Here is a 57,671-nt window from a genome sequence, read left to right as displayed (position 1 = left end):
AAATAGACTTAATCCTGAAAATTTGAATATTAAAGCCGGTTTTTTTGCTGCAGCTCAAATTGAGCCTGTAGGTGATCAAATTGTAGACGAAGGGGAGGAATTTTCTTATACTTTTATTATTTCTGATGACGAAGACGATCTTCAGGACCTATCGATTTCCATAAATGGATTGCCTAGTGGAGCATTTTTTGATGAATCAGCACTTACTTTATCATGGACACCTGATGAAACTCAAGGCGGGAATCAATATAGTATTGAATTGAGTGTCGTTGATACTGATTTAAATCTGACAACCGAAAACTTTAACATTACTGTAAATGAGACTAATTCAGAGCCTGAATTATTATTTTCTGAGACAACTCAAAGCTCGCCAGAATTAAACTTGATAAATTTTGTAGTTGGGGCTACAGATCAGGATATCCCCGAAAATCAATTAAGCTTTGCATTATCCGGAGATGTTCCTGCTGGTGCTTCAATTAATGCTGCAACAGGAGAATTTACATGGACTCCAACAGAAGAACAAGGGCCTGCAACTTATGTTTTTGATATTTTAGTAACAGATGGCCATGGAGGTACAGCGCAGCAATCAATTAATATTACTGTGGAGGAGGTTAATACTGACCCAATTATTGATCCTGTTTCTAATAGTGAATTACTTGAATTAACTACGCTAACTATCAATCTTACTTCAATAGATAGTGATTTACCTCAGCAAGGTTTAACATATAGCTTTTCCGGAATTGATTCACCAAGTGCAAGTATTGATGAAAACACAGGTCAATTTACCTGGACTCCATCCGAAGCAGAAGGTCCTGGTCAATATGAAATTTTCTTTACAGTAACAGATATTTATGGGGGTACATCAACCACCTCGTCTATAATTTCTGTTTTAGAAGATAATGAAGATCCCAAAATTGAAAATATTGAAAATCAGACAATAAATGAAGGGGAACCATGGACTTATCAGGTTATAGCTACTGATGAGGATATTGAAAATGGGGTTGAGCAGGTTTTATCTTATGATTTTAAGAATGGTTTTCCTGAAGGAATTACTATTGATGGTACAACTGGATTAATATCCTGGACTCCAAATGAATCACAGGGTCCTGGCACCTATGAAGTTACTGTTCGGGTAAGGGATGATGGCTCACCCAGAGGAATGGATGAGGAGAAATTTAAGATTGAGGTACTTGAAGTCAATACTGCTCCAATTTTAAATGATCCAGGATCCAAGATAGTCGACGAGCAGACAAAATTGGAGTTTACTTTATTATCAACAGATACAGATCGGCCTGAAAATGAAATTCAATATTCCATTGTTAGTGGAGCTGCATCAGGCATGAATCTGGATTCAAAATCCGGAGTATTTTCCTGGACTCCTTCAGAGAATCAGGGGCCATCTACCTATGTTGTAACATTTAGTGCCTCAGATGGTGAGTTATCGGATGAAGTTGATGTTGAAATCACAGTTAATGAAGTGAACACCTTACCAGTTATAGGCACAATTAATGATCGAACTATCAATGAACAAACCATACTATCGTTTACAGTAAACGCAACCGATTCTGATATTCCGCAAAATACATTGACTTATTCATTGAAATCTCCGCCTCAAGGAGCATCAATTAATTCTTCCACAGGGCAGTTTAATTGGACACCTGATGAATCTCAAGGCCCAGGAAATTATACAATCACTGTGGCTGTTAGTGATGGAATTGGTGAATCCACAAGATCTTTTAACGTGATAGTAAATGAGGTAAATAAACCACCTGTTTTTACTTCCGGCGCTATAACTGAAGCTCAGGAAAATGTTGAATACGTATATAATGTAGTGGCAGAAGACCCTGATAACAATGATTATGTTACTTTAACAGTACCTACAATTCCTTCTTGGCTTACTTTTACCCAAACAGGTAATGGCACAGGGACTTTGTCTGGAACTCCTGGTAATAATGATGTTTCAGATAATGATGTTGTAATTAGAGCAACGGATAATTCCGGAGCCACTGCAACTCAGTCTTATTTTATAACATTTGAAATAGTTAATGACCCACCGGAAATAATAAGTAGCCCTGTCACCCAGGTTCAGGAAGGAGCAGAATATTTATATAATATAATAGCTACAGACCCTGATCCAAATGAACAATTAACCTTTACAGGGCTTACAATTCCTGATTGGCTAACATTGACAGATAACGGAGATGGAAGAGCAACATTGACCGGTGTTCCAACTCAAGCAAATGTCGGAAGTAATTCTGTTTCTATAAGAGTTACTGACCGGGATGGACTTTCAGATACGCAATCATTTACTGTAAATGTTCAGGATAGCCCTGATAGACCAGTTTTGAAAAGTGCCACCCTTCAGGTAAATGAAGATGATACACTCCGGCTTGATTCCCAGCTCTTTGCACAATATTATAGTGATCCGGATAATGATCCACTATCTACAGTTAGGGTAATCACAGTACCTTCCAACGGGTCCTTATTTTTAAATCAAATGAATGTAGTTGCAGACCAAATAATTGCTGCAGACCAATTGGATAATTTCTATTACGTACCAGACCAGGACTATATTGGGGCAGATTCTATTCGATTAAGAGTGTCTGATGGAGTGGAAACGGCAGTTAATTCTACCTGGTGGAGAATAAATGTTGTTGGTGTTAATGATAAACCTGAAATTCTAAATTTTAACGATTTTGATTTTTTCTATAATGGCTTTTCAGAACTCCAGCCAATTGTTGAATTCGGTGAGATTGTAGATGGTGATAGTGAAACGATGACTTTTATGGAAGCATATTTCACAACAAGCTATCAGGAAGAAGATTTTCTTTGGTTTGATCTTACAGGTACTGATTTAACCGGCGCCTATGACCCGTCTTCAGGCATTTTCAGAGTAGAAGGCGTTGCTTCAAAGGCTGAATATGAACAAGTGTTGAACACCTTGTCTTACGGTTTTTCCGGTGAAGCTGAACCAAGACCTTTCCCTCGTGGCATAGCAGTAGTAATTAGTGACGGCACCAATTTAAGTGATGTTTATGAACGGATAATGACATTTGAAAATGCTACTATAAGACTGGATATCGTCGATGCTTTTACTCCAAATAGTGATGGAATAAACGATACCTGGAGCATTCTTAATTTAGAATTTTTCGATACTGTGATCATAAGAGTATTTGATATCGAAGGAAAGCAGGTTTTTTATTCTGATGGATACCAGGAAGAATGGGATGGCACTTCCAGTGGTGAAGTTCTACCTTCAGGAACATATTATTTTGTGATTGATTTAGACAGGGGCCGTATGCAAAAAGGGTCCGTAACGATATTAAAATGATGAGACTGCCTTTCATTATAATATTTATATACCTGAGTTTGTGGTCAATAAAAGCACAAAACATACCTTTTTATAGCCAGGATCAAAGAGCTGTATTGCTTTATAATCCTGCGTTAGTAGGGATGGAAGATTTTACTCAGGTGCAAGTAGGATATAAAATGTTTTATCCTAAAATCCCGAATGCACCTCAACTAATAACAGCTTCAATTGAATTTACGCTTGGAAATGATCTAAAACAGTCAACCGATCAAATCAGGGTAAGTGATAAAGAAACATTATTAGAAATGGCTGATAAAGGAGGTGTGGGAGTAAAGCACGGTTTAGGGTTTTCTTTCCAGGGATTTGATGAATTCGGGATATTTTTTAATCGGGCCATTGCAAGTTATAATCTCAAGCTTCCTTTAAATGAAAAACTTAAATTTTCAGGGGGTGTTCAGTTAGAATATCTTGGCATATCTGTGAATCCAGATAAATATACTTTACGTGATGAGCAAAATGATCAGTTTTATCAAAGCTTACTACAATCTGGCTCTAATGCCTCATATATAAATGTGGGTCTTGGTGCTGCGCTTATAAGTGATAAGTTTTATGCTGGTGTTTCAGTGAATAATGTAGTTAGTTCTCCTCTTTCAGATGAGCCTATAGATAATATTGATCCCGATTTGATGCTAACTGCACATGCGGCATATTATTTCGATAATTTTGCAAATATTGTAATATCTCCAATGCTTTCTTTTTACAAACATCCGAATCTTGGTGATATATACAGTGGACAAGTCAGAATGTTTTATAAGGATATTGGATATTTTGGAATTGGAGGAGGCAATCGTACTTCCTTTTATGTACCGTTAGGAGTAAACATTACTGATTTCATAACAATTAATTATACCTATTCAATTCTTGATCAGGATAAAACCGGTCTCGGAACTTCCAATCACGAAATATTTTTGTTATTTGCAATAGGAAATAAAAAAGAAGCAAAAAGGTTCAATAAGTGATTAAAGAGATACTTTTTTTATTTGTAGGGATAAATATTTTTTTCCTGAATTCTTATGGTCAAAACTATGTTTTTGGTCCTGCAGATTCTCTGCCAGATAAAATAAACTCAAAGGCAGAAGAACTAGCGCCATATTTTGCACCTGATCAAAACACCCTATATTTTTCCAGAATATTTCACAAAGAAAATACTGGTGGACTCTATTCCGGGGCAGACATATGGATGACCACTTTGGATGCCAAAGGAAACTGGAGTGATCCTACCAACGATTTTCCAAGATGGAATAATAAAGAGAACAATGTTTTGGTGGGAATTAAAGATGATGATAAAATTGTTTACTTGAATGATTCGTATAAAAATTCAGGTGGAATAGCATTTTCTAAATTCAACGGTAAAAATTGGAATAATCCTGAATCAATAAAAGTTCCCGGTATATCCGAAAGCTCTTATACCGGATACTATATGACACCTGATTATGAAGTTTTGATAATCTCAATGAAAGGAAGTGATTCATATGGAGAGGAAGATATTTATGTTTCTCTAAAAGATAGTGCATCAGGGCAATGGTCAGTCCCTAAAAATTTAGGGCCTACAATTAATACCAAAGGGTTCGAAATATCACCTTTTTTATCTGAAGACATGGAAACATTATATTTTGCCTCTAATGGTCATGGTGGATATGGGGATTCAGACATTTTTATGTCTAAAAGATTATTTGGTAGCTGGACAGTTTGGACTAAACCCGTGAATATGGGGCCTAATATAAATAGTGAAAAATTTGATGGTTATCTAAACATTAATAAAGAAACCAAAAAAGCTTTTTTTACAAGTAATCGGAACGGTGGACTAGCTGATATATTTTGGTGTTCATTTCTTGAAAAGCCATTTAGCATAGATTTAACTTTTTTTCAGAAAAAAGTGTTATCAGATTCCAGTCTGCTTTCGTTATTTGATGTAGATATTCCCAATAGATTTCAGATGAATAATGAAATGAATGTTTCTGCTGGTGATTCTGAAATCATATATTATATAATTAATACGATAAATAATGATGAAAATATTTTTGTTGAGCTAAGAGCTACAACACCTTTTTATGAGGGTATTAGTCAGGAAGAATTCAACAAAGTGATGGATTTTGCAAAAAAAGTTCGGCTGGAGTTTATAAAACAGGGGTTGCCTTCTGAAAGGATAATAATGAATGCCGAATTAGTTAAACCCGGTATTCCTGAAGCCGAAGCTTCAATAGGTAAAAGTGGGCACGTGAAAATATTATTAAGAAAATAATTAGTAGATTGTATTGCTGGATTTTTTTCAAATTTGAAATATGGATTTCATTCTTATATATAAAGCATTAAAACGTAAGTGGTGGTTATTAGTAACTGTTCCAATTCTGGCAGCTACTATTGCCTATTTTGTTGCTAGTTCTGCAGAAAAGGTTTATAAATCTACTACTCAACTATCTACTGGAATCACTACTGATGAAGGGGTTACTTTTAATGAGGATGGAAACTTCAATCCTTTTGAAATTGAATCCAAGTTTACAAACCTGATTGAGAACATCAAATCAGAAACCATTATCAACATGGTTTCCTTAAAGCTTTTGCTTCACGACCTTGATCAGCCAGATGCTTTCAGATACATCGAAAATTACGATGATGGAAGACCAATTTATTCTAAAGAAGACTTTAAGACAGCAAAGGAAATAGCAAAAAATAAATATGATTCATTAAAAGGGATTTCAACTTTTAATAGTGATGAAAGGATGGTTGCCAAACTCTTAAAGGATTTGGGCTATGATTATAAAAGCCTGATGGAGGAAATGGAAATCAGACGGGTAAGTAATTCTGATTATATAAGTATCAACTATATTTCAGAAGATCCATATTTATCTGCCTTTGTTGTTAATACCCTGGCCCAGGAGTTTATCAGGTATCAAAATAAAAATGTAGTAAGTCAAAGTGGTCAATCTATCCAGTTTTTTGAAGAGCTTTCGAAACAAAAGAAAGAACAGCTTGATGAAAAAATTTCTGAGTTGGAAAGCTTTAAGGCAGCTAATAATGTGATCGACACTGAAGTTCAAAGTGAGAGTAATGTTTCAAAAATATCTGACCTAGAAAGCCAGCGTTCGGAGGTTCGAAGAGAGATCTATAGTTTAAATCTGCAACTTGAAAATATCAACCAGAAAATAAGAAACCATGGTGGAGAAGGAAATCAATCCGGATCATATGGCAGAATTTTACAGTTGCGAAACCTGATTAATGAAGTAAATAAAGAATATATCCGCACAGGGGATGAGGTATTGCTAGATTCACTTCAAAACCTCAGAGCAGAACGTGACCGATTACAAAGTCAGGCATCTACAGGTACCACCATTGGTGGAGAGAAGGTGAGTCTTGCTGAACTGCGAGATACCAAAGATGATATTGAGCTACAATTAAGGGTGGCTAGAGAGACTTTATTAGATATTAATAGTGATATAGCCAGCCTTCAATATAATGTTAAAGATTATGCCTCAGTTGAAGGCCGACTGGGTGCTCTACAGCAGGAAGTAGATCTTGCACAGCAGGAATATCTCGCAGCACAGGAAAAATTGAATGACGCAAGGAACAAATCCAAAATTTCAGAAAGTTCTATCAAGCAAAGCATGATAGGTCAACCTGCTACCGACCCGGAGTCTACTAAAACTATTATTATAACAGGGTTTGCCGGGTTATTAAGTTTTATCCTATGCGTATTCGGGATAGTATTTGTTGAGTATCTTGATTTTTCTATAAAAACGCCTACACAGTTTATCAGGCAGACAGGACTTCCTTTTGCAGGAGCTATTAATCATATAAAGGAAAATGATAAGCTTAATCTACAGGATCTGTTTGGCAGTGATTCTGACAATGAAGAACTTAATATATTTAAACAGGAACTCCGTAAAATCCGGTTTGAAATTGAACAGTTAAAACCAAAATCAATTCTTTTTACCAGTACAAGGCAAGGGTCAGGAAAGACATTTTCACTTTTATGTCTTGCCTATTCTTTGAGTTTGATTAATAAAAGAATCTTGATTGTAGACACTAATTTTAAGCACAATTCATTAACCGATATTTTGATTGTAAGTCCATATAATAATCAGATCGAGCAAAAAAGCAGGGTAAGAAGATCCTTAAAGCTATTAGATGGTGGAGCAGGTAAAGCCAGCTTTACGGAAGAGCCTGAAAATGGTGAGGAATATAATGAAGACAATGAATCAATTATTAGGACAACTAGTCATAAGCTAATTGATGTGATCGGCTGTAAGACAGGAACTGATTCTCCATCTGAAATTTTCAGTGGAAGAAATTTTGATAAAATGCTCGAGGAGTTTAAGCATCAATATGATTATGTTTTGCTTGAAGGAGCTGCTCTTAATGATTTTCCGGATTCTAAAGAATTGATTTCTTATGTAGATGCAGTAATTCCAGTTTTTTCGGCTGATACTGTATTAAAGGTGATTGATAAAGAATCTATTAAATACCTTAAAACATTAAAAGGAAAACTGATTGGTTCGATTTTAAATAAGGTGACAACAGAAAATCTGAAAATCTAGTCAGCACCTAAAAGAATTATTTTTGGAGTTTCCCTGGCTGTAAGTGTAAGCTTTTTATTTGTTAGTACTTCAGTTGATATTTTCCCCACTTCTTTTTTATCTTTTAATTCAACAATAGTTACTCTGTTGTGTTTTTGATTATTTAAGGCTATTTCTATTTTGGTAATTTTATCTTTTGAAGTACCTAACCAAATGATATAAGCTTCTTTACCATTGTTGGGATTATATAATTTGATCTTGTGTAAATTGGTAGTCGAATCTACCTTCAAATCCTCTATAATAAACTCTCTCAAATGATGATTAATAGTGGAGTAATAATACCAAGAAGTCTTTTTTTGATATCCGGTATGTTTTGAAGAAGTTAATCCGCTATTCATATAAGTTTGGAAACTTTCCTCATTTCCATCTCTAAGCATAAATTGGGTCATCCGGTTAGCTCCTGCAGCCTTTCCAATTATAATTGATCTGATTAACCATGCAGCCTGAACTTCTTCCGATGTTAAATTACCTAAAGCAGGAGCAATTTGACTTCCCTTTGTCTGGGTGTCGTAACCAAATTCAGTGATCCATAATTCTTTTCCTGGCAGATATTTATCTCTAAAATTGCTTAATCTTTTTATTTTATAAAATAATGAATCAGCTTCCGGCGATATTCCTTTGGTAGCCTTACCATGCTGAGTGCCTCCATTATTTGAATAGTGATGAAAGTTTATCACATCCCACACAAACTTTTTATCAGTACGATTATGTTCACACCAAAATTTCATCGCTTTGACATATTCAAGATTAAAAGTTGCCAGGCCTGCCATTACCAACTTAGAGTTAGGGTCGGCATTTAATATTCCAAATGTTTCTCCCATTTTACCCTGATGCCCATCATAATCTGCGCTTGAAAGGGCTGCATATTCAAAAGGAGTAAAATACTGTACTCTTGACATCCACCATTTGTCTGGTTCATTCCAATTTTCATAATACTGCAAAACCCCCATACCCGAGATTTTTTCTTGTGATGAATGAAGTTTTAACAAGTCCTTTTTTACAGAATTTGAGCCATATCTCGCAGCAAATTGAAACATGTGATCTGCATGTTCTTTATAGTCAAATGGATTGCCAGGATCTCCTTTTGTTGGTTTATTTTCGAGTGATTTTTCCCCTTCTCCGGTCATCCATAGAGTTGTTCCTACCATAACAGGAACTACAATTTTCCCTTTTTGATGTAGTGTCTTATAATAGCTGTCAAAGTTCCAGCCGTTACCAGCAATTGTGGGATTAAACCTGTTTAAATTACTTGGGAAACCTTGATAATTTTTGTTTCTGGCACCTTCCATCCAGTCCCACTGATGATATTCACGGACAATATAGATTGGATCTAATGCAGTATGTGGTACATCAATAAAGCTATTTGTGCCTAATACATTCTTTAACTGTTTTAGTGAATTATTTAAAGGGTTAGAATTAATTTTTTCAGGCCTACCAATTTCTTTTATTAAAGTACCACTTATTACTATTTCATTAATATTCACTTCAGGCCCGGACAATATGATTTGCAGGTACCTTGTTTCCCATTCAACTGACGTTGTTTGCCACTGATTATACTTATTAGTAGATAGCTTAACTCCTTCAGACCATTCAAAAGGCTTTCCAAAGTTAATTTTTAATTCCCCGGTTGATGATCCATCATAGAAGCTTATGCTATCGATTTTATATTCATTGTTCAGGTCAATAATGAGCTCAGCAGGATAGTGCCATTTTGGAGAATAAGGAGGCTTCCAGGAGGTTTCCGGTTTTCTTTTATTTTGCTCGTCAAATAAGAGAAAAGCATTTCCCTGGGTGGTAACATTTATGATCTGTTCAGGCTTTATTTCTATTTTTTTGACAGGTGGAAGAGAAGTTTGATTTGTACACCCTGTTGTTTTAGTGTAAATTATTATTATTAAAATACAAAAAATAGTCTTACATTTGAACTTTGTCATAAATAGTATTTTTTGATATCACTATGCATATAGTAATAACGATATTTCTTGGAATAATCTTTCTATATTTTGGCTTTTATATAGTTTACTTTTTGCTTTTTTCGATTGCTGGGCACTTTTATAAGGTAAAAATAAATTTATCTGAAAATAATAAAGTAAGATTTTTAATCATGATACCAGCGTATCGGGAGGATGAAATAATTCTCCATACAGCTGAGGAAGCAGTAGCACATAATTTTAAGAATGGAACATTTGAGGTTGTCGTTATTGCCGATAAATTAAAAGATGATACGATAGAAAAGCTTAGAGAAAGGGGAGCAAATGTTGTAGAAGTATTTTTTGAGAGAAGCACAAAAACGAAATCAATAAATAAAGCATTAGATACAATCAAGGAAGAATATGACAGAATACTAATTCTGGATGCTGATAATGTCATGAGAGAGGGTTGCCTTGATGAAATAAGTAGATATTTGGATGCTGGATATTATGCGGTGCAGGGCCATAGAACTGCTAAGAACCGGGATTCATCTTTTGCTTTGCTGGATTCTATAAGTGAAGAGATAAATAATCATGTTTTTAGAAAAGGACATAGAGCTTTAGGGTTTTCTTCTGCCCTGATTGGATCAGGAATGGCTTTCAAATACGATTTTTTTAAAGAGATCATGCATGGAAATGAAGAAATGGGAGGAGAGGATAAAGAGGCAGAGTTTAGAATAATAGGAAGGAGAAAGAAAATTGCTTACGCTGATGATGCAATTATTTATGATGAAAAGGTTTCTAATGCAGATGTTTTTGCCAAACAAAGAACACGTTGGATTGCCGGGCAGTTTTATTTTTTTCGGGATCATTTTTTACCTGCTTTCAGAAATCTTTTCAAAGGTAATTTTGACTATTTCGAAAAGTTCCTTCAATCATTTATACCTCCGAGGGTAATTCTATTAGGTGTGTTACCTGTCTTAGCCTTGTTAAGCATCTTAATCGATTCCAAAATATCCTGGTATTATTGGGTGATTTTACTAATCATCTTTTTAATTGCCAACCTGATAGCGATACCAAAGAGATTTTATAACAAAGATTTTTTAAGTGCTGCAATGCAATTGCCCAAAGCAATTTATGCAATGATGACTGGAATTTTTGGAGTTACCAAAGCTCATAAGACCAATTTTCACACACCAAAAACAAAAAAATCTGTCGAAAAAGAATAAGACGTAAGTAGAATTATCCTATTCTTGTCACTTTTTTTGTAATGCAAACGTTTGCAACCGGGTGTGGCTTGCATGTAGAATATTTCCACAATCCAAAATCTAACATCCACAAAAGCAGCTATAATGCCACTATAGCTATGAATATTTCAATTTTAAGGCCTCACATTGTGTCTCAAGAATCTTTTTATATTACAATTATTTAATTCCTTACATTCATTCGAATATGCCCGAAACCGGGTGTTTAGTTTATTATAAGACCCATACATTTGCAACCGATATACTTGACAATCAGCTATTCGTGGCTGATAAATTAAAACACAAAACCAGCAAATTAGATGGAGAGAACTAAAATTCTATTCCGCGGGCTTCTTTTAATAATCTTATTGGGTACTGCATTTCAGGCAGTAGCTCAAACTTCGCCTGCCGATCGACAAACACAGCAATCATTCACATCGCAAACAGTAGCTCCGGGTGAAACCTTTGGCTATTGGGAGTATTTGCCTTCAAATTACACTCAATCAGGATCTCAAGTTCCTTTGGTAATATTCCTTCACGGGATGGGCGAAAAGGGGTCTGACCTAAATAGGGTTCTTGCAACCGGACCTCCTAGACAAGTTAAATACGGAAAAGACTTTCCTTTTGTAATGATTTCTCCTCAAACCAGGTATCCATGGGATTGGTCTCCTGAGTTCGTTGAAGAAATAGTCGTTCACATGATAAAAAAATATAATATTGACCCTGACAGAGTTTACCTTACCGGTTTGAGTATGGGAGGAAACGGAGTTTGGGATTATGCTGCCACTGGTAACTATGCTGATAAATTAGCAGCGATAGTTCCTATTGCCGGATGGATGACTAAAGATGGTTGTAACCTGAAGGATCTTCCAATATGGGGATTTACTGGTGAGTATGATGGCCCTGGGTCACCAAATACAGGTACTGAAAAAGCTGTGGCTGCATATAAGAATTGTGTTCCTAATCCAACTCCTGCTCCTAAACTTACTGTGTACGCTGGTGTAGGTCATAATGCCTGGGACAGAGCTTATGGTGACGATAATACTTGGAACTGGATGTTATCTCAAAGAAGAGGAAGTTCTTCCGGGGGAGGATCTGATCCAATTTCTGGAACTCCAACAGTACAGGCACCATATGATAAATCTATTACTTTACCTACTAATAGCATTTCTCTAAAAGCTACAGCAGGACACACTGCGGGTAAATCTGTTACAGTTAAATGGTCAAAGATATCAGGTGGTTCAGCTAATTTAAGCGGTATAAATACAACTACATTAAATGTGTCGGGTATGACCGTAGGGTCTTATACATTTCAAGTTGTAGCTACAGATGGTGCGGGTCAAACTGCTAAAGACCAGGTTATAGTTACTGTAAAAGAAAATGTAACTAATCAACCACCAAGTGTAAACCTTGGGGCCGATAAAGTAATAACCCTTCCTACCAATTCAATCACATTAAACCCTACAGTGTCTGATCCGGAAGGTGGAGCGATGACTTACCAATGGCAAAAACTAATGGGGCCATCAGTTACAATGAGTGATATGAAGAAATCTTCATTGAACCTGACTAATATGGTTGAAGGAACTTATAAGTTCAGATTTGTTGCCTACGACAACAAAGGTAATATGGGTTATGATGATACGTATGTATATGTGAAAAAAGGCGATGGCTCAGGCTCTACCGAACCTGCACCGGGTGGATCTTTCACTTATAATTATTATGAAGGCACTTATAGTAATCTTCCAGACTTTTCAAGGTTGACTCCAAAAAAATCGGGTACAGCCACAGATATAAGTCTTTCTTATGCTGATGCAAGCAATACTTTCTTGTTAGAATTCATAGGAAGCATCACTGTTCCAGCTTCAGGAGAGTACACTTTTTACCTGACTTCTGATGATGGTTCAAAATTAAAGATCAATGGAAGTACAGTAATTAATAATGATGGGTTGCATGGCGCAGTAACAAAACAAGCTAAAGTAAACTTGACTAATACTGCAACACCATTTGTATTAGAATACATGGAAAATTGGGGTGGTGAAACATTGAAGCTTGAAGTTTCAGGTCCTGGTATCACCAGACGAGTTGTTCCTTCTTCATGGTTTACTGGAGATAATTCTACTTCTACGGGAGGCACTAATGATGGAACTGTTAGCGGAGTAATGAATGTTAACTTCACTCATCTAACCACAGATGTTGCAGACTGGAACTCTACAAAATCTTATCCTGATGCAGGATTTGTAACTTCAGTATTGAAAAACACTACCGGAGCTAAAACGAGTGCTAAAATTAAAATCGGTAATGGGTTCAGATCAGCATCCGCTAATGGTATGACAACGAATAATACCGATGAGATCCTTCCTGATAACGTAATGAAAACATTCTATTATGTTATGCCAGGAGATGTTGGTAGAATTGTGATAACAGGTCTGAATTCATCTCTTACTTATAACTTAAACCTTTTTGGTAGCCGTGATGGTGGAGGAGATAGAACAACAGTATTTACAGCTGGTGGAAAATCAGGAAAAGTACAAACCGGTTTTAATACAGATAAATGGGTATCATTAAAAGAGATATCGCCTAATTCAAATGGTGAAATCCATATCAATGTTCAGGTTGCTCCAGGTGCTATGTACGGTTACATTAATGCCATGATCATCGAAGAAATAGGAGGAACAAGCACAACTTCTGCTTCTATGACTACTTCAAGTACCACTGGTATTAAGCCTTATCCAAATCCTTTCAAAGATTACATCAATGTAGGGTTTGAAGCCGGTAAAACTGGTACTGCTAATGTTGAGATCATGGATGCAAACGGAGTGAATTATTATAATAATTCATATGAAGTGACAGAAACGATGACAGAATTTACTATTGAATTAGGATCTGCAGATTTTCCTACGGGTACTTATTACTTAAAAGTGAGTGGTGCCGGGTTTGATGGAATGCCTGTAAGAATATTAAAAGAGTAGATTGGAAATAGATAGTTGTATGTTTAAAGCCGGGTTTATTGCCCGGCTTTTTTTATTTGAGTTTCTGTGATCATTTCTGCTACATCCTCTGTAAAAAGCTCAACTCCATATTTATTTAAATGGTCTTCATCAACAAAGAGATCAAATCTTTTATTATACTTATCTCCAAAATTATAGAACTCGACTCCTCTTTTATTAAGATAATGTTCAAATTCATTGAGGCCTGAAAAATATTTCTGATCAGTCTCTGCATTTGCAAAAGGGCAGACAAAAACAACTAGCTCGATATCATTTTCTTTACACATTGAAATAATCTTATTGAGATACTTCATCTGGCCAGTTGTATCAAAATTATATTCGAATAAATCCTTAGTCCCATGGTAGTCGGTGCTTTCGTATATTTTAGTACCATAGGCATCATATGCAGGCTGCTTGAAATCAAAAAGGCTATTGGCTAATTGATGCAAACCCCAGGTTGTATTTTGTTCTGCGTACCTGACAAAAGGCAAATAGCGGTATAACTTCCATTTTAATCCAAACTCTTTATAATGGTCGTAAACAGCCTTTTCTTTGTAATAAGGGAAAAATCGGGGATAGGAAAACTGCCCAATTACCTCTGTGTCTGCTTCCCAGTTATCTACATTTAAGTAAAGAGTATTTATTTTATTTCCCCTGTTTAAAAACATTTCAAGCATTAAAGCATGAGTTGGGGTGGTACTTCCATCCAATGATATATTTATACCTTTCAATCCGGTGTTCTCAACTACCTCTTCTGTGTCGATACAAGTATATGGCCTGCTACTACCATGAATGGCAAAATCATATACGTTATTTTCTTTGTTATTCAGCCATTGAGTTTTGTAATAAGAACCTTGCTGATAAATGTTAGTAAAAAGAACATCCAGCAACCAAAAAGTTGAATAAACAATAACTAAAAAGACTAGCAGATATTTTATTAACTTTTTCATTTTAAAACTGGAAATATATAAAGTCACTTGGGTCGACAAAGACACCAAATAGAGCTATAATAATTAATAAAAAGATATAAGAAGCCCATCTTACCCATCTGAGCTTGTGAAATAATGAAATAGTAGTTTTCCATTGCATCATCATTTCAATGATCAGTAGTAAAATAATCAATGGAATACCGATAGCAAGATTATAAAGTTCTTTGGTTTCTATTCTTTTAATCTCCCCAATTATATTAGCATTCCAATTTAACATATTGTCGATAATATCAATGGCTTCATTGAGGCCGGGAGCCCGGAAAAAGATCCACGCAAATATTACCAGAAATAATGTATATGAACGCTGAACCCAGATCGGAAATTTAAACTTGAATAAGGGCCTGACTCCATGATAACTTTCGATCGATACTGCAAGGCCATGAATAAGGCCCCAAATTACAAATGTCCAGGCGGCTCCATGCCAAATGCCGGATACAACGAATGTGATAAATAAATTCAGGACCCATCTGAAAACCGAAACTCTGTTTCCTCCAAGAGGAATATAAACATAATCTCTGAACCAAGTAGATAGCGAAATATGCCATCTCCCCCAGAATTCCTTCACTGATTTACTAAAATACGGGGTTCTGAAGTTAGTCATCAGGTCAATGTTAATAATCCTGGCTGCACCAATAGCAATATCAGAGTACCCACTGAAATCACAGTAGATCTGAAAAGTAAAGAAAAGAGTTGCCATTATTGGCCAGGGGCCATGAAATTGATCTGGGTTGTCATATACAAGATTAACAAAAAACGCCAGCCTGTCTGCAATAACTACCTTTTTAAACATCCCCCATAACATCTGCCGTAATCCAAGAACGATATTTTCATATCGAAATCCTTTAAGTTCACGAAGTTGGCCAAGTAAATTTTGAGGTCTTTCAATCGGACCGGCAACCAGTTGAGGAAAAAAACTTACGTATAATGCAAAGATTCCAAAGTTCTTTTCTGCATGGGTTCTCTTCATGAACACTTCAATAGTATATGAAAGAGTCTGGAAAGTATAAAATGATATCCCAACAGGGAGAATTACGTCTGCATAGGGCAAAACGATTTCTTTATCCCAAATGGCAACAGCCATATTGATGTTGTCAATAAAGAAATTATAATATTTGAAATAGAATAATAATCCCAGATTAACACTTAAACTTATCAGTAAGAGGAGCTTTCGCCTTCTTTCATTTGCTGAAGATTCAATACCAAGGGCTACAAAATAATCCACAACAGTACTTAAGACGATCAATCCAATATATTCCCACTTCCACATCATATAGAAGTAGTAGCTGGCGATTAGGAGCAAGATCCACTTCACGGTTTTGGGCAGCATAAAAAATAAGCTGACAACTACCGGAAAGAAAATTAAAAAATGAATCGAGTTAAAAAGCATATTTTTTATTTAAACCAATGTGACAGATCTCGCTCTATCAGTTCCTGAAATTTCATCGTGTCATCGTAATAAATTTCACGGGTCAGTGTTTTTTCGATTTCCTGATCAATCCCGGGCTTTTCGAGATTTTTACCCCTTAGTTTATTTAGTTGCTTCTGTATGATCAAGCTTTCTTTAAGCTTACTATACATGCCCGGAACCACTGATTTGATCGTCTTAAACAAAATGCTATCTGTTCCATATAGCTTGTCGAGGATCTTATTTTTAATAAATCCAGACTGATTAAACCTGATTGATGTGTCCGGATTAAAATCTGAATCAACCCCTACAAAAGAATAAAGTTCTGAAATAACTCTTTCGGGATCGGACCTCAAATCATCATATAAAAATACTTTAATTTGGCTTTTATCAAAAAGTTCGTAATAACGGGAAAGATGTTTATAGTAAAAACCTTCCTTTACAAGGTCATTTCTCAACCACCATATACTTTCTTTATCCAAAACTTTATCAAAAGTGGTTCCCATTAAGTTATTTTCCCTGGCCAGGTGAAGGTATCTTGAATATAACCTTTCGGATGGTTTTCTAAAGATCGCAATGATCTTTACATCAGGAATATATTTCTTTATATTAGATGGTGCTTTGTCACCATATAAATACATTGTGGAAGATTCCCCTTTTTTCTGAAAAGGTTCAGCTGGTTCAAATAGCTTTTGATATTCTTTTAGATCAGTTACTGCCCATGGAAAATCATACAGATTTAGCGGATCATCTTCTTTGGAAACTATTTCTTCGCCCTCTAATGCAAAAAAGTAGGGTTCCTTTATTTTACTCATGTATATTTCCGGGTGTTGATCCAGATAATTGTGCAAAGAAGTAGTGCCTGATTTACCTGCTCCGATCAATAAAAAGTCCGGAAATAAGCTTTTGGAATTATCTGACATAAATTAAAAAACAATAATAGGACGAAAGTTTCATTAAATTGTATAATAATTATAATTTAGTGGCAAATATAAAAATCTAAATTACTATCAGTATACATCATTAGCAAAATAAATCAATTTTTTCAGAGCATATTTATACTAACTTTTTAGATGTCGCCATCGGATAAAAAATATTGGATCAAGTCAGGTAGCTATACATTGATGCAGCGAGTTGCAATGACCCTTTTTGGTCTGGCAAGCTTCCTGCTCCTGATTCGCCTATTGCCAAAATATGATTATGGTATCTGGGTACTTTTTGTATCCATTACTTCAATTTTTGAAGTGATCCGTAATGGTTTTATAAGAAATCCACTTGTTAAACATATTACCAGTCATGAAGAAGAGGATCATAGTATGATCTATAGTGCTTCCTGGATTCTCAATCTTCTTTATAGCATTTTAATTGCGCTTTTAATTTTAGTTTTCAGGTTTTCATTAGAATCTGTATGGAATGCTGCTGGCCTTTCAGAAGTATTGATTGTATATGTAGTTACAAATTTTTTGCTGATCCCTTTTTCTCAATTTGAATATATAAACCAGAGTAACTTTGATTTCAGGGGTACGTTTTGGATTTATTTTACCAAACAGGGATTCTTTTTTCTCTATGTCCTTTACTGTTGGTTTTATTATCCTGAGGTGACATTGTTAAACCTGGCAATAGCACAGGCAGCCGGGGTTTTTGTAGCTGCAGGGATTGGATTTATTTTTACTAAACCGTTTATAAAAAACCGAGTTAGATTCTCTTTTAAATGGTTTGGCGATTTATTCCATTTTGGAAAATATACATTGGGCACCAATATTAGTACCATGTTATTTAAAAATACCGATAAGTGGATGCTCGGATCAATGATGTCTCCTGCCATGGTAGCTCTTTACGAACCAGCAGTCAAAATAAGCAGCTTAGTAGAAATTCCTACAATGAGTATTGCCACAATATTATTCCCTCAGGCATCCAAACGAATCCGAGAACAAGGGGAACAGGCTGTTGCCCCATTATACGAAAAATCAGTGGGTTTAATATTAGCTCTGATTATTCCACTTGTGATCTTCGTATTAATATTTCCTCATTTTGTAATTAAGATTCTTGCGGGTGCAGAATATGTGGAAACAGCCTTTGTGGTACAAGTAACAATATTTTATGCTTTGGTCGAACCATTTGCCAGGCAGTTTGGAATTGTAATGGATGCAACGGGTAAACCAAAAATCGGATTTTATTTTATCGTATTTAGTGCCATCCTTAATGTTGTTTTCAATTATATATTTATTACCTACTATGGTTTAGTCGGGGCAGCTTATGGTACTTTAAGTTCACTATTGATAGGCCTTATAATTAACCAGGTTTATTTGAGCAGGAACCTGAGTGTGAGTTTTACAAGAGTTATCAAAGAGTGTTTATTATATTATAAAAAAGGATTGAGCTTATCCGCAAAATATGTAAAGTGACAATGGAGAAAGAAATTACTACTAAAGAAGATATTTTATTTTTTACGCTTTCGAGGTGGGATTCACCTATATCATCTCCGTCATTAGCTCTTGCCAAAGAATTTGCCAAGACTAACCGTGTATTTTATGTAGACCATCCATTTTCGTTCAAGGATCTCATAAGTAATTATACTTCTGATCAGATAAAGAACAGAACTAAAGTATGGTTTGGATCTTCTACGCGCTTTTCACAGGACAGTTCTTTACCTGAAAATCTAATTGTCGTAACCCCGGGATTGACATTGCCGATCAATTTTCTTCCCGAAGGGAAGATGTATAATTCACTTTCTGAATTTAATAACAAAATTGTTTTAAGAGCAGTCCGAGAAACTATTGATAAGTTTGACATTGAGGATTTTATTTATTTCAATGCATTTGATCCCTTCTTTATTCAAAAATTGCCTGCAGATATCAGACCAAAAGTTTCAGTTTACCAGTCAATGGATGATATTTCACAAGTCGCTTATACACATAAACATGGATCAAGGTTAGAAAGAGAGATCATTTCAAACTTTGACATTACTTTAACTACGGGTAAAGAATTACATAGAATTAAAAACGAAATTAAAGGCTCGGCATTTTATCATCCTAATGCTGCAGATCTGGATCTTTTCAAAAAGAGTCTTGACCCAAATTTAGAAACACCCTCTGACTGGCCTAATGGGGTAGATAAAAAAGTGGTAGGATTTATAGGCAATCTTGAAACGAGAACTGACTATCAACTGCTCGAGGGAGTGATAAATAAATTAAAGGATTATTCTTTTATATTTATTGGTCCCCGTGGTACTGATGAGTATAAAACTATAGATCTCTTTAATAAACCAAATGTTTATTATCTTGGATCTAAGAAAATTGATGATCTACCGGCCTATCTGAAGAAAATAGATGTGGCAATTATACCCTTTAAGTGTAATGTTCTAACAAAAAGCATTTACCCTTTAAAAATCAACGAATATTTAGCAGCAGGGAAACCGGTAGTGGCCACCAGGTTTTCTGAAGATATTCAGACCTTTTCTGAAGTGATCAGTTTTGGAAATGATTCTCAGGAATTTGCAGACAGTATTAAAAATGAATATGAATCTGATTCTGAAGCTAAGGTCCAGGCGAGAATTAAAGTAGCCGAAAATAATACCTGGGCAGCGAGGGTAGAGCAATTTTGGGAAATTTTGAAATCATTTAAAAACAGGAATCATGAGCATGCTGGATAAATCATGGATTAGTGAAAAAGTACTTAAATGGATTGTTTTAATTTTCTGTTTTGTAAGTACTTACTTTTTCTTTTTTAAAGTTGTGCTATTATAATTGATGCAGGACCTTGTCATAAAATATAAGGAAATATTAGTTATAGGTGTAATAACTCTTTTGTCATTCGCCATTGCATTTGTAATGGGAAAGGGAGGGTTTGCTATTAGCGCAGGTCTTCTGGCTGGAATTATCGGTCTGATAATTCTAACTATTTCATTAATATCACTTAAAGCAGGTGGAGTTGTTATTATGGTGCTGGGTTTTACTCTTGGATGGGTAAGAAAATACTTACCTGTTGATATTCCTGTCGGTCTTGCTTTGGATGCTGTCTGTTTTGTTTTATTAATTTATATTTTACTCAGGATGAAGAGCGAGAAGCGCTTTTCATTCCCCAATAATGCATTGACCTGGGTATGGCTTGCCTTTGTATTATATAATTTTGTTCAGATAGCAAATCCGTTTGCCTACAATCGAACTTTGTGGTTTAACGGTTTCAGAACTGCCCTTTTTCCCTTTATGGCTTACATATTATTTTATAATATCGTTCAAAATAAGGGGACGGTTAAATTATTTATTAAAGCGTGGTTAGTACTTGCCACATTAGCAGCTCTTTATGGCCTTCTCCAGGAGTTTTTTGGTTTTATGGACTATGAGGTTCAGTGGTTGTACCAACATCCTGAAGTAGCAACGAGAATATTCACCTTTGGCAGATGGAGAAGGTTTAGCTTTTTAGCCAGCCCTATGAGTTTTGGAATTATCATGGCATATTCTTCATTGCTATGTATGGTTTTGCTTGCAGGACCTTTTAAAAACCGAAATAAATTGATTCTGGCCTTCCTGATCGTTCTGATGCTATATGCTATGTCATTCACCGGAACCAGGACTGCTTATGCCCTCGTGCCAATAGGCTTGGTTTTTTATGCTATATTGACTTTTAGAAAACCAATAATTATCGGTGTGGGGATTATGCTTTTGGCTGGTGTTGTATTTATTATAATGCCTCCACTCAATGCCCAACATTATATAATTCAAACTGCATTTAAAGGGGATGATAAATCATATAATGTGAGGGCACAAAACCAGGAATTTATCCAACCTTATATTCAGGATCATCCAATTGGTTTTGGTTTAGGGAGCACTATGGAGTCTTCAGGCCATCCTGTTTTATCAGGATTTCCCCCAGACAGCCAGTTCGTTCAAATAACTTTAGATACCGGATGGATTGGACTTTTAATTTATTTAACTATATTCTTTTTAGGATTAAAAATCGGTGTTGAGGCTTATTTCAAATCCGATGATGGAGTTTTGAAAATATTTTTAGCCGCTTTACTGACAACAATATTTACCGTTATGGTAGCCAATTATCCACAGGAAGCAATGCTAATGGAAACAATGACTTTTTGGGCCATAGCAATGGGAATCGTGGTAAAAATGGCATCAATAATTGAAAACAAAGAACAAAATAATACCGCTATAGAATAAATTTTATGATCATGAAAAAGAATCTATTAATCATTTTTATTTTCATCGGAGCGTTATCGCTTAATGCTCAGAATGTTGACTATGATAAAGTTATTTTACCTGAAGAAGCTTCTGGATTATCATTTGAGGAAAAATTAGTTAGGCTTGCCTGGCTAAACTATCCATTAAATCGGGTTGCTGAAAATAATGTAGAAGTAGCACGAAGAGATATTCATCTTGCTCAATGGGACTGGCTTGACAACGTAGAGGCTCAGGGAAACCTTAACGAATTTAATATCGATCCTGCACCAGGAGAAGGAAACCAATTCTTTCCTAGATATAACTTCCGTTTAACTTTAAAGTTAGGCGATCTGGTAAATACACCCGTTGAAGTGAAAAGAGCCAGAGCTATTTACAGAAATTCACTGGAAGAAGTTAATGCTCAAAAATTGTCTATACGAAAAGAAGTACTTCAGCGATATGAAAATTTTAAATTGTATGATGAGTTACTAAGAATTTATACTGTATCCATGGAAGATGCTAATGCTGAAACAAAACTTTTGGAAGAGAAGTTCAAAAATGGAGAAACTACTCTAAATGAATACAATACGGCATTAAGGATATACAACACGGAAAGAATTAAACGAATGACCACTGAAAGAGATCGGGAGATCGCTAAACTGGAAGTAGAAGAAATGATTGGAATGAAGCTTGAGGAGGTTAATTAATTAATTCATGATAATGTGTTAACATCTGACTAGCGGCATTTTCCCAGGAGAAAAAGGAGGAACGTTTTAATCCCAGAGATTTTAGTTCTTCCCTTTTCTCTTTATTTTTTGCAAGATCAAGTAAAGCATCTGTGATGGTTTCTGGTTTATATGGATCAATCAGCCTGGCAGCTTTCCCAGCTACCTCAGGCATTGACGAAGTGTTTGAAGTGATCACCGGCGTGTTACATGCCATTGCCTCGATAATTGGTAAGCCAAAGCTTTCCCTTAATGAAGGATAGACATAAATTTTTGCGAGGTTATAAATCAACGGCATTTCATCTGCGCCAATATAACCTGGCAGTATAAAATGATATCTGTATTTGCTAAAGCCAGTTTTTTCTAAAATTGATTTTAAGACATTCTCATCCAGATCTAAAACCACCATTTTCAATGGACTATCTCCTGATTTTTCCAGGTAATCACAGTAAGCCTTGATCATGGCCGGGGTATTTTTTTTAGGAGCCGTATTACCTAAAAATAAAATAAAGTCATCCGGAAGAACATGTCTCGTTTTAAATTCATCAAGTTTTACCTGATCTTCAATTGGTTTAAAATTTTTACTTTTAGCATTATAAACAACTGAGATTTTTTCATCAGGAATATTCAATCTCTTAACTATCTTTTCTTTTTCAAATTCAGAAACAGTAATTATTTTTTTTGCATTCGCTACTACTCTCGGTACTACCAGTCGTCGATATATATTTCCAAAATTTTGATATGTAGTCCCTTTAAAATTTAAAGACTCCAGGTAAATAATATCGTGAAGTGTTAATATAGTTTTAACCCCGGGAAATAAAGGGCCGGTGTTGCTTGTGCAATGCAATATATCCGGATCAAAAGTTTTTACTTTTGACGGGAGGAGGTATTGTTCCCAGATAGGGTAGGGATAGCTTTTTGTTTTGGTAACCGTAACATTATTTTTATTGTAAAGGCAATTGTCATCTTTGTCGTCTTTAATAAAGATTCTGATCTCATCGGATGGCTCAAGGTCTTGCATGGCCCTGATTAATTCTAAAGTAACTACTTCCATACCATGCTTTCTTGGCCTGAATAACCGCTGCGCTTCAATTGCAATTCTCATCTCACTTAATTTTTTTTCTAAATTTTCTGCTTATTTCTTTAGTAAACAGTACTGATCCCTCGTTATTTAAATGGCCAAAATCGAAAGAATACTTAGCCAGATAAAGCTCCGGATACTCCTTGCCACTTGAAACACTTAGCACCTTATTTTCAGGAAACTGGTTCAAGATTGGAATTAATTCCATGTAGTTTTCCCTGGTTTGACGTGGAGGAAATAAAATAAACACTTTTATATCTTTGTCTTCTAGTTTTGAAATGATTCCTTTCAAATAATTATAATGATATTCATTGAAGCTATCATAGCTTTGATCAGAATAGCTTTCGATGCTAATATTTTTATATGTAGTTGCAGAGAGGGTATCCTTAAGAAAATCCTCATATCTCGATTCTAGAACTGTTCTGTCAGATTCATCTGTAGAAGGATCTTTCATCTCATCCATTAAAGGAAAATACCCATCTTGAGAAGGGCCGAGATAATATTTGTACCTTTCAGAGTCTGTATCAACAGTTTGATATTCCAGGTAATTACTGATATATCCTGCATTTGTAAAATCTAATGAATAGGATACTAAATGACTTATTGAACCATAAATTTTATTAACAGTAGATCTGTTGGAATTTAAAATTGACCTTACACTAAAAGTAACTGATTCATTGTCGTACCAGAAAGTGCTTCTTATAGTGCCGAGATTTTTTACACTTACATGATTGGTATTCATTAACTCTATAAAGATGTAATCAAGGTCACCTGGTTGAAGGGAATCTGACAGAGCACTAAGGAACCTGTAAGTATCAGCCGCACTCATTGTATGGACACCAAAATTGAATGTTTTCGTATCAATACCCGCTTCATTATTGAGACTATCAAAAGTCTTTACGTCAACCTGTCGATATAACCTGCTGGAACCAATCATTAGCGAATTATATTTTTCCAGGTTGTTGGTAAAATGATTGAATTTACTGTCCAGTCTTTCAAATCCCCATGTAACAGGCAGGGTTATAAATTGCTTGATTATCACATTAATAATCAAAACTGATATACATAGAAGAAGGGTTTTGAATAGTAGCTTTTTCATATCAGAACTGGAAATAAATGAAATCATTACTTGTAAATATCCCGAAATTCAGGATTGTTGCAATGAGTAATATATAAAAAACCCATCTTATTGGCTTCCCTTTAAATGTCATCCAATCTTCAATTTCTTTACTTCCTTGCAGGTTTTGTATCACCTCTAATATAAAGATAAAAGCGGCTGATGCGATCAGTTGATTTCCGGACGCATCTAATAAATCGAAGCTTAGCTGAGAAGCGTTAATTTCCAGACTATTTGAAAACAGGACCATGGCTTCGGTAATATTATTAGCTCTGAAAAATATCCAGCCTATCAACACTAAAATGAAAGTTGAAAATAGCTGAATCTTATTATACAGCCAGGGAACTTTATTTAAACCGATCTTTTCATTTATTTTATTTTTTGGCTTCTCATAAATAATAGCAAAAATGAGATAAAAACCGTGGAGTGCTCCCCAAACTATAAATGTCCAGTTTGCACCATGCCAAAAACCACTAACCAGGAAAGTTATAAACAAGTTCATATACCACCTGGGGCGACTTGCACGGTTTCCTCCAAGTGGAATATATACATAGTCCCTAAACCAGGTTGATAATGATATATGCCATCTTTTCCAAAATTCAGATATACTCTTTGAAAAATAAGGACGTTCGAAGTTTTTCATTAACTCAACTCCCAATATCCGTGCTGTCCCAATAGCAATGTCAGAATAACCCGAGAAGTCGCAATATATCTGATAAGCAAAAAGGACTGATCCGAAAATAACGTACCATCCGTGATATTCATTTGGGTTATTAAATATCTCATTTACTATCATTGCCGCCCTGTCAGCGATCACTAATTTTTTAAAAAACCCCCATGCCATCAGACGTAATCCGGAAGTAACCCTTGTGTAATTAAAGGATGTCTTACTCTTTAATTGAGGTAATAATTGACGCGGTCGTTCAATTGGGCCAGCTACAAGCTGAGGGAAATATGATACATACAGGGCGAAAGTAAATATGTTATTCTCCGCAGTTTGTTGTTTTCGATAAACATCAATTGTATAGCTCATCGTCTGAAAGGTATAAAAAGATATACCTACAGGTAGCAGAACCTGAAGGACAGGCACCTCATAATTTATATCAAATATATTGATTACATCCTGGACATTTGAGCTGAAAAAATTGAAATACTTAAAGAAAAACAGGATGCCCAGATTGGCCAGGACACTTATCATCAGTAAGAATTTTCTTCTTCGGTTATCAGATGATTGTTCTATGCCTTTTGCAACAAAAAAATCTATAAAAGTAGAAAGGAGGATCAGAATTATGTATTCTGCCTTCCAACTCATATAAAAATAATATGAGGCAATTAATAGCAGTACCTGACGATATCTTGGTTTTATCAGGAAGAAGATCGCTACTACCAGAGGGAAAAAAAATGCGAAATGTAAAGAATTAAAAAGCATATTTATTTCACATAAATGTCAATTGTGGCTCCTGGAATTTGCCTGGGAGCCGAGCATGTTTTAACTAATTTATACTCTTCTTCAAGACATTTTTTTATTTTATCAGGATAAAAATTATTTAGATTCGGAATATTCTCAAATAGTATCAGGTCGTATTTTTTGCTGTCTATTTTTTCACAATATTCTTCTACTTGTTTATCAAAAATACTGACTCTGTAATGAAACCATAAAGGAGTTCCATATTCATATTCCCAATTAAATTCATGGTTTAATGGAGTAAGTTCAGTCATATTCAAGACTTTTGGCTCTGCAGGAAGCCTTTTATTATAATCTTTTAGCCAGATCATAGTCTCGGCAGTGCTTTTAGGTACTTTTATTCGCTTAAAAGTGTCGAAAGGAGTAAATACCCACGGTTCTGTTTGCTCTTCAGAAGCTACTTTGTTAAAAGTAACCGGAGGACTTATACCGAACATAGAAGATGCATAACCCCAATATAATTCACTACCTAACAAGAATACTATAACAAACGCAATTGCCACCTTTTCAAAATTATATGATTTTATCAGTCTAAAAGGTTCGAAAATTCCAATAAAAATATAAGCATAAATAAAAGCATCATTGCCTAATTGCAGAACACTTGTGACTTTAGATACAATTCCAAGACACAAGATCCCACACACAGTTAAAATAAGATAAAAATCATTGGAAAATAATTTTAGTTCCCTTTTATATAGTTTATAGCCACCTATCCCGGCAATAACCAACAACCCGGCTTTTTCAAAGAAAGAACCTCCCAGGATTTTATGTAAAAAATTGACCGGCATTATCCTGGCACTGTGTGGGTCCTGACCATAATTAAACCAGTAATTTATATCGTGATCACTATGAAAAATAAATAAAAGGATAAGAGGCAAAACAAACGCTGCAGAAGATATCAAAGGCAGATAAATTCTTTTAGATTCAATGCTCTTAATAATGATTAAAATAGTAATAAAAATAATCCACAGCCCACCGTAATCTTGTTTTGTCCAAAAGGAAATAAAAGTAAATAATCCCGCCAGTACTAGTAAATAAGGTTTTTGAGACTGTAAAATGTATTTCAGAGTAAAATAAAGTCCGATTTGGCCGAAAACAAAGGCGCTATGATTATACCAGGGCCAGTAATTAAGAAAGATATATGTTAATCCGTATATTAAGCAGGCAATGGCAATGCTGTAAGGGTTTATTTTGAAGGCTCGCAAAATTTTTATAAAGGTCAGCCCCCCAATAAAATTTATAAATGCCTGATATATTATTAATGTGAATAACTTTGGGCCAAAGATCTTAAAAAAGAGAGAGGGAAGAAGCCAGTAAGCGTAACCCATTGGAATACCGAAATCTTTGAAAGGCATATCGCCATTCATTATTCGGTAAGCTCCCTCCCAGGATAAAAATATATTGATCCGATATGGATAGGAGAAAACTAATGGCAACACAGAAAAAAGTAAGACAATCACTACTTGTGAAGTAGAGATAATCCTTCTGGAGTTGATCATAGATCTATGTTCTTAATACGAATACGAAAATAGGAGTTTATTAATCAATTTCTAAATATAAATGTTCATTTTTTTATACTTTTTATAATTAATCTTATTTTTGAGTTATATTAATAAAATTATGCTTAAAACTTATTTCCACTTACTGAGAATTGACCAGTGGGTGAAGAACACATTTTTATTTATTCCTTTATTTTTTGCAGGGGATCTATTTAAGTCAACTAAATTATTAAACTTATTAATAGGGTTTATTTCATTTTCATTGATCGCTTCATCAATTTATATTTTTAATGATTATAAGGATCGTGAGAATGACCGGAAACACCCAAAGAAGAAGTTTAGACCAATAGCTTCAGGTAAAGTATCGACTTCGATAGCTTTCGGAATTATGACTCTGTGCTTAATTGCCGGATTGAGTCTTGGGTATTTTCTCGATTATCGTTTTATTATATTATTATTAATTTATTTATTAATAAATATAACTTATTCTCTGGGTTTAAAAAGAGTGGCAATACTTGATATGATCATGGTATCGAGTGGCTTTGTAATAAGGGTAATTGCAGGTGGGGTGATCGCTGGGGTGCCATTATCTCAATGGCTTATCGTAATGGTTTATCTATTATCTTTATTTATTGTTTTAGCTAAACGAAGAGATGATGTATACCATTATACAGTATCTGGAAATCTTACCCGAAAATCTGTGACCAATTATAATCTTGAATACATGACAGCCACCCTGGTTCTAATATCCGGTGTAATCATTGTCTCTTATTTAATGTATTGTCTCAGCCCCAATGCTAACATCCAGAGTGAACATTTATATGCCACATCATTGTTTGTTATATCAGGGATTTTAAGGTATTTGCAGATAACAATCGTTGATAACAAAAGTGGATCGCCCACCCGGATTTTATATAAGGATAGGTTTTCTATGGTAAATCTTATTCTGTGGGTGATAAGTTTTTATATAATAATTTATACTTCGTAACATGAAGGAAAGAGTTTTGATCTTAGGTGGAACTTCCGATCTGGCTACCGAACTAGCTCACGGGTTGGCTAAGGAAGGCAAGGAATTGATTATTGGAGGAAGAAGGACAGAGGAGCTCAGCAGAACCTCTAGCGATATATCCGTTCGATATAATGTAAAATGTGATTACGTTTATTTTGACGCAGAAAAATTTGATTCTCATGATGATTTCTTCAAAAATATTGAAGGCTCATATCCCACTTCTTTATTTGTCGTATTCGGATATCTTGGTGATCAAATGGTAGCTGAAACAAATAAAGAAGAATCTTTTAAGATCATAAACCGAAATTTCACCGGAGCAGTATCAATTATAAATTCCTATTTAACTCAGAGAGGAGATAATGAGATCAATTCAATAGTGGGCGTAACCAGTGTAGCCGGGGACAGGGGTAGAATGTCTAATTTCATTTACGGAAGTTCAAAAGCTGGTTTTACTGCTTACCTTTCAGGTCTGAGAAACAAGCTATTTCATGAAAATATCCACGTCATGACTGTTCGTCCGGGATTTATGGATACAAAAATGACTGAAGGCATGGATTTGCCCGGACCACTTACTGCTTCACCAGATAAGGCAGCCAGATTAATTATTAAAAGCTGGAAAAGGAAAAGGAATAACATTTACGTCCTTCCACTTTGGAGATACATAATGTTGATAATAAAAAATATTCCTGAGGGTATATTTAAAAGACTGAAAATGTGATGGAGAAGAATAACAGGCTGGCACTTTTTGATTTTGATGGCACCATCACAACTGGTGATACGTTTATTCCATTTATTAAATATACTAAAGGGAAATTCGAGTTTTTGAAGGGAGCAATTTTATTGTCCCCTTATATCATACTGTATTCAATTAGTGCATATCCCAACTGGAAATTAAAGGAGAAATTTATCAGGAAGTACTTTAAAGGAATGGAGATTTCAGAGCTTGAAGAGTATGGACAAAATTTTGCAAATGAAGTTCTGCCGGGAATGATACGCCCTAAGGCTATTGAAGAGATCAATGAATTAAATTCGCTTGGGTATCAGCTTTTCATTGTTACAGCATCTCATAAGTCATGGATATTGCCATGGGCAGAAAATTTTGACTTCCAGATAATTTCTACTGAATGGGAAGTCGAAAAGGGATTAATTACAGGAAAAATAAAAGGTCTGAATTGTTATGGAGAGGAAAAGAAAAGCAGGATTAATAAAGAATTAGACCTTAATAACTTTGAGCATATTGTAGGTTATGGTGATACCGATGGAGATATACCAATGCTTTCACTTTGTAAAAAAACTAAATTCAAACCCTTTCGCTAATGCTGACAAAAACTAATTTCTCCGGGATATACTGGACGAAATAATAAAAATTTATAAGTGAAATAGGAATAGTTCTTAACACTTTCACTTTTATTAATTACTCCATCTTTATTTTCTATTGTATAAATAGTATTACCTGATTTGAAACTCACTTTTTCACCCGGGTTGAGATTGCGAATAATTCTTTGCACTTCGAAATTGGTAAAAAGTCTTGGCCTGCCTTCATGATAATAATCACTTTTGACATATTTCACATTAGAGTCAGTTATTTCCACGAGGTCTTTTTGGAAATCAAAAACCTGAAGCCATTCAGGCATTAATATATGATTATTTGAATCATTTTCAGTTTTCAAATTGCTGAACATTGCATAGGATGTTTCAGTTTTTAATCCGAGGTAAGGGGAAAACCCATTTATAGTTATGAAAAACAGGAAAACCAGGCCTGCATATCCAGGGAATCCAATTCTGAATAATTCTGATTCATAAATACGATTTATAGATCTGAGGAATATCAAGTAAATCACTATGCAGGCCACTCCGATAACATACCAAAGAACCTGCCCTGTCAGATAATACACCCAATATCCATAATATTTATAGATAAGGAAAAACCCGATAACAATAGTAGAAAGTATAATTCTTAGATATAAAGTGATTGAATTTACCCTGAAATTTCTGATCCATGTGAAAAAAGTTTCCGGAAGGAAAAACACATAGTAAGTATACATCATCAGGCTAAAGCTGAAAATCCCCAGGTGTGCGTGTAAAGATAAAAGAAAATGAAATATCAGTCCAATAAAAATACCTGTAGTCCTGAACCTCCTTGTGAATAAGAAAATAGGTATTATAGCTTCAATTATTATAGTACTATAAATTGAAATATATTTAAGTGGAGTAGTTAATGATACTAAGGGTAGATTCAGTAGTTGCAATAATTGGTTGACCCGGTGAATAATTCCTTCGAAAAGAAAAACACCGCAAGAATGATCAACATCGAAAAACCCGAAATTCAATTTATGAAAAACAACAAAGAAATATAAAATCAATAGTCCCCATTGCGCAACTGGTTCGAAAACCCAAATAAACAATCTATCAGCACCAACACTATTTCTTTTTTCCTTAATAACGGCAATGATAAGATATAAAAGAAGAGGTATATTGATCAACCATTCATACATCATATGATTAGGTATAAATGGCATTTTTTGAAATGAAAGAGCAATACTATTAATCACTGCCAGAATAAATATCACCATAGAACCTGGTCGGAGCAATAAAGCAATACATAAAGCAGCAAGAGTATAACCGAGATAATAAGGCACTTCTATCCAGTCATCAAAAGTGATCAAGTGACTTAGTACTGTAATCGCCCACATCACTGAAAACACTTTTAATTTTTCTGTTTCAATTGACTTTCTGATACTCATGGCGATAACTTAAAATTAACTTTAATATTCCAATAGTAAGAATGAGTCCATAGGAAATAAAAATGGCTGTCCATTCACTATATGGAACATAATATTTTTTCATTTGTAGGAATAATTCCTGCTCTTGAAGTATAGCTGCAACAATAATACCTATCAAAGTACAAGATATGTAACTGATTATTATGGCAGTCTTACCAGGAATTATCCACCACTTTTCTTTGCTGATTAATATAACAGCCATTATCCATGGTGCACTAATAGCTAATAATCTTATTTCATTTAATCTCCCAAACACAACAGTGGTTAATGAAACAATTAGTAGAACTACTATGCTCGAAAGATTAAGCCATTGTGAAACAGATACAATTTTTAAATTTTTGATTTTAATCATCATAAAATAATAGACCCACAAAATATGAAAACATATAATAGGGAAGGCAATACTTGAAATCTTATGATTTAAATTATAGAAAAATCCGGTGTCTATTTGATTATCTAAGCTACTTCCGCTTTTAGCCAAAACCAACCTAATTGCAAAAAAAACAATAAATGAAATTACCAGGGGAAACACTCTTTTGAAAATGGAGTATCCCGGAAAGAATAAAATTACCAAAGGCAATACCATGGTTGTTTCACGGGTAGCTGTTGCTATAATTATGATAAGGATTAAAAGATTATATTTATTTTTTAACAATGCTACAAGTCCAAAGCAAATCAAAGAATAAGCTAAGGTATCTTCCCTTGTATGAACAGGTATACTAAATGCCATTAAGTAAAACGGAGATAATAAAATGAAGATTGAAGCAAAGAAGGATGTTTTTTTATCTCTTGTAATTGTAAAAAACAATAGGTAATAGGCCAAAATGGATACTACAAAAAACAGCAGCGAGTATGATAGATAGGTAAAATAGAAAACATCAGCTGATTGAGGGTTTATTATTGATGAAGTATATTTTACAAGTTGCTGAAATACAATTCTGAATTTAAATGGTTCTACATTAGTAATTCTGAATTCTGTTAGTGCTTCGGGACTGGTCATTAATTCAATAGAAAGAGTCTCTATGGAATGTAAATATCCACCCAGGTACATGTTATTAATTAAGAATATTAATGCTGCGAATAATATTAGCAGAAAAGCTCTTTTATGCATAATGATATTATTACGAACCAACAAGCATACGACTATATCCTTTAAATGGTATTTTCACCAATTTGGTAGCCACGCCACTCAATAAAACAATTAATATAAAGTATGTTAATGAATATACTGTTAGTAGAACCGGACTAGCCGGAGCATATTTTATTACAATCGGTTTTGTTGCCAGGATGAAATAAAAGTGGATAAAATATATACCAAAGCTCAAATCAGCCAATACATTCAAAACCGGTATTTCTTTTTTATTTCTATATAAGATAAAAAGCAATAACCAGGAAAGCGCTAGTTTTTGAAGAAAAAATTGCTGTTCTGTCCAGGTTTTAATTGTTATACTGGTGAACAATAAAATGATAAAGACCAGCCAGGGTAAGTATGGATATTTATTTGTGAATTTAAAAATTTCATCACGGTACATACAGGTTATCGCACCGATCCAGAATACACCTAAATAGTGAATCAAATTCCCTACAATATCCGTTGTTTCAACTCGCGTGAAAATCAGTGAAATTGTTGTGAATAAAATCGTCGGAAGTAGTATGATTCTCCTCTTTATAAGCCAGTGAAATACGGGGCTTATAATGTAAAAGCAGGCGATCATTGGAATAAACCAGTAGGGGAGTAAGTGTGTCCCTGTAAAGAGGTAATATAAAGCCTGCGAAACACCATTATATTCTACAATTTCCGGGAATGCAATTATCACTCGTGGAGGGATGTCCTGAAAGAATACTCTGTAAAATAAAATAGGGAGGGAACAAACGATATATGGAAGAATAACATACCTGGCTTTTTTACTTAAATAAATTCTATAATTGTATTTATAGGAAAGATATTCGAATAAAAATCCAGCTATAAATACAAAAAGTAAAGTTCCGCGACCAATAACAGCATTAACAATAAACCACCCATTTGGGAATTGGGCCCAATTAAAAATTCCAAAACAATGGATTATTACTATTAATAAAATAGCTAAACCTCTGAACTGATGGATATAATTTAAAAATCGCTTCTTCTCCACAGTAAATAAAAAACTCCTGCATATTTGTGCAGGAGTTATTCTGAATTTATGATTTTTATTGAATAATTACTTTTTGCTTGTAAATGGTATCACGGTAAACAACTTGTAGAAAATACATTCCGGCAGCTAATTCTTCTTTGTAAACTAGAGTCTGGCCGGTGTCAGTTAATAAGTTATCAGTTTTAGTTGTTCCTGATCTTACAGGGTTTCCGTAAGTATCAAATACTGTATATGTAATTTCATCCCCGTGAATGATTCCTTCACCCTGAACTTTTAATGAACCTTGAACTAACGGGTTAGGGAATACTTTAAATTTAATTGGAAGATTATTTCTTAACACACTTACGATCTGTGAATAATCGAAATCTCCATTAAAATCTATTTGTTTAATTCGGTAATAATTTCTTGGTCTGACATCTTCATCGATAAATGAATAATTGATCAGTTCGTTAGAATTTCCGTTACCATCTACCGTCCCGATTTCTTTAAAATCCTTACCATTTGTAGATTTTTCGATTACAAAATAGTCATTATCTATTTCCAGGGCCGTACCCCATTCAATTGTAATGTCGCTCCCTTCATTTGTTAATTCTGCACGTACATAAGCAAATTCAACAGGTAGAGGCACCTCAGATCCAGTAGTAGCAGATGCAATATTACTTAATGCGCTTTCCAAACCACCTATATCTACTGCGCGAACACGGAAGTCATAATCTGTATCAGGTGTAAGACCTGTTACTAAAGCAGCGGTAGATGGTGTTGATCCCATTATCTCCATTGTGGATTCATCACCTGAACCTGATGTTCGGGATGCAATTCCAACCAGACTATTATTAGCCCAAATTTCATAATGGCTCACTCCAAAGTCATCTGTCGAAGCATTCCATGATAACCCAACATTTGTACTGCTAACCGACATAACTGTTAAGTTTGTTGGTGTAGTTGGGGCTACATTATCCTGAGATACAGTAATTGATGCCTGATTAGAAGCAGGAGAAGTATTTGAGTTAGAAATAGCCTTTACTATGTAATAATAAGTTTCTCCTGGTATCGCTGTATCATCAATAAAAACTTCGGCATTAGCAACCGAGGTACTTAAAATTTCATATCCTGATCCGGAAGTAGTACTCCTGTATATTTCAAAACCGGTTTCATTAGAAGATTGATCATTCCAGGTTAATCTTACCTCGTAATTACCGATATTACTTGCATTTAAGTTTGTCGGTGTATTTGGAGGATCAGGTAACTGGCCAGGGCCAAGGAATAGTTTATCTGCAGGAATAATCATATTTGGGAAACTTGGCCCATTATATCTGACTTCTAAAGTTTCTCCACCATTATTTTCAAAGAACCTGACGTGTAATTTATATCTGCCTTTATTTAAATTATAAGTCTGACTCGTAACAGTTACAGGGCCATGAGGAAAGTCATTATTAACAGCTAATGTCGAATCATTATCATTTAGTGGATCTAATTTTATATACAGTTTTGAACCATCATCTGAACGGGTACTGAAAGTATAATTTCCTGGTTCATCTATTTCTAGATAAGTATTATAAATGAACCCAAATCTGAATAGCCTTTCTGCAGGATCATAAGTAAATGCAGGCATTACTCCTGATTTAGAGAAAAATAAATCACCCTCTGTGAAGGTACTTAGTTCATCTACGGAATTAATGTTATTCCAGAATTCATAATAATTATATCTAACGCCATTTGGAGTAGTTACCGCAGCAATTTGATTACTATGATCTGATTCGTTTCCTGCTGCATCAATAGCAATCACTGTATATCTGTATATTGTATTCGCAGTAAGTCCTGAAATTATATAGTTGTTCCTGTTTACTTGAACCAATTCGGCCCCATTTTGGAATAATTTATAATTAACAATTTGTGAATTATCCTCAGGCACGTCCCATTCTAATGATATAGAATTTTCAGTCACACCCACTAAACTTAAGTTTGGTGGTTCAGGTGCTACATTGTCATTTAGTGTTGTTAGGTTTATTGTGTTGGTATAATTATCACTATACCCCTGATTATTGATTGCACGAACTCTATAATAATAAGTTGTTGAAGGATTCAGTGTTGCGTCTTCATAATATTCTATATTAGCATTTACCCTTGCAATCATGGAAAATGGCCCGGAAGACGAAGTAGATCGGTAAATCTCGAAAACTGTTTCATTGTCAGATTTATCTTCCCAGAATAGATTGATTTCGGTTTCAGAGCTAACAACTCCAGAAAGGTTCTCAGGCGAAGCAGGAACGTTTGGCCCTTGTCCTCTGGAAACTACCATAGGATCAGAAACGAGACTGATACATTCCCCCGGAGCAATAACTTGAAGAGTATAAGAATCTGCTGTTGAAACCGTAATTTCCTGTGTAGTAGCACCAGTCGACCATAGGTATGATTGCATTCCTTCAGGCCCTCTTAAAGTCACATTACTTCCACTCGGAGGCAGTGCTGTTGTACTAAGTGGAGTGATTTCCGGAGTTGCGGTACGATCTTCACGCAAATAAATTGTCACAGGACGAGACCATTTACTCCATTCTGTAGTATTTCCTATATTTCGTTGAAACCGAACTTGATACTGTCCTGGTACATCAGTTGTAATATCATTTGTCGTAGCTCCAATCGCCTGCCCATCTCTTTTCCACTCGTAAGCTAAAAAGTTTGGGTCTACTCCCATAGTGATAGTTGATCCCGGACATAATGCTGTATCACCAAATATGGTAATATTTGTTTTATCCTGCTTGAACATCCACTCCATCCAATAAGGATCGTTGTAGGTATCGATCCAGGCATTATGGCCTCTATTTGGATATTCGGTGTATATTCTATGTTCACCTTCGTATTTTTTTTCCTGACCACCGTATTGTCTCAAAGCGTTCATTACGTCATGTGATACCGAAGGCAACGGGTTGCCGTCGAGCCCACCCTGAGTTAACCAGACGGGTATATGAGCTAATTCATCTGCCTGACTCACATCCCCGGGAGCTGACATAGGTGAAGTAGCAGCGATTAAATCAGGCCTTTTCATTGCGATATACCAGGCGCCTGAGCCTCCTGATGAAAGGCCGTGAACATAAATTCTATCCGGATCTACCTGACCTTTTGCAATTAAATAATCAATCAGCTCAATAGTTTTATCCATTTCAACAGTAGGATTATCTCGAACATTATCAAAATCTAGATAACCTGCTGTAAAACCACTACCATTTACCCAATATCCAAATGCTTCCTGTGGGAAAAGTACAAATCCAGGATATTCTCCTCTCGTAACCCAACCTAAATGGTTGGCACCACTCCAAATCAGTTGATGATCATTATTTCTCCACCTTCTATTATCATTTTCCCATTCCTGGATTTGCTGTTCACTTCCAGCAAAATCACATCGTTCTGGTAGCTCAGCATAATAACCTTTTCTGCCTCTTTCACCTCGGCCATGAAACATAACAATAAGAGGCCACTTTTGAGTTGATGTGGGAGTCCAGTCATTTGGATGAAGCATCCTGAAATCCATTACAGATTCACCATTCCCAGGTCTAAACATATAAGGGATATATCTTTCAGATTGCCAGGATGTCATGTCTTTATAGTCTGAAACTAAAGTATCAGGATTAGGAGCCCAACTTCTATCATATAGAAATCCGTTCGGCCCTATTCTTTTAGTGCTTCCTTCAGGGCATACATCTTGTGAATATCCCATAAAGGATATCAAAAAGACGATTAGGGATGATAATAATACCTTTTTCATAGAAAAAATAATTCTTAAAATGTGTGGCCTGCGGAAATTGAATGAATGATTATATAACTTACATAAGTAATGTCGAATAACAAATGTACCCAAATCCTTTGTAAATGAAAAATAATATTAGAATAATTTAATTATCTAAATCAATAAAAAATAAGCTTTACAGGTGGTAAAAAGCGAAATTTATCTAATAGTTAGAATCCAGGCCTTTTTGAAATCATCTCGGTTTATTTTACGAATTTGATAAACTTTTTTTAGTGCTTCATTTATGTTCTCTTCTGTATAAAAAACATACGTGTAATAAAGACCGGCCTCAGGTCTGTAGCCCATCATTGTTTTTATACCAGCATCATTTAATTCTTTTGTATATCCTATAGCATTATTTTCAATTTCAAAAGACCCCACTACGATGTAATGGCCTTTATTCATTTTATATTTATTAGCTACAGATTCATTGGCAGTTATTGCAGGTTCATCAATGAATTGAGGTTCATCAATGTTGGTTGTATCTTCTAATTCTTCCACAGCCACCATTTCTTCAGTTACCTCCGGTTCTATTTTTTCTTCAGGTTCCTCTTCCAAAACTGTAACATCTTCTTCAAGGGCTATAGCTTCATCCTCTGTTTCAGTTATACCGACTACAGGTGAAACGTCAGTATCTTCGATGTAATAGTAGTTTTGATCCGTTAAACCGATATTCAGATTAAACTCTTGTGAACCGTTATTAAATCCCTCAATATTATTCGTAGGGAAATCATAATGGTATGAAAAACGAGCCCTCTTTTTAAGCTGTATAGAAATATGAACTAAGGGACCGAAATTATTTCTATAACCCGCACCAGCAGATATAACATCATAAAATGTGAAACTTGTAAATACTTCCCAGCTATCTCCTAAAACTTCAGGTCTGTGTCGATAAAGAATACCGGTTTTATTAGTGAAATTAGACTTCCTATCTAAATCCAGTACTATTGCAGCCTGTGTTGTAAAATAATTTATTCCACCAAAAGATATCGGATCCCGGGAACCTTCATAAGCATAGTCTCTTTCTATTAGTTGAGGTGCGCTAATTCCTAATTCAAGGAATCTGTTAAAATATACAATTCCTGCAGTGGCACTCATATACCAGGTATCATCTATTCCTGGAGTAAAAACAGGGTCATTTATATTGCCGGTATTAGATGCAATAACATTTTCTTTTCCAGCTCCCATCATTATTCCAAAATTTATCCACTGATTATTACTCAATTGTAAATGATAGGAAGCTCCACCGCGCAAGGAAGTGGATCTTAGCAAACCGATTTCTTCAAAGATTCCTTCGCCTCCAATAGTAATTTGCTTATTTATTGGTATTTGGACATTTCCGTATAAAACCCTTGGAGCTCCTTCTATTTCCTGCCATTGCTGCCTGTAAAAAATGTTTAATTCAGTCATTCCTCCCATACCCAGGTAGCCAGAATTGTAGTACATTGGATTAAACAACCAGCTAGATGATACTGGGTAATCTTGTGCCTTAAGCTCTTCCTTATTTAAAGAAAGTACAACAACTACAAATATTATAATACTAATTTTCTTGATCATGTGATTATCTTAATAGAGTTACGCTACCTGTTTTAACAACAGTTCCATTAATACTTATGGTAAAAAAGTAAACTCCTTCCGGCAATTGTCGTCCACCTCCATTTGCCGTGCCATTCCAGTTATTCTGGTAGTTTTCTGCCTCATAAACTATATCCCCTGCTTTATCAAAAATGATAAGTAAGAGATCACTTGATAAGTTCTCGTAATTTTCTAATACCCAAAAGTCAGCTATTCCATCATTGTTTGGAGAAAAATAGTCTGGAGCAACAATTCCATCATATTCATTTGCGAAAACATTGATAACTACTTCGTCTTTACTTACCATGCCATCCTCGTTTGCTGCACTTAGTTCAAAAATATATTCGCCCACAAGAAGCTGGGTAAGATGTAAAACAGAAGAATCGGGATATAGGATTGTTGTTGGAGGCCCGGAAATTTGTCTCCAGCTAAAGCTAATTATCTCATCTGCATTTACCGGATCGAATGCGGTACCATATATGTCTATATCTCTTTGGGGGAAAATTATTGTCGTGTCCGGGCCCGCATCGATTATAGGTGCTATTTTTTCACCTTCTGCAAGGACTGTTATTGCTACTGCATCTGTTCCAGTTGATCCTTCAGCGTCAACTGCTACTAAAGTGAAGTTATAATTACCTGGAACTACGTTTGTAAGAGTAAGAGTTTCGGTATTTATACCATCCAATGTGACTTCCGGGCCTGATGTTTGCTCCCAATTGATCAGTTCTATCTCACCATCATCTTCCACAGTACCATTTATCACTATCTGTGAAACCGGGACGACAAAATATTGATCTTTTCCGGCATCTACTATTGGGGGTAGATTTAAAGATTCGGATAAAACATTTATGTTAATTCGGTCAGATGATTCATCTCCATCATCATCTATTGCGGTTAATTCGAGAATATAAGTTCCAACCTCGAGGTCAGATATTGTAGGATTTAATTGATCAGGATCTGAAATAGTAAGAAAAGGACCACTAATTTTTTCCCAGAAAACTGAACTGATTTCTCCATCTTCGTCTGCAGCACTACCTGATAATTCAATCGAACTTTGTGGAAGTTTAACTGTGATATCTTCTCCCGCATTTACGGTAGGTCGTCTATTGGCAATTTCTGGTAAAACAGTAACGATTATCTGAGCATTATCTTCTGCTCCGTCATCATCAATAACATTAAAATTGAAAACAAATTCACCTAAAACCAAACCAGAAATCGTCACAGTATTTGTTGAATCATTTTCTAAACTTGTTGCTGCTGGCCCTGATATCTGAGTCCATACGCGGGTCACTATTTCTCCATCATTATCAGTAGCATCTCCTGATAGCTGTACACTTGTTTCAGGTAAATAAATAGTAATACTTTCTTGTAATGTGATTGCCGGAGGTTGATTAACTTCCTCAGGAAGGACAACCACTTTCATTTGATCTGTAGAAGAAGCACCATCATCATCGGTGACCTTTAATCTGAAAGTATAATCTCCAGCCTGCAAATTTGTAACAGTTAATATTGCAGAATTTGCATTATTAAGTGTTGCAGATGGTCCGCTTATTTTGCTCCATTGATAAGAAGATATGGTGCCATCCGGATCATTTCCCGAACCAGTAATAGTTACCGTATTTAAAGGAAGAGTTATGGTCTTATTGGGTCCTGCATTAGCAACAGGCGTTTGATTGGTGTTTTCGGGGTTTACAGTTATAATTACATTATCTGAAGCTTCTGCACCATCATCATCTGTTACAGATATTCTAAAAGTATATCTGCCCTCTACCATATTGGTTACTTCCAATCTTGCTCTACCGGTTCCGCTTAAATTTGCTGCCGGTCCCGAAATTTTCTCCCATAAATAATTAGTGATTTCGCCATCATTATCTGATGCCGTGGCATTTAATACAATGCTATTTTGTGGTAATGTTATTGTTCTGTTACTTCCTGCATTTACTGTTGGCACCTGATTTACTTCTGCAGGCAAGACTTCAACCCTTACATCGTCTGAATCTACTGCGCCAAGATTATCCGTTACAGTTAATCGAAGAACATAAGTTCCCTCCACAAGATTAGTTAAGGTAACTGAGGCTGAGTTTTGATTTCTGAATTCTAAAGTAGGGCCGGAAACTTTTGACCACTGGTAACTGACAATAGATCCATCAGCATCAGTTCCAGAGCCATTAAGTACAATTCTGTTAGTAGGTAGTTTAATACTTTGATCCTGGCCTGCATTAGCAACAGGGACTTTATTCTCTGCTTTTACTTCAATAAGGATGTCATCTGAGGCAGTAGCTCCATCATCATCTGCAACTGTGACGCGGAATCTATAAGTACCTTCTACCAGATTTTCAACTGTTACGGTTGATTGATTAATATTTCTCAACGATGCCTGTGGGCCCGAAACTTTTGCCCAGAAGTATGAAATAATATTACCATCTTCATCACGGGCATTACTACTTATAGTTGTACTGTTTGTGGGAAGATAAATGATCTTATTTTTTTCAGTTGAAACTGTTGGCCTGACATTAGCTATTTCCGGTAAAACCGTGACAATCACTTCATCAGTACTCTGAGCACCATCATTATCAGTTACTGTTAATGAGAATGTATATGTACCTTCCAGCAGATCTCTAACTTTAAGATTTTTTTCATTGGGATTTACTAAAGTAGCTGAAGGACCGGAAATTTTCACCCATTGGAAAACTTCAATAGTTCCATCGTCATCTCTGGCGTTTGGAGTAAACGTTAAGCTATCTAAAGGAAGTGTAATTGATCTGTCATTTCCAATATTAACGACAGGAGGAATATTTGCTGCACTAACCGTTACCCTGATTTGATCAGTAGCTGTGGCGCCATTGTTGTCTTCAACCAAAATTTCAAATATGTAAATTCCTTCAACCAAATCGGTTAATTCAAGAGAAGCAGTATTCTGCCCTGAGATAGATACTGAGGGGCCTTCAATTTTCGTCCAGGAATAGGAAACTATTTCTCCATCTGGATCAGATGCATTAGCAGTTAAAGAGGCAGTATTATTTGGTAGAGTTCTAAATATATCAGCCCCGGCATTAACTGTGGGAACTTTATTTGTTTCTTCAGGATACACAGTAACTTTAACCCTGTCAGATGCTTCAGCATCCATATCATCTATTGCTTTTACCTCGAATTCATAAATGCCTTCCACAAGGTTAGTGAGTTCAAGTGTAGATGTGCTGGCACCGTTAATTGTTACCGACGGCCCTGATATTTTTCTCCATGAAATTGATGATATTTCACCATCGCTATCAGTTATGGTAGCGTCAATATTGATACTGTTATCAGGTAATTGTACTTGCAGGTCTGCTCCGGCATCAACATCAGGAGGTGAATTGGTCGGTGGGTTTTTTACCAACACATTAACTACATCAGATGCTGTGGCACCCTGATCATCTTCAACTACTACTCTAAAAGTATAAGTTCCTGCGATTAGGTTATTTACCGTTACTTCAGATGTTTCATAATTTGCTAATCCAACAGTGTTAGGACCTTCAGTCTGACCCCAAAAATAGCTAACTATTGACCCGTCGTTATCAGAAGCATTAGCATTTAAGACTATTGTATTTGTAGGCAAGGTTACAGTCTTGTCCGGGCCGGCGTCCACTACAGGATTTTGATTTGAGCCAGAAACTATGACTATTGCTTTATCACTTGCTGATGCTCCATCATTATCTGTTACGGTTAGGTTAAATTCATAAATACCCTCTACCATATCTTCTATGGTCAGGTTAGGGCTTGAAGTATTTATGAGAGTTGCAGAAGGCCCTGATATTTTTTGCCATTCAAATGAAGTAATTCTGCCATCAGGATCTGAACCTTGCCCGTATAACGTTACCGTATTAGTAGGAAGGGCAACCTCTTTATCTGGTCCTGCATTAGCAGAAGGCTTTTGATTTATTTCCTCTTCATTTATAGTTACAATTACCCTGTCACTAGCTGTAGCTCCATCGTTGTCAGTTACAGTAAGTCTGAATTCAAAATTTCCTGAGACAAGATTAGTAAGAGATAAATTTGGATTATCCTGACCTGTTAATGTTATATTGGGTCCAGAGATTTTATCCCACTGGTAAGAAACGATAGTCCCATCAGGATCGCTTCCTGAACCTTCAATTATAATGTTTTCGGCGGGAAGATTTATATTTATATCAGGACCGGCATTAGCAGTAGGTGGTTTGTTAACCTCTTCGGCAATTACTGTAATAATAATTTCATCAGAAGCAGAGGCTCCTTTATCGTCTGTAACTTTACACCTGAAAGTATATTGTCCTTCTACTAATTGCTTTGCTGTTAATGTAGCCGTGTTCACTCCCTCAAGTAAAGCATTTGGTCCATTTACTTTAGTCCATACATAAGCTGTGATTTTACCATCTGGATCTGAAGCATTTGCATTTATAGTAACGCTATTTGTAGGTAATGTAATGGTGCGATCATTTCCCAAACTCACTTTTGGAGGAGAGTTTGGTGGGCTCCCCAGCCTTTGGGCCAATAACCATGTCCACATATTATCATCGTTATACGCCGGAGTCCAGGCATCGTGGCCACGACCTTCATAAACAGTTAAAAGTGGTTCTGGATTGGGTGTTCCACAATTATAGATTCTTACAATTCCTTTTTCAGTTCCGGTATTTGGTGATCCAGGCCCATCGTATTCTCCTGTAAAAGCCCAAGTTGGCAGGCTTTGTAAGTTGCAGCCATCTCCGGTTAACCATCCTGCTATTGGTACAATAGCTGCCAGTTTGCTCGAATGATTTCCGTATGCTGCATAGTCCCAGGTACCATTACCTCCCATACTCAACCCGGTAACATACACCCTGCTTTTATCAACCTTGTAATTGTTGATCATCCAAGTAAGTAATTCATCAACAAATAGGGGAGACCAGTCCCAAGGATATCTTGCTTGGGGCGAAATACAAATAAAAGGAAAGTTTTTTCCGTTTCTGATTAGTCTTGGAGGACCAGCAACGAGAACTCTGTTTAAATCAGAGCCTTTTTCACCTACACCATGAAGAAACAAAACGATAGGAAAAGTTTTGCCGGGATCATTATAATCTTCCGGAAGGTATTCCCAATATCCGAAAGATTCTCCCGGAGCCACTACCTGGGAAGTCCAGGATTGTGCAGTTTGCCTGTCAGCTGGTGAGGTTTGAGCTTTTGCCGTGGTACACAAATATATTAGCAATAGGCAAAATATTGCCTTTGCAAAACAGTTGGTATTGGTTAACATGATTAATAGCCGGTATTTTAGGATTATTTTTTAACCCGTAACTAAAATAGTGAATATTAATTATTAATTAAAGTCAAATTAAGTTTAATTATTTCAACAATTTATTTAATAATCTTTTTAGATTTTTTTAAAATATCAATTAAAGAAAGGCTATTTAAAGTTCCTCCTAGTAAACCTTTATACTTTTCATCTGTAAAATAGACCTTATCATTTAGGTAAGTGATGCCTTCTTTCTGGCTAAAAGATTTCCATGGTATTTTCGTTAACATGTTTTCATTGATTGGGCCACCATTCCAGCCAGAAATAACATATAAATTTGCATAGGAAAGGAGTAATAAGATATTGCTATTTTTAAGATATGTAGCGCCAGTTATAAAAGTTTCAAGCATCCTGCCTTCGCCCACGGAAAAAGAACCTACAAACTTAGCAGTATGATTTCCTGGAGTTTTGGGTATCGAATAAAATTTCACTATGCCATTATAGGGGTTAGTTCTGTTTTTAGTAAAGATATAGAGGCTATCTCTTAAAGAGACTACTGCTTCCATATCATAATTCAGATCATCTTTTTCAGGAGGGTAGGCATTTTGATCAGGAAGGTTAAATGAAATAATTTCAGATGGTAGACGACTTAAGTTTCGATCAAAAGGAAAACTTATTTTATAAATTTGAAAGTTCTTTCTAAGGTTCTGGTTGTTACCTATATCGCAAATAAAAAAATGAGAACCATCAAATACTAACTCTTCCCAGTCGTTATTGGAAGCCCCGGTGATTTTATAAAAATCAATGATTTTTCCTGTAGTATCAAAGCTATATAAATATGGGGGATTGCCGCTATCTGTTACTGTCCAAAATTCATTTTCCTGGATTGTAACTAATCCTGAATTCTCATTCAGGTGTGAGTGCAGATCAGTTATTTTGTTATAGGTTAGAAAGTCATCTGCTGAGTGTTTAGCGTCAATTTCATTTTCGATTTCTTCTTCAAACTTTGTATCAGTTGGGTCGCTATTTAAAAGCATGGAGTAAAACTCTTCAGATGAATATGTTTTCGTCCATGCATCATGACCTGTGTTTTTTAACAAAAATACTTGAGCTTTACCATCACAAGCTTTTATGGCGTTAACCATGTTTTCAGAGCCAGTTTTTCTTCCTTCTTTATGATCAAGTTCGCCATGAAATGCAAAAATTGGCAGTTTTTTTAATTTACAAGCTTGTTTAGGGTCTCCCCATCCTGCAATGGGGGCGGCTGCTGAAACTTTATTCGGATATTTTGTTATGTATTTAAAAACACCGTTTCCTCCCATGCTAATTCCGGTAAGGAAAATTTTTTGGTTATTAAATTTTTTGGTTTCAATTATTTGGGAAATCAATGCGTCAACAACACCTTCATTCCAGTCGATTGGCCTGTAGGTCTGGGGCGTTATTATTAGAAATTTATCCTGGACTTTTAATTTTTCTCCTAGAATGAACGGACTATTTGATAATGCTCTGTTGATATCACTTCCTCTACCTTCTACTCCGTGCAAATAAATTAGAAGTGGAGGGTTTTTCTGAGAGGGTTGATTATAAGCATATTTTAATTCATAGGTTATTGAATCAGTAACAAAATTAAAGTGATCTATTTTTAATTCTTGTCCAAAAACACTTGCACTGAGTATTATGAAAAAGAAATTAACTAAAAACTTCATTATGCTTATTTTTGATGTGTTTAATAATCTTTGCCGGAACGCCAGCCGCTACTGTATAAGGAGGAACATCTTTTGTGACAACAGCTCCTGCAGCAATTACAGCTCCTTTTCCTATTCTAACACCTTTAAGTATGATTGCTTTACTTGCTATCCATACGTCATCTTCAATTATTACTGGTAGTTGAACACCTTTTTCGAAGTGATTGTGTATATCATGGAAGTCATCATCTAAAATTAAAACATAAGGAGAAACTCTTACATTTTCACCGATTTCAACCAAACCGGTAACCGAAATATGGCATCCATTAATTCTTGAATTTTGGCCTACAATAAGTTTGGCATTATTGTGGACGAATATTTTAGCAGTCTCAATAACAGACCATAGACGTACTCTATCGCCTAAAATTATTGATCCTTTATTTTTAATTTTAGGTCTTCCATTGACTGACACAAGCCGTCCTGTGGAGCATTTTCTTAAATAATAAGATGCCATAACAGAACGGTAAATGCCACTGAAGAAATAGCCTGTAAGTTTTAATTTTATTGACGTATTTGACTTTTCAGGGTATTCCTTTCTTAGCTCCTTTTCCTTATTTTTTAATATTTCTGATATATTTTTCCACATTTGAGGCCTGTTTCAAATGATCAATGTTGATTTATTAATTGATTGTTGGTTGTTTCTGGTTTTAAATGATCGGTAGGATGAGTTTTTTTCATAAATAGCCCTTTTACTGCTCCCTTTATTATGGCATTTGCGTGTTTAAATTCAAATTTTGAAAGTTCTTGTAAAAGGTTTTTTGGCAGTGCTATAAACAAGAAAAACGAAGCCCCAAAGATCCAACGCCACCCATGATTATTCCTTCGCATGAACAATAACCGGTTACGTGTAAGATAATAAGTTTTAAGTGGATTTCCTTTCCCTACAGTGACAGATTCTTTATGTGTTACTTCAGATAATCCAATGTAGAAGATTTTATAACCCTTTCTTTTTGCCTTTTCGCACCAATCATGTTCTTCATAGTACAAAAAGAATATTTCCGGCATTAAGCCAATATCATAAATGACTTTTTTAGGAATTAATAAGGCACAACCATGTGCAAGGTTCGTTTCATAAATGGTGTCATATTGCCCTTCATCTTTTTCCAGATGACCAATTGATCTACCTCGACCTGTGAGGGGATGAATAGCTGTAGCGCCCGCATATTGTATTAAATTATCACCCTCCTGAAATTTTATTTTAGGAGTTGCCATTCCTAGATTATCAATTGAAGTGGCATTGTTGATTAGAGGTTCTAAAAATCCAGGTTTTAAAACTGTATCATTGTTCAAAAGCAGAATAAATTCACCTGAAGCTTTAGAAATACCAAGATTATTGCCTCCAGCGAAACCTAGATTAACATCGCTGTTTAAGAATGTAATTTCGGGATAATCACTCTTGATTTTATTTGAGAGCTTCGGATTGCTCCCATTATCAACTACAATTGTTTCAAGGTTCGGATAAGTTAAACCTCTTATATAATCAAGAAATTCACGGGTCATCAATTCCTGATTGAAATTGACCGTGATAATACTGACTTTAGGAAAATTTCGCATAAAAAAGTTAAACGTTATCTTTTTGCAATAACGCTGGTATAGTTTTTAACATAATACCAATATCAAAAAGTAAAGAAGATTTTTTCGCATAAGCAACATCAAGGAGCATTCGCTCTTTTTCAGACATATCAGCTTTTCCTCTTTTGGTTACTTGCCACAGCCCGGTAATTCCGGCAGGGGCATCAAACCTCTTAGCCCAAATATCTATCGTTAATTGTTCTGCTTCATATAGAGGTAATGGTCTGTTACCCACTAATGACATATCTCCCTTTAATACATTAAATAGTTGAGGAAGTTCATCCAAGCTTGAGTTCCTCAAAAATTTACCAAATTTCGTTATTCTTGGATCATTGCTGATTTTAACAAAAGATCCACCGTCATTATATTGATTAAGATGTTTTAATTTCTCAAGTTCTTTGTCAGCCCCTACTCTCATGGATCTGAATTTGTAAAAATCGAATATCTGATATCCTGATCCCGCTCTTTTTGATATATAAAAGACTGGTCCTTTGGATTCGAGTTTGATTATTAGAGCTATCAATAGGAGTATCGGACTGATCATTAATATTATCAATCCTGAAACAAGGATATCAAATGAGCGCTTAGCTATTGGAATATTAGGTTTTTTATGAAAAGTAATCGAACCTTTTTCTTCTTCGGTTTCGAGTAATAGAGATTTGTATTCTTTGAGAAACTGGATTCTGTAAACAAGATCCTCCACTTTTACTTCTGAATCATAATAGTCGTCTACACCAAATTTTAGTGCTTTTTCTTTATCCTTTTCATTCGGTTCTGAGGATAAAAGAATAAAAGGGAGGTGTTTGAAATAATTATTTATTTTAAGTCTATTAAATAAAGAAAAAGCTGCATCATCTGGCAAATCTGCATCACAAATTATTGCGGTAGGTAATTTATGACCTTGAATAAGTTGTTCTTCGAGCCATTTAAAAGCTTTGGAGGTTTCATTAAGAGCTAATCCATCATAGGCATAATTTACCATTTGCTGGCAAATAGCAATACCATTAAATCCTATATATAAGACTATATTCCTTTTTTTATTCTTAGGACTTAGAAATGATTCAGTTGAGGGTAAAGATTGATTGGTTAAAGAATCATTAATAGTAAAACTATGCATAGTTACCTATTTTATTATTACCAGTTAGCTCGTGAATTTCTTTTATAAATACTTCCGGATTAAAAGGCTTTTGATAAAAACTAATGGCTCCGGCCGCCAAAGCTTTTTCCTTTTCTTTTTCGTTATCATAGCCAGATAACATCACCACAGGGATTTCTTTAAATAATCCACTTTTTTTTAAATTCTCTACAAATACTCCACCACTCAATTGCGGCATATTGACGTCAGAAATAATTAAATCGGGTTTGTTACCTGAATTCAACCATTTAAGGGCTTTAAGCCCACTAGTTTGTGTGAAAACATTGAAGTCTTTACCCAAAAGCTTTTCCAACAACCAGCATATACTTTTATCGTCGTCAATTACAAGTATTTTTTTCTTATTGCTATTCATAAAAAATTCTCTGTTTGCCTAAAGTCTAATTTTTCTAAAACAATAAATAGTTAAATTTTTAGCCTGTCTTATAATTGATCGGATGTTAAAAATATAAAAAAGGGCAGAAAAAAACTAAGCATAGTGCAAAATTATTTTAAAATAATTATAAAACAACCTTGTATTACTGAGTAGTAAATTGTAATAATTTTAGGAATAAATATGATTCTTCAGGAAAGAATATTATTATTTGTAGAATAAAATTGAATAAAGATATTTTTGGATGAAAGTTATAAGAATTTGATATTATTCAGGCTTTATTAAGCAGTTAAATTTAAAATATTTAATTCTTAACAAGAGATAGTGCTTTCCTGATCTTATTAATACTGATCAAAGGATCTGAGGGATTAATATCTAGCAGTAATTCTTCGGCCAGATCTGCATCTCCTATATTTTGTTTATTGCCGATATTAAATATTTGATTGTCGTAAAAATCAGCTGCGTCTCTATATAGATGAAAAATAACCCCACCTATTTTTCTTTTTGTCGTAAACCCATCTTTTATTTGCATCTTTACAACTTTATTTTTCAAACTTCTGTAATAACGATGAGTAATTACTTCATAAGGTTGCATATATTAATCACTTTTTTATTTACAGGAATAATATTATCCTCCTGCAAAGAGCCTGTTCCTCCGGAATATACTGGTATTGAAAATATTGTTGTAGATGAAATAAATTCTGAAACTGCAAAATTAACCGGTGAGGTAATATTGATGAGTGAAGAAAAAGTTTCATGGAATATCAGAGATGTTGACATAGATGTTTTCCAGGATGAAAAAAATGTCGGGAATTTAAAAATTGCTGACAACTCCAAAATTGAGTTTGGAAAGAATACTGTTCCGGTTATCCTGATCATCAATTTGAAAGAAGTTGGTAAGCTAAACAGTTTATTAAGTTTATTGGTCTCAAAATCAATTACTGTAAATCTTAGAGGAAACATCAAGGTAGGGAAGTTTGTATATAATAAGGTATTGCCAGTAAATGAGACAATAGAATTTCAATTAGAAAAATAAGATATAAATGAATGTTCAGATCGTTCAATCAAAAAATGATATAAAGGAATGGCTTTCTTTTCCACTTAAATTATATGAGGGAGATGAAAATTACATTCACCCTTTAAACAATGATGTTGAAGAAGTCTTTGATCCCGACCGAAACAAACTTTTAAAAGGAGGTGAAGCAATTCGCTTTCTCATAAAATTGAATGGAGAAGTAATCGGTCGTGTAGCAGCGTTTTATAATGACAGGTTAGCAAATAAAGGGAATAAACAACCAACTGGGGGATTTGGCTTTTTCGAATGCATTAATGATAAAGAGGTAGCCTTTAAATTATTTGATATCTCTAAGGAATGGCTGAAGGATAAAGGAATGGAAGCGATGGATGGGCCGATTAATTTTGGTGACAGAGATCGGTTCTGGGGCTTGCTGACAGATGGTTTCTATCCTCCGAATTACGGAATGCTATATCATAAGGAGTATTATCAAAAATTCTTTGTTGATTATGGTTTCAATGTTTATTTCAATCAATATACTTATTATCGAATAGTCAAAGGTAAAAGCTTTGATGATCGGTTTTATAAAAAAGCAAAACTTAATATCAATAATCCGGATTACACTTTTAAATATCCTGAAAAAGATGAAATGGATAAAGTGCCGGAATATTTTTTAACTGTTTATAATAAAGCATGGGCGGGTCATAGTGGTGTAAAGCCTATGGATATTCGCCAGGCCAAAATGATTTTCAAAAAGTTAAAACCTATCCTTGATCGCCGATTATTGTATTTTGGCTTTTATAAAGGTGAACCCATCTCATTCTATATCAGCGTACCGGATATAAACCAGATTTTCAGAAAGTTTAAAGGTAAATTTGGCCTTTTTCAAAAATTACAATTCCTGTATTATCAATGGAAAGGAATAATTGATAAATCTTTGGGATTGGTATTTGGTGTTGTACCTGAGCATCAAGGGAAAGGTATTGAAGCTGCTATGGTGGTATCATATTCAGAGCTGGCATTTTCAGAAGAATACGAATATATAACGACAGAAATGAATTGGATAGGTGATTTCAACCCGAAGATGATGCGTGTAGTTGAGCAAATAGGAGGAGAAATTTTAAAAACCCATAAAACATACAGGTATCTTTTTGATCCGAATGCTGAATTCGAAAGGATGCCATTTAATTAATATTTTATAATTATGTCTAAGAAGTACGATGTTTTCGGCATGGGAAATGCCCTTGTTGATTTTGAGTTTGAAGTGGATGATACTTTCTTTGTTGAGAATGGGATTCAAAAAGGATTAATGACCTTAGTTGATGAGGAACGACAAAACTTTTTGATGAACGTTCTTCATAATGTGCCTGCCAAAAAACAATGTGGGGGTTCTGCAGCTAACACTGTTATTGCATTAAGTCAGTTTGGTGGTAAAGGTTATTATTCTTGTAAGGTTGCGGGCGATGATACCGGTAATTTTTATGCTGAAGATTTAAACGAAAATGGAGTAGATTCTAATTTAGATCATCAGGAACAACCTGACGGTATCACAGGGAAATGCCTTGTAATGATTTCGCCGGACGCTGAGCGTACGATGAATACATTTCTTGGGATCACCGCTGAATATGATTCTACTAGGATTAATGAAGAAGCATTGGCTAATTCTGAATACCTTTATATTGAAGGGTATTTAATTACAGGGCCTGAAAGCAGAAAGGCCATTAAACATGCAATGAGTCTCGCCAGAAAGCATGATACTAAAATAGCAATCACTTTTTCTGACCCAGGTATAATTGCCGGCTTTAAAGACTTTTTTATGGAGTTATTAGATGAGCCTGTTGATATGCTTTTCTGTAATGAAGCCGAAGCATTGAGTTTCACAAGTACTGAAAATATTATTGAGGCAAGAGAAGCTCTTAAACCGTTTGCTAAAAACTTCGCAATTACACAAGGTAAGAACGGGGCTATTATTTATGATGGTCTGACTTATATTGATATTGAACCTTATCCTGTTGATGCAATAAATACAAATGGTGCTGGCGACATGTTTGCAGGAGCATTTTTATATGGATTAACGCAAAATCATGGATTTGCTCAATCTGGTATTTTTGCAACATATGCTTCTTCGCAAGTTGTTACAGTAATGGGGCCTAGACTTGAAATGAGTCATGCCAGGGAAGTATCCAGAAAAATCACAGAGTTATAAAAAATAAAAGGCCGGTATTTCCGGCCTTTTTTATTAAAATTCTTTTTTTAACCACTTTTTGAAAATTTCTCGCTGATCCTTGCTTACAGATTCATTTTTTTCAATCTCATACCAGTCGTAATAAGTGGTGGCGTTACTATTAAGTTTGATCTCACATTCTTTACCAAACCTTTCATATTTAATATTAAGCGAATCCGAATCTTTATCAGAGCTTAAATAATCAGTGATGTCTTCACTTTTATCATCTATGCTGATTATTTTATCACCAATCATTAATTGTGATTCTGCTGGGCTGCCAGGAGCTATTGAGATTATTTTATCCCAATTATCAGGAGATAGTTTAAATCCAAACTTTCTTTCGTTTAACAACGGAGAATGCTTCGGTTTCAATTTACAACCTACATTAGATAATAAAGGCGTAAGAATATTTTCTATAGGAATGGTTTGATGATAAAGTGTGTAAAACTCCTGGGAAATATTTTTTCCGTTAGCATTGTTTAATATTTGTAAAATATCATTCTCTGTGTATCCTTTTGATTTTTTCCCGAAATCCCTCCATAATTCTTTTACAACATCATCAAGACTTTTTTCTCCTTTTGTATTCCTTAGAGTCAATAAATCTAAAGCTAAAGCAGAAAGACAACCTTTTATATAAATAGATACTTTTCTACCTGGAGCTCTGTTTTTGTAACCATCTACCCAAAGATCAAATGAAGAATCACTTAACGAACTATGTTTTCTTCCTTCGTTCTGAAAATGGCGTTTGCACATTTTATTAATCTCCTCGAGAAATTGTTCTGTAGAAAAAACGTCTGAAGTGGCTAGCATTTTGTCCCCGTAGTAGGTTGTAAATCCTTCAGTAATGTATCCAGTTTTATGATAGATTTCTTTTGACAGGTCATATGGCGTCATTTCCACGGGCCTGATTCGGCAAACATTCCAGGCGTGGAATAGCTCATGAGAACTGACTCCAAGTAAATCTTTGTATTTTTTTTCCTCAATTTCATTTTCGGGGCCGAGAATAATTATCGTGGAAATATTATGTTCAACTCCATGGTAGGCTTGAAAGGGTAAACCCAGGATCAGAAAAGTGTACTCATTAAAAGGAAATTCACCAAAAAGACCGAGTTGTTCCCGTGTAAATCTTTCAAAATCACTTTTCCAGTTTTCTGGATTTGAATTTTCACCGCAAAATGCAATTTTGAATTTTGTGCCATCCACAGAATACTCAGAAAAAGTTATCTTTTCAGAAGCAAAAAGAGGAGAGTCTATTAGTTCAAAATAATTTTTTGCTATCAAAGTATCATTATCAGAATGCTTAAGGGTAGTAGCTGTTTTAAAAGATTCCGGAATATCTAAAAAAACTTCAATTTTATCATTTTCCATTCCAACGACCTTAAATGCAAAATTTATAAAATTGAGATATACCAATTCAGGGGTAACCCAGCTTCCACCGCCATCTGGTTGGGCAGCATAAAATTGATACTTTACTTCCAACTCTTCAGGAGCATGGTCTATTTCCCATGTATTTTTATCGGATTTATTAATTGATAAATCTTCTCCGTCTTTATCAAAAGCTTTCACATTTCTTATATATGATGCGTATTCAGCCATTTCATATCTTCCGGGTCTCCAGCCCGCTAAAGATAAAATCAAGTGTTTAGAACTATTGCCGGTTATCCTTAATGAAATACTTAACCAATGGTTTAGAGGTTGCTCAGAGGAAATGTTGTATCTTTGCATGTAGAGTTTTTTTATTTTATAAGCAATATACGTTTGTAATTATAAAAAAGAAACTTATCTTTGCAGCCCAAATTAATAAAAAGATACAATGAAACGCACATTTCAACCGTCCAGACGAAAGAGAACCAACAAGCACGGATTCCGTACTAGAATGGCATCTGCCAGTGGTAGAGCTGTGTTGGCCAAGAGAAGAGCAAAGGGAAGAAAGAAGTTATCCGTATCAGACGAAAAGACTCATAAATAATTTGAAGTGAGCCTAAGCTCATTTTAGGTTTAGTCGATATATGACTGATCGACGTTACACTTTATCAAAGAATGAACGTCTTTGCGGTAAAAAGAATATACAGGAACTTTTTAACGAGGGTTCCTCTTTTTATTTTTTTCCTTTCAAAGTCTTTTACAGTTTTAACAAAAATAAAACTGAAGGGGACCATAGTGCCTTATTTACGGTACCAAAGCGACTTTTTTCAAAAGCAGTAGATAGAAATCTATTGAAACGAAGAATTAAAGAAGCTTACAGACTGCATAAACCGCAGTTTTATAACATCCCCATATCCAGACCGATCAATATTGCGTATATTTATACTGCCAGGAAAATGTTAAATTATTCTGACATTGAATCTTCCATGATTCGGTGTCAAAAAAAACTGGCTGATAATATTTTAAATGCGCTGAAAGATGAAGAAAAGAATTAAATATTTCCTCCTATCCTGTCTGGTGATTTCTATAGGGTTCTTCTCATTTACCCCTACTAACACTTATTTCGAGATTCAGAAGAATCTGGACATTTTTGCTACTCTGTATAAAGAGTTAAATACTTATTACGTAGATGAAGTCACTCCTGGTACAACAATAAAAGTCGGTATCGATGCAATGTTGTCTTCTTTAGATCCCTACACAAATTATATTCCGGAAGAAGCAATAGAAGAATACAGGACTCAAACTACGGGTCAGTATGGAGGAATAGGAGCCATTGTCGGTAATCGGGATGGTAAGAGCATTATAGTTATGCCTTTCGAAAACTCACCTGCAAACAAAGCAGGTCTTAAAGCCGGAGATGTTATCACTAAGGTTAATGGAGTCAGCATAGATAACAAAAATCAAGAACAGGTAAGTACCTTATTAAAGGGGGAGATTGGTAAAATGATCACCCTTACTGTTGAAAGATACGGAAGTAACAAGCCAATTGAAATAGAAGTAGAAAGACAAAGAATCACTGTTGAAAATGTTCCATATTTTGGCATGATTGATAACAGTGTTGGATATGTTAAATTAACTGATTTCACCGAAGGCGCGGGAAGAGAAGTTAGAGTTGCAGTCGAATCTTTGCTAGAGCAAGGTGCTGAATCTGTAATTTTAGATTTAAGAGGTAACCCAGGGGGATTGCTTAATGAGGCAGTTAATACGGCTTCGGTTTTTATTCCAAAATATTCAGAAGTTGTAACTACAAAAGGCAGGATTGAAGAATGGAATCAAACCTATAAGACGCTGGATATGCCGGTTGACACAGATATGCCGGTAGCAATTCTGACCGATAATATGAGTGCTTCTGCATCCGAAATTGTAGCAGGTGTTATACAGGATTATGACAGGGGATTACTCGTGGGCAACAGAACTTTCGGTAAAGGATTAGTTCAAACTACAAGGAGATTATCATATAATGGTCAGTTGAAAATTACAACAGCGAAATACTATATACCGAGTGGAAGGTGTATTCAGGCAATTGATTATTCTCATCGTAACTCAGATGGAACTCCAGGCACCATTCCGGATTCATTGAGACAGGCATTCAAAACTGCTAATGGCCGTATTGTATTTGACGGTAAAGGCATAAAACCTGATCTTTTAGTTGAAGAAGAAGCTTATGCCCCAATTACAAAAAGTCTTTTACAGAAGTCATTGATTTTCGATTATGCTACGGAATATGTTTATAATAATCCTGAACCCAAAGATCCTACCGCTTTTAAATTATCTGATAATGAATACAAAGATTTCTCAAATTGGCTGAAGAATAAAGATTACGACTATACCACTGAGGTAGAAAAAACCATTGAGCAATTGGAGATAAATGCAGAAAAAGAAAGATATTATCAGGCAATTAATGATGAATTAAATGCCTTAAAGAAGTTGGTGTTACATAACAAGGAAGCAGATCTACAGACCTTCAAGCCACAAATTAAAGAGCTATTGGAAAAAGAAATTATATCCAGGAGTTATTATCAGAAAGGTGCAATTGAAGCCGAGTTTGACAATGATCCCCAGGTAATAGCAGCTGTTAAAATGTTAAAAGACAAAGAATCATATAGTAGAATTCTATCAGGTAAAAATTAATATGAACATACTGGCTTTGGAAACGGCAACTAATATATGCTCTGTTGCTGTTGTAAATGAGGAAAAAGTACTTGGTAAAATAAACTTAAATATAGATAGGGCTCATTCTTCAAAATTAGCTTCAGCAATAAAAAACTTAATGGAGCTTTTGGGCTTAAGCTTCGAAGACCTGTCTGCTGTCGCAGTAAGCAAAGGACCAGGTTCATATACAGGGTTAAGGATTGGATTAAGTACTGCAAAAGGAATTTGTTATTCAAACGATATTCCTCTTATAGGAGTAGAAACTTTGCATGGAATGGCCGCCAATTTTAAGCAATATTCAGATTCAGATAATAAATTTGTTAGTTATCCGATGATCGATGCGAGAAGGATGGAAGTTTATACTGCCGCTTTTGATGCAAATTCACAAAGACAAGAAAACACCAAAGCCTTAATAATAGAAGAAGATACTTTTACTGATATTGCTGAAGATATAACGATCTATTTATATGGAGATGGAGCAGAAAAAGCTATTTCTAAAATAAATAGAAAAAATGTATTTCATATTAAAGGGATAATTCCAGACGCCACAGGAATCGGACTTGTCGCAATTGATAAATTTAAACTTAATCAATTTGAAGACGTTGCATATTTTGAACCTTTTTATTTGAAAGAATATAAAGCCGGGAAACCAAAATCATTATTACAAAATGGCTGAAGAAATTATAAATAGAGTAGCAAAGTCCCCCTTAATAACAATAGATCTTGAATCCTTATATGATCATAGGGAAAGAATTGGGTTTGACCTGAAAGACTTATTGTTCCAGGAATTAATTTTAAGAGAGAAGGATTTCAGACAATTTGTGAAAGAGCATGACTGGTCGGAATATCAGAATAAGCATGTAGCTATATTTTGCAGTGCGGATGCAATTGTTCCAACCTGGGCTTATATGATTATTGCTTCAAAGCTGAGCCCTTACGCTGCTTCAGTAAATTTTTCTTCAGTTGATAAACTTGAAGAGGTCATATTTGAAAAAATTATTGATCAGATTGATACGGAAGAATATCGCGACAAGAAAATTGTAATAAAAGGTTGCAGTAAGCTTTCAGTGCCCACATCTGCCTATGTCAGGCTTACTGAAAAATTATCACCTGTAGTTTCAAGTATTATGTATGGGGAGCCTTGCAGTACAGTACCTGTTTATAAGCAACCAAAAAAATAATTTTTCGTAAAATAGTCATCGTCAGGGGCTTTAAAATAATATAGAATTTTTCCTTTCAGACGTATTGCAATTATTAAAAAAGTGTTTACCTTTGCAATCCCTTTCGGAAACAGACGGTGGAAGAGGGAGTAAGATTGAAGTGATGGGGGCGAGTTTATTAGGAGGGAGATTGGGGTTAAGTTCCTGATTGAGAGGCCGGCAGAGAAAAGAAAAAATAAACTTGCAAAAAGTTGTGTGGAAATGAAAAATATGTTTCAATTTTGCACTCCCAAAACGGGAAGAGGGTACTT

General features: G+C 35.1%; 42 protein-coding genes (1 of these 42 running past the window's edge). 21 read left to right on the top strand and 21 right to left on the bottom strand.

What is annotated here, in order from left to right:
* The 4 genes in view from OO013_RS18485 to OO013_RS18470 are tightly spaced (at most 40 nt apart) and all read left to right on the top strand, a layout consistent with a single transcriptional unit that may run on beyond the window.
* On the top strand, positions 1-3,331 hold the 3' portion of the coding sequence (locus OO013_RS18485; RefSeq protein ID WP_266058480.1) for a putative Ig domain-containing protein. It extends 62 nt beyond the left edge of the window; 3,331 of the gene's 3,393 nt are visible here — the last part of the coding sequence; the start codon falls outside the window, past its left edge; its stop codon occupies positions 3,329-3,331.
* Positions 3,328-4,329 (top strand): PorP/SprF family type IX secretion system membrane protein, encoded by a 1,002-nt coding sequence (locus tag OO013_RS18480; RefSeq protein ID WP_266058478.1) that lies wholly within the window; start codon positions 3,328-3,330, stop codon positions 4,327-4,329. Before OO013_RS18485 ends, OO013_RS18480 begins: the two co-directional genes overlap by 4 nt.
* Complete coding sequence (locus tag OO013_RS18475) at positions 4,326-5,612, top strand: hypothetical protein (RefSeq protein ID WP_266058477.1); 1,287 nt, start codon at positions 4,326-4,328, stop codon at positions 5,610-5,612. The genes OO013_RS18480 and OO013_RS18475 overlap by 4 nt, the downstream gene beginning before the upstream one ends.
* Positions 5,613-5,652: 40 nt before the next feature.
* On the top strand, positions 5,653-7,905 hold the full coding sequence (locus tag OO013_RS18470; RefSeq protein ID WP_266058476.1) for an exopolysaccharide transport family protein: 2,253 nt from the start codon (positions 5,653-5,655) through the stop codon (positions 7,903-7,905).
* Here the strand turns inward: OO013_RS18470 and OO013_RS18465 are convergent.
* Complete coding sequence (locus OO013_RS18465) at positions 7,902-9,878, bottom strand: hypothetical protein (protein WP_266058475.1); 1,977 nt, start codon at positions 9,876-9,878, stop codon at positions 7,902-7,904. The two genes, OO013_RS18470 and OO013_RS18465, sit on opposite strands and share 4 nt — an antisense overlap.
* Before the next feature lie 170 nt (positions 9,879-10,048).
* Here OO013_RS18465 and OO013_RS18460 point away from each other — a divergent pair, with 170 nt between their 5' ends.
* Both OO013_RS18460 and OO013_RS18455 read left to right on the top strand, forming a co-directional pair.
* Positions 10,049-11,083 (top strand): glycosyltransferase family 2 protein, encoded by a 1,035-nt coding sequence (locus OO013_RS18460; protein WP_266058474.1) that lies wholly within the window; start codon positions 10,049-10,051, stop codon positions 11,081-11,083.
* Positions 11,084-11,418: 335 nt separating this feature from the next.
* Positions 11,419-14,067, top strand: a complete 2,649-nt coding sequence (locus OO013_RS18455) for a PKD domain-containing protein (RefSeq protein ID WP_266058473.1) — start codon at positions 11,419-11,421, stop codon at positions 14,065-14,067.
* A 35-nt stretch (positions 14,068-14,102) separates the two neighbouring features.
* On the opposite strand, the gene OO013_RS18450 is transcribed toward OO013_RS18455, so the two are convergent.
* The 3 genes from OO013_RS18450 to OO013_RS18440 all read right to left on the bottom strand — a co-directional run bounded on the left by OO013_RS18450 (position 14,103) and on the right by OO013_RS18440 (position 17,402).
* Positions 14,103-15,035 (bottom strand): hypothetical protein, encoded by a 933-nt coding sequence (locus OO013_RS18450; protein WP_266058472.1) that lies wholly within the window; start codon positions 15,033-15,035, stop codon positions 14,103-14,105.
* Between the two features lies 1 nt (position 15,036).
* Positions 15,037-16,386, bottom strand: coding sequence for an MBOAT family O-acyltransferase (locus OO013_RS18445; RefSeq protein ID WP_266058471.1), 1,350 nt, complete (start codon positions 16,384-16,386; stop codon positions 15,037-15,039).
* 80 nt (positions 16,387-16,466) lie between these two features.
* Positions 16,467-17,402 (bottom strand): sulfotransferase family protein, encoded by a 936-nt coding sequence (locus tag OO013_RS18440; RefSeq protein ID WP_266058470.1) that lies wholly within the window; start codon positions 17,400-17,402, stop codon positions 16,467-16,469.
* A 150-nt stretch (positions 17,403-17,552) separates the two neighbouring features.
* Here OO013_RS18440 and OO013_RS18435 point away from each other — a divergent pair, with 150 nt between their 5' ends.
* The 4 genes from OO013_RS18435 to OO013_RS18420 all read left to right on the top strand — a co-directional run bounded on the left by OO013_RS18435 (position 17,553) and on the right by OO013_RS18420 (position 22,357).
* Positions 17,553-18,884 carry a flippase gene (locus tag OO013_RS18435; RefSeq protein ID WP_266058469.1) on the top strand — a complete coding sequence of 444 codons (1,332 nt, stop codon included), beginning with the start codon at positions 17,553-17,555 and terminating at the stop codon, positions 18,882-18,884.
* A 2-nt stretch (positions 18,885-18,886) separates the two neighbouring features.
* Positions 18,887-20,131: a glycosyltransferase gene (locus OO013_RS18430; RefSeq protein WP_266058467.1), complete on the top strand. Its 1,245-nt coding sequence runs from the start codon at positions 18,887-18,889 to the stop codon at positions 20,129-20,131.
* Positions 20,132-20,228: 97 nt separating this feature from the next.
* Positions 20,229-21,650, top strand: a complete 1,422-nt coding sequence (locus tag OO013_RS18425; RefSeq protein WP_266058466.1) for an O-antigen ligase family protein — start codon at positions 20,229-20,231, stop codon at positions 21,648-21,650.
* An 11-nt stretch (positions 21,651-21,661) separates the two neighbouring features.
* Complete coding sequence (locus OO013_RS18420) at positions 21,662-22,357, top strand: TolC family protein (protein ID WP_266058465.1); 696 nt, start codon at positions 21,662-21,664, stop codon at positions 22,355-22,357.
* Here the strand turns inward: OO013_RS18420 and OO013_RS18415 are convergent.
* From OO013_RS18415 to OO013_RS18400, 4 genes are read right to left on the bottom strand one after another with little or no spacing between them, the layout of a single operon-like run.
* Entirely contained in the window at positions 22,350-23,480 is a 1,131-nt protein-coding gene (locus OO013_RS18415) for a glycosyltransferase family 4 protein (RefSeq protein ID WP_266058464.1), read from the bottom strand. The two genes, OO013_RS18420 and OO013_RS18415, sit on opposite strands and share 8 nt — an antisense overlap.
* A gap of 1 nt (position 23,481) precedes the next feature.
* Positions 23,482-24,555 carry a hypothetical protein gene (locus OO013_RS18410; protein ID WP_266058463.1) on the bottom strand — a complete coding sequence of 358 codons (1,074 nt, stop codon included), beginning with the start codon at positions 24,553-24,555 and terminating at the stop codon, positions 23,482-23,484.
* A gap of 1 nt (position 24,556) precedes the next feature.
* Positions 24,557-26,002 (bottom strand): MBOAT family O-acyltransferase, encoded by a 1,446-nt coding sequence (locus OO013_RS18405; protein ID WP_266058462.1) that lies wholly within the window; start codon positions 26,000-26,002, stop codon positions 24,557-24,559.
* Positions 26,003-26,004: 2 nt separating this feature from the next.
* Positions 26,005-27,537 (bottom strand): hypothetical protein, encoded by a 1,533-nt coding sequence (locus OO013_RS18400; protein ID WP_266058461.1) that lies wholly within the window; start codon positions 27,535-27,537, stop codon positions 26,005-26,007.
* Positions 27,538-27,658: 121 nt separating this feature from the next.
* On the opposite strand from OO013_RS18400, the gene OO013_RS18395 reads away from it, so the two are divergent.
* The 3 genes from OO013_RS18395 to OO013_RS18385 are packed head-to-tail and all read left to right on the top strand — an operon-like array spanning position 27,659 to position 29,863.
* Entirely contained in the window at positions 27,659-28,525 is an 867-nt protein-coding gene (locus tag OO013_RS18395) for a decaprenyl-phosphate phosphoribosyltransferase (RefSeq protein ID WP_266058460.1), read from the top strand.
* Position 28,526: 1 nt separating this feature from the next.
* Positions 28,527-29,264, top strand: a complete 738-nt coding sequence (locus OO013_RS18390; RefSeq protein ID WP_266058459.1) for an SDR family oxidoreductase — start codon at positions 28,527-28,529, stop codon at positions 29,262-29,264.
* Positions 29,264-29,863: an HAD family hydrolase gene (locus tag OO013_RS18385; protein WP_266058458.1), complete on the top strand. Its 600-nt coding sequence runs from the start codon at positions 29,264-29,266 to the stop codon at positions 29,861-29,863. The genes OO013_RS18390 and OO013_RS18385 overlap by 1 nt, the downstream gene beginning before the upstream one ends.
* On the opposite strand, the gene OO013_RS18380 is transcribed toward OO013_RS18385, so the two are convergent.
* The 12 genes from OO013_RS18380 to OO013_RS18325 form a co-directional block, all read right to left on the bottom strand.
* Positions 29,860-31,290 carry a hypothetical protein gene (locus tag OO013_RS18380; RefSeq protein ID WP_266058456.1) on the bottom strand — a complete coding sequence of 477 codons (1,431 nt, stop codon included), beginning with the start codon at positions 31,288-31,290 and terminating at the stop codon, positions 29,860-29,862. The two genes, OO013_RS18385 and OO013_RS18380, sit on opposite strands and share 4 nt — an antisense overlap.
* Entirely contained in the window at positions 31,268-32,440 is a 1,173-nt protein-coding gene (locus OO013_RS18375) for a hypothetical protein (protein WP_266058455.1), read from the bottom strand. Before OO013_RS18375 ends, OO013_RS18380 begins: the two co-directional genes overlap by 23 nt.
* A 10-nt stretch (positions 32,441-32,450) precedes the next feature.
* On the bottom strand, positions 32,451-33,461 hold the full coding sequence (locus OO013_RS18370) for an acyltransferase family protein (protein WP_266058454.1): 1,011 nt from the start codon (positions 33,459-33,461) through the stop codon (positions 32,451-32,453).
* A 55-nt stretch (positions 33,462-33,516) separates the two neighbouring features.
* Entirely contained in the window at positions 33,517-37,221 is a 3,705-nt protein-coding gene (locus tag OO013_RS18365) for a fibronectin type III domain-containing protein (protein WP_266058453.1), read from the bottom strand.
* Positions 37,222-37,401: 180 nt separating this feature from the next.
* Positions 37,402-38,799 (bottom strand): PorP/SprF family type IX secretion system membrane protein, encoded by a 1,398-nt coding sequence (locus OO013_RS18360; RefSeq protein ID WP_266058452.1) that lies wholly within the window; start codon positions 38,797-38,799, stop codon positions 37,402-37,404.
* A gap of 4 nt (positions 38,800-38,803) precedes the next feature.
* The gene (locus OO013_RS18355; RefSeq protein WP_266058451.1) at positions 38,804-44,062 is read right to left on the bottom strand and encodes a PKD domain-containing protein; all 5,259 of its coding nucleotides are present in this window, start codon (positions 44,060-44,062) and stop codon (positions 38,804-38,806) included.
* 101 nt (positions 44,063-44,163) lie between these two features.
* The gene (locus OO013_RS18350) at positions 44,164-45,747 is read right to left on the bottom strand and encodes a dienelactone hydrolase family protein (protein WP_266058450.1); all 1,584 of its coding nucleotides are present in this window, start codon (positions 45,745-45,747) and stop codon (positions 44,164-44,166) included.
* A complete protein-coding gene (locus OO013_RS20220; RefSeq protein ID WP_305067252.1) occupies positions 45,731-46,372 on the bottom strand; it encodes an acyltransferase in 642 nt (213 codons plus the stop codon). Before OO013_RS20220 ends, OO013_RS18350 begins: the two co-directional genes overlap by 17 nt.
* A gap of 20 nt (positions 46,373-46,392) precedes the next feature.
* A complete protein-coding gene (locus OO013_RS18340) occupies positions 46,393-47,340 on the bottom strand; it encodes a glycosyltransferase family 2 protein (RefSeq protein ID WP_266058449.1) in 948 nt (315 codons plus the stop codon).
* A 7-nt stretch (positions 47,341-47,347) separates the two neighbouring features.
* Entirely contained in the window at positions 47,348-48,475 is a 1,128-nt protein-coding gene (locus tag OO013_RS18335; protein ID WP_266058448.1) for a sugar transferase, read from the bottom strand.
* Positions 48,468-48,866 carry a response regulator gene (locus OO013_RS18330; RefSeq protein WP_266058447.1) on the bottom strand — a complete coding sequence of 133 codons (399 nt, stop codon included), beginning with the start codon at positions 48,864-48,866 and terminating at the stop codon, positions 48,468-48,470. The genes OO013_RS18335 and OO013_RS18330 overlap by 8 nt, the downstream gene beginning before the upstream one ends.
* A gap of 322 nt (positions 48,867-49,188) precedes the next feature.
* Complete coding sequence (locus OO013_RS18325; RefSeq protein ID WP_266058446.1) at positions 49,189-49,416, bottom strand: hypothetical protein; 228 nt, start codon at positions 49,414-49,416, stop codon at positions 49,189-49,191.
* Between the two features lie 36 nt (positions 49,417-49,452).
* Here OO013_RS18325 and OO013_RS18320 point away from each other — a divergent pair, with 36 nt between their 5' ends.
* The 3 genes from OO013_RS18320 to OO013_RS18310 are packed head-to-tail and all read left to right on the top strand — an operon-like array spanning position 49,453 to position 52,105.
* Positions 49,453-49,920 carry a hypothetical protein gene (locus OO013_RS18320; RefSeq protein WP_266058445.1) on the top strand — a complete coding sequence of 156 codons (468 nt, stop codon included), beginning with the start codon at positions 49,453-49,455 and terminating at the stop codon, positions 49,918-49,920.
* A gap of 7 nt (positions 49,921-49,927) precedes the next feature.
* Positions 49,928-51,091 (top strand): hypothetical protein, encoded by a 1,164-nt coding sequence (locus tag OO013_RS18315; RefSeq protein ID WP_266058444.1) that lies wholly within the window; start codon positions 49,928-49,930, stop codon positions 51,089-51,091.
* A gap of 12 nt (positions 51,092-51,103) precedes the next feature.
* Entirely contained in the window at positions 51,104-52,105 is a 1,002-nt protein-coding gene (locus tag OO013_RS18310; protein WP_266058443.1) for an adenosine kinase, read from the top strand.
* 33 nt (positions 52,106-52,138) lie between these two features.
* Here the strand turns inward: OO013_RS18310 and OO013_RS18305 are convergent, their stop codons facing one another.
* Complete coding sequence (locus tag OO013_RS18305) at positions 52,139-53,848, bottom strand: M61 family metallopeptidase (RefSeq protein ID WP_266058442.1); 1,710 nt, start codon at positions 53,846-53,848, stop codon at positions 52,139-52,141.
* A gap of 88 nt (positions 53,849-53,936) precedes the next feature.
* Between OO013_RS18305 and rpmH the strand changes: the two genes are divergently transcribed.
* Genes rpmH through OO013_RS18280 form a run of 5 tightly spaced genes read left to right on the top strand, consistent with a single transcriptional unit; the run spans position 53,937 to position 57,381 of the window.
* Positions 53,937-54,092, top strand: a complete 156-nt coding sequence (gene rpmH, locus OO013_RS18300) for a 50S ribosomal protein L34 (RefSeq protein WP_266058441.1) — start codon at positions 53,937-53,939, stop codon at positions 54,090-54,092.
* 40 nt (positions 54,093-54,132) lie between these two features.
* On the top strand, positions 54,133-54,543 hold the full coding sequence (locus tag OO013_RS18295; RefSeq protein WP_266058440.1) for a ribonuclease P protein component: 411 nt from the start codon (positions 54,133-54,135) through the stop codon (positions 54,541-54,543).
* Positions 54,527-56,179 carry a S41 family peptidase gene (locus OO013_RS18290; protein ID WP_266058439.1) on the top strand — a complete coding sequence of 551 codons (1,653 nt, stop codon included), beginning with the start codon at positions 54,527-54,529 and terminating at the stop codon, positions 56,177-56,179. The genes OO013_RS18295 and OO013_RS18290 overlap by 17 nt, the downstream gene beginning before the upstream one ends.
* A gap of 1 nt (position 56,180) precedes the next feature.
* The gene (gene tsaB / locus OO013_RS18285) at positions 56,181-56,876 is read left to right on the top strand and encodes a tRNA (adenosine(37)-N6)-threonylcarbamoyltransferase complex dimerization subunit type 1 TsaB (protein ID WP_266058438.1); all 696 of its coding nucleotides are present in this window, start codon (positions 56,181-56,183) and stop codon (positions 56,874-56,876) included.
* Positions 56,869-57,381 (top strand): DUF2480 family protein, encoded by a 513-nt coding sequence (locus OO013_RS18280; protein WP_266058437.1) that lies wholly within the window; start codon positions 56,869-56,871, stop codon positions 57,379-57,381. The genes tsaB and OO013_RS18280 overlap by 8 nt, the downstream gene beginning before the upstream one ends.
* Positions 57,382-57,671: the final 290 nt, after the last annotated feature.

Source organism: Mangrovivirga halotolerans (assembly GCF_026241165.1).
Lineage (GTDB): Bacteria > Bacteroidota > Bacteroidia > Cytophagales > Cyclobacteriaceae > Mangrovivirga > Mangrovivirga halotolerans.
This window is presented reverse-complemented; position numbering and strand designations above follow the sequence as displayed.

Coding starts and splice junctions, on each gene's coding strand:
- OO013_RS18310 (WP_266058443.1), top strand. CDS start 51,104: ATGTCTAAGAAGTACGATGTTTTCGGCATGGGAAATGCCCTTGTTGAT.
- OO013_RS18390 (WP_266058459.1), top strand. CDS start 28,527: ATGAAGGAAAGAGTTTTGATCTTAGGTGGAACTTCCGATCTGGCTACC.
- OO013_RS18455 (WP_266058473.1), top strand. CDS start 11,419: ATGGAGAGAACTAAAATTCTATTCCGCGGGCTTCTTTTAATAATCTTA.
- OO013_RS18480 (WP_266058478.1), top strand. CDS start 3,328: ATGATGAGACTGCCTTTCATTATAATATTTATATACCTGAGTTTGTGG.
- OO013_RS18415 (WP_266058464.1), bottom strand. CDS start 23,480: ATGAGAATTGCAATTGAAGCGCAGCGGTTATTCAGGCCAAGAAAGCAT.
- OO013_RS18290 (WP_266058439.1), top strand. CDS start 54,527: ATGAAGAAAAGAATTAAATATTTCCTCCTATCCTGTCTGGTGATTTCT.
- OO013_RS18340 (WP_266058449.1), bottom strand. CDS start 47,340: ATGCGAAATTTTCCTAAAGTCAGTATTATCACGGTCAATTTCAATCAG.
- OO013_RS18460 (WP_266058474.1), top strand. CDS start 10,049: ATGATACCAGCGTATCGGGAGGATGAAATAATTCTCCATACAGCTGAG.
- OO013_RS18420 (WP_266058465.1), top strand. CDS start 21,662: ATGAAAAAGAATCTATTAATCATTTTTATTTTCATCGGAGCGTTATCG.
- OO013_RS18350 (WP_266058450.1), bottom strand. CDS start 45,747: ATGAAGTTTTTAGTTAATTTCTTTTTCATAATACTCAGTGCAAGTGTT.
- OO013_RS18330 (WP_266058447.1), bottom strand. CDS start 48,866: ATGAATAGCAATAAGAAAAAAATACTTGTAATTGACGACGATAAAAGT.
- OO013_RS18365 (WP_266058453.1), bottom strand. CDS start 37,221: ATGAAAAAGGTATTATTATCATCCCTAATCGTCTTTTTGATATCCTTT.
- OO013_RS18400 (WP_266058461.1), bottom strand. CDS start 27,537: ATGATCAACTCCAGAAGGATTATCTCTACTTCACAAGTAGTGATTGTC.
- OO013_RS18430 (WP_266058467.1), top strand. CDS start 18,887: ATGGAGAAAGAAATTACTACTAAAGAAGATATTTTATTTTTTACGCTT.
- tsaB (WP_266058438.1), top strand. CDS start 56,181: ATGAACATACTGGCTTTGGAAACGGCAACTAATATATGCTCTGTTGCT.
- OO013_RS18280 (WP_266058437.1), top strand. CDS start 56,869: ATGGCTGAAGAAATTATAAATAGAGTAGCAAAGTCCCCCTTAATAACA.
- OO013_RS18325 (WP_266058446.1), bottom strand. CDS start 49,416: ATGCAAATAAAAGATGGGTTTACGACAAAAAGAAAAATAGGTGGGGTT.
- OO013_RS18410 (WP_266058463.1), bottom strand. CDS start 24,555: ATGAAAAAGCTACTATTCAAAACCCTTCTTCTATGTATATCAGTTTTG.
- OO013_RS18355 (WP_266058451.1), bottom strand. CDS start 44,062: ATGTTAACCAATACCAACTGTTTTGCAAAGGCAATATTTTGCCTATTG.
- OO013_RS18425 (WP_266058466.1), top strand. CDS start 20,229: ATGCAGGACCTTGTCATAAAATATAAGGAAATATTAGTTATAGGTGTA.
- OO013_RS18360 (WP_266058452.1), bottom strand. CDS start 38,799: ATGATCAAGAAAATTAGTATTATAATATTTGTAGTTGTTGTACTTTCT.
- OO013_RS18335 (WP_266058448.1), bottom strand. CDS start 48,475: ATGCATAGTTTTACTATTAATGATTCTTTAACCAATCAATCTTTACCC.
- OO013_RS20220 (WP_305067252.1), bottom strand. CDS start 46,372: ATGTGGAAAAATATATCAGAAATATTAAAAAATAAGGAAAAGGAGCTA.
- OO013_RS18405 (WP_266058462.1), bottom strand. CDS start 26,002: ATGCTTTTTAATTCTTTACATTTCGCATTTTTTTTCCCTCTGGTAGTA.
- OO013_RS18295 (WP_266058440.1), top strand. CDS start 54,133: ATGACTGATCGACGTTACACTTTATCAAAGAATGAACGTCTTTGCGGT.
- OO013_RS18470 (WP_266058476.1), top strand. CDS start 5,653: ATGGATTTCATTCTTATATATAAAGCATTAAAACGTAAGTGGTGGTTA.
- rpmH (WP_266058441.1), top strand. CDS start 53,937: ATGAAACGCACATTTCAACCGTCCAGACGAAAGAGAACCAACAAGCAC.
- OO013_RS18450 (WP_266058472.1), bottom strand. CDS start 15,035: ATGAAAAAGTTAATAAAATATCTGCTAGTCTTTTTAGTTATTGTTTAT.
- OO013_RS18315 (WP_266058444.1), top strand. CDS start 49,928: ATGAATGTTCAGATCGTTCAATCAAAAAATGATATAAAGGAATGGCTT.
- OO013_RS18375 (WP_266058455.1), bottom strand. CDS start 32,440: ATGCATAAAAGAGCTTTTCTGCTAATATTATTCGCAGCATTAATATTC.
- OO013_RS18395 (WP_266058460.1), top strand. CDS start 27,659: ATGCTTAAAACTTATTTCCACTTACTGAGAATTGACCAGTGGGTGAAG.
- OO013_RS18440 (WP_266058470.1), bottom strand. CDS start 17,402: ATGTCAGATAATTCCAAAAGCTTATTTCCGGACTTTTTATTGATCGGA.
- OO013_RS18380 (WP_266058456.1), bottom strand. CDS start 31,290: ATGAGTATCAGAAAGTCAATTGAAACAGAAAAATTAAAAGTGTTTTCA.
- OO013_RS18320 (WP_266058445.1), top strand. CDS start 49,453: ATGAGTAATTACTTCATAAGGTTGCATATATTAATCACTTTTTTATTT.
- OO013_RS18385 (WP_266058458.1), top strand. CDS start 29,264: ATGGAGAAGAATAACAGGCTGGCACTTTTTGATTTTGATGGCACCATC.
- OO013_RS18435 (WP_266058469.1), top strand. CDS start 17,553: ATGTCGCCATCGGATAAAAAATATTGGATCAAGTCAGGTAGCTATACA.
- OO013_RS18465 (WP_266058475.1), bottom strand. CDS start 9,878: ATGACAAAGTTCAAATGTAAGACTATTTTTTGTATTTTAATAATAATA.
- OO013_RS18305 (WP_266058442.1), bottom strand. CDS start 53,848: ATGCAAAGATACAACATTTCCTCTGAGCAACCTCTAAACCATTGGTTA.